This window comes from Ruegeria sp. AB7, from assembly GCF_056542625.1.
Genome location: NZ_JBQGAC010000001.1, coordinates 620,315 through 677,174, shown reverse-complemented (window position 1 = coordinate 677,174; position 56,860 = coordinate 620,315). Strand labels below are relative to the sequence as shown.

The 56,860-nt window shown below is 58.0% G+C and carries 49 protein-coding genes and 1 tRNA gene (2 of these 50 cut by a window edge); 25 read left to right on the top strand and 25 right to left on the bottom strand.

The annotated features are described in order from the left end of the window. On the bottom strand, positions 1 to 891 hold the 5' portion of the coding sequence (locus tag ACR0EN_RS03385) for a bifunctional 2-C-methyl-D-erythritol 4-phosphate cytidylyltransferase/2-C-methyl-D-erythritol 2,4-cyclodiphosphate synthase (protein WP_170636183.1). 240 nt of this gene lie to the left of the window's left edge; the window shows 891 of its 1,131 coding nt (coding positions 1-891); its start codon is at positions 889 to 891; its stop codon lies off the left edge, out of view. A 233-nt stretch (positions 892 to 1,124) separates the two neighbouring features. Between ACR0EN_RS03385 and dusB the strand changes: the two genes are divergently transcribed. The 7 genes from dusB to ACR0EN_RS03350 all read left to right on the top strand — a co-directional run bounded on the left by dusB (position 1,125) and on the right by ACR0EN_RS03350 (position 10,115). After that, entirely contained in the window at positions 1,125 to 2,054 is a 930-nt protein-coding gene (dusB, locus tag ACR0EN_RS03380; protein ID WP_480585679.1) for a tRNA dihydrouridine synthase DusB, read from the top strand. Next, positions 2,051 to 3,130, top strand: a complete 1,080-nt coding sequence (locus ACR0EN_RS03375; RefSeq protein ID WP_170396849.1) for a two-component system sensor histidine kinase NtrB — start codon at positions 2,051 to 2,053, stop codon at positions 3,128 to 3,130. The genes dusB and ACR0EN_RS03375 overlap by 4 nt, the downstream gene beginning before the upstream one ends. Then, entirely contained in the window at positions 3,130 to 4,497 is a 1,368-nt protein-coding gene (locus ACR0EN_RS03370) for a sigma-54-dependent transcriptional regulator (protein WP_170396851.1), read from the top strand. Before ACR0EN_RS03375 ends, ACR0EN_RS03370 begins: the two co-directional genes overlap by 1 nt. Positions 4,498 to 4,659: 162 nt before the next feature. After that, positions 4,660 to 6,885, top strand: a complete 2,226-nt coding sequence (locus ACR0EN_RS03365) for a sensor histidine kinase NtrY-like (RefSeq protein WP_480585677.1) — start codon at positions 4,660 to 4,662, stop codon at positions 6,883 to 6,885. Beyond that, entirely contained in the window at positions 6,882 to 8,291 is a 1,410-nt protein-coding gene (gene ntrX / locus ACR0EN_RS03360) for a nitrogen assimilation response regulator NtrX (RefSeq protein ID WP_170396856.1), read from the top strand. Before ACR0EN_RS03365 ends, ntrX begins: the two co-directional genes overlap by 4 nt. Further along, a complete protein-coding gene (locus ACR0EN_RS03355; protein WP_170595453.1) occupies positions 8,288 to 8,878 on the top strand; it encodes a helix-turn-helix domain-containing protein in 591 nt (196 codons plus the stop codon). Before ntrX ends, ACR0EN_RS03355 begins: the two co-directional genes overlap by 4 nt. Positions 8,879 to 8,921: 43 nt before the next feature. After that, positions 8,922 to 10,115 carry an MFS transporter gene (locus tag ACR0EN_RS03350; protein ID WP_480585205.1) on the top strand — a complete coding sequence of 398 codons (1,194 nt, stop codon included), beginning with the start codon at positions 8,922 to 8,924 and terminating at the stop codon, positions 10,113 to 10,115. Here the strand turns inward: ACR0EN_RS03350 and ACR0EN_RS03345 are convergent. Next, positions 10,080 to 10,559: a hypothetical protein gene (locus ACR0EN_RS03345; protein WP_170406102.1), complete on the bottom strand. Its 480-nt coding sequence runs from the start codon at positions 10,557 to 10,559 to the stop codon at positions 10,080 to 10,082. The genes ACR0EN_RS03350 and ACR0EN_RS03345 overlap by 36 nt on opposite strands. A gap of 96 nt (positions 10,560 to 10,655) precedes the next feature. On the opposite strand from ACR0EN_RS03345, the gene trkA reads away from it, so the two are divergent. From trkA to hflX, 4 genes are all read left to right on the top strand, one after another. Next, positions 10,656 to 12,032 (top strand): Trk system potassium transporter TrkA, encoded by a 1,377-nt coding sequence (gene trkA, locus ACR0EN_RS03340; protein WP_480585202.1) that lies wholly within the window; start codon positions 10,656 to 10,658, stop codon positions 12,030 to 12,032. After that, positions 12,032 to 13,573 carry a TrkH family potassium uptake protein gene (locus ACR0EN_RS03335; protein WP_170396867.1) on the top strand — a complete coding sequence of 514 codons (1,542 nt, stop codon included), beginning with the start codon at positions 12,032 to 12,034 and terminating at the stop codon, positions 13,571 to 13,573. The genes trkA and ACR0EN_RS03335 overlap by 1 nt, the downstream gene beginning before the upstream one ends. Positions 13,574 to 13,704: 131 nt before the next feature. Further along, the gene (hfq, locus tag ACR0EN_RS03330; protein ID WP_005982826.1) at positions 13,705 to 13,944 is read left to right on the top strand and encodes an RNA chaperone Hfq; all 240 of its coding nucleotides are present in this window, start codon (positions 13,705 to 13,707) and stop codon (positions 13,942 to 13,944) included. Then, positions 13,944 to 15,215 (top strand): GTPase HflX, encoded by a 1,272-nt coding sequence (gene hflX, locus ACR0EN_RS03325; protein ID WP_170396869.1) that lies wholly within the window; start codon positions 13,944 to 13,946, stop codon positions 15,213 to 15,215. Before hfq ends, hflX begins: the two co-directional genes overlap by 1 nt. Here hflX and ACR0EN_RS03320 read toward each other — a convergent pair. The 4 genes from ACR0EN_RS03320 to hemB form a co-directional block, all read right to left on the bottom strand. Beyond that, entirely contained in the window at positions 15,212 to 15,607 is a 396-nt protein-coding gene (locus ACR0EN_RS03320; RefSeq protein ID WP_170567134.1) for a nuclear transport factor 2 family protein, read from the bottom strand. The genes hflX and ACR0EN_RS03320 overlap by 4 nt on opposite strands. A gap of 103 nt (positions 15,608 to 15,710) precedes the next feature. Continuing rightward, complete coding sequence (locus tag ACR0EN_RS03315) at positions 15,711 to 18,173, bottom strand: penicillin acylase family protein (RefSeq protein ID WP_480585199.1); 2,463 nt, start codon at positions 18,171 to 18,173, stop codon at positions 15,711 to 15,713. Positions 18,174 to 18,338: 165 nt separating this feature from the next. After that, positions 18,339 to 18,911: a lipid-binding SYLF domain-containing protein gene (locus ACR0EN_RS03310; protein WP_170396874.1), complete on the bottom strand. Its 573-nt coding sequence runs from the start codon at positions 18,909 to 18,911 to the stop codon at positions 18,339 to 18,341. Positions 18,912 to 19,054: 143 nt separating this feature from the next. After that, complete coding sequence (gene hemB, locus ACR0EN_RS03305) at positions 19,055 to 20,053, bottom strand: porphobilinogen synthase (RefSeq protein WP_480585197.1); 999 nt, start codon at positions 20,051 to 20,053, stop codon at positions 19,055 to 19,057. 120 nt (positions 20,054 to 20,173) lie between these two features. Between hemB and ACR0EN_RS03300 the strand changes: the two genes are divergently transcribed. Next, entirely contained in the window at positions 20,174 to 20,698 is a 525-nt protein-coding gene (locus ACR0EN_RS03300; protein WP_170396878.1) for a component of SufBCD complex, read from the top strand. Positions 20,699 to 20,719: 21 nt separating this feature from the next. After that, positions 20,720 to 24,175, top strand: a complete 3,456-nt coding sequence (mfd, locus tag ACR0EN_RS03295; RefSeq protein ID WP_480585193.1) for a transcription-repair coupling factor — start codon at positions 20,720 to 20,722, stop codon at positions 24,173 to 24,175. On the opposite strand, the gene ACR0EN_RS03290 is transcribed toward mfd, so the two are convergent. The 5 genes from ACR0EN_RS03290 to ACR0EN_RS03270 all read right to left on the bottom strand — a co-directional run bounded on the left by ACR0EN_RS03290 (position 24,172) and on the right by ACR0EN_RS03270 (position 30,021). Continuing rightward, positions 24,172 to 24,849: an SH3 domain-containing protein gene (locus ACR0EN_RS03290; protein WP_170567142.1), complete on the bottom strand. Its 678-nt coding sequence runs from the start codon at positions 24,847 to 24,849 to the stop codon at positions 24,172 to 24,174. The genes mfd and ACR0EN_RS03290 overlap by 4 nt on opposite strands. After that, on the bottom strand, positions 24,846 to 26,510 hold the full coding sequence (locus ACR0EN_RS03285) for a hypothetical protein (RefSeq protein WP_480585190.1): 1,665 nt from the start codon (positions 26,508 to 26,510) through the stop codon (positions 24,846 to 24,848). Before ACR0EN_RS03285 ends, ACR0EN_RS03290 begins: the two co-directional genes overlap by 4 nt. 55 nt (positions 26,511 to 26,565) lie before the next feature. Then, positions 26,566 to 27,774 (bottom strand): multidrug effflux MFS transporter, encoded by a 1,209-nt coding sequence (locus ACR0EN_RS03280; RefSeq protein WP_170406074.1) that lies wholly within the window; start codon positions 27,772 to 27,774, stop codon positions 26,566 to 26,568. A 73-nt stretch (positions 27,775 to 27,847) separates the two neighbouring features. Beyond that, entirely contained in the window at positions 27,848 to 28,507 is a 660-nt protein-coding gene (locus ACR0EN_RS03275) for a DsbA family oxidoreductase (protein ID WP_480585187.1), read from the bottom strand. Further along, positions 28,504 to 30,021 carry a class I adenylate-forming enzyme family protein gene (locus ACR0EN_RS03270; RefSeq protein ID WP_480585184.1) on the bottom strand — a complete coding sequence of 506 codons (1,518 nt, stop codon included), beginning with the start codon at positions 30,019 to 30,021 and terminating at the stop codon, positions 28,504 to 28,506. The genes ACR0EN_RS03275 and ACR0EN_RS03270 overlap by 4 nt, the downstream gene beginning before the upstream one ends. 65 nt (positions 30,022 to 30,086) lie before the next feature. Here ACR0EN_RS03270 and ACR0EN_RS03265 point away from each other — a divergent pair, with 65 nt between their 5' ends. Next, a complete protein-coding gene (locus ACR0EN_RS03265; protein ID WP_170396891.1) occupies positions 30,087 to 30,710 on the top strand; it encodes an XRE family transcriptional regulator in 624 nt (207 codons plus the stop codon). On the opposite strand, the gene ACR0EN_RS03260 is transcribed toward ACR0EN_RS03265, so the two are convergent. The 5 genes from ACR0EN_RS03260 to ACR0EN_RS03240 all read right to left on the bottom strand — a co-directional run bounded on the left by ACR0EN_RS03260 (position 30,699) and on the right by ACR0EN_RS03240 (position 34,965). After that, positions 30,699 to 30,935: a hypothetical protein gene (locus tag ACR0EN_RS03260; RefSeq protein ID WP_170396893.1), complete on the bottom strand. Its 237-nt coding sequence runs from the start codon at positions 30,933 to 30,935 to the stop codon at positions 30,699 to 30,701. The genes ACR0EN_RS03265 and ACR0EN_RS03260 overlap by 12 nt on opposite strands. A 187-nt stretch (positions 30,936 to 31,122) precedes the next feature. Then, positions 31,123 to 31,782, bottom strand: coding sequence for an aquaporin (locus tag ACR0EN_RS03255; protein ID WP_170465314.1), 660 nt, complete (start codon positions 31,780 to 31,782; stop codon positions 31,123 to 31,125). Next, positions 31,779 to 32,255: an arsenate reductase ArsC gene (locus tag ACR0EN_RS03250; RefSeq protein WP_170465316.1), complete on the bottom strand. Its 477-nt coding sequence runs from the start codon at positions 32,253 to 32,255 to the stop codon at positions 31,779 to 31,781. The genes ACR0EN_RS03255 and ACR0EN_RS03250 overlap by 4 nt, the downstream gene beginning before the upstream one ends. 26 nt (positions 32,256 to 32,281) lie before the next feature. Then, positions 32,282 to 33,106 (bottom strand): arsenate reductase/protein-tyrosine-phosphatase family protein, encoded by an 825-nt coding sequence (locus ACR0EN_RS03245; RefSeq protein WP_170817827.1) that lies wholly within the window; start codon positions 33,104 to 33,106, stop codon positions 32,282 to 32,284. A gap of 32 nt (positions 33,107 to 33,138) precedes the next feature. Further along, entirely contained in the window at positions 33,139 to 34,965 is a 1,827-nt protein-coding gene (locus ACR0EN_RS03240) for an extracellular solute-binding protein (protein ID WP_170626898.1), read from the bottom strand. Between the two features lie 293 nt (positions 34,966 to 35,258). Between ACR0EN_RS03240 and ACR0EN_RS03235 the strand changes: the two genes are divergently transcribed. Both ACR0EN_RS03235 and ACR0EN_RS03230 read left to right on the top strand, forming a co-directional pair. Beyond that, a complete protein-coding gene (locus tag ACR0EN_RS03235; RefSeq protein WP_170396905.1) occupies positions 35,259 to 36,032 on the top strand; it encodes a 3-hydroxybutyrate dehydrogenase in 774 nt (257 codons plus the stop codon). A 64-nt stretch (positions 36,033 to 36,096) separates the two neighbouring features. Further along, a complete protein-coding gene (locus ACR0EN_RS03230; RefSeq protein WP_480585181.1) occupies positions 36,097 to 37,122 on the top strand; it encodes a patatin-like phospholipase family protein in 1,026 nt (341 codons plus the stop codon). On the opposite strand, the gene ACR0EN_RS03225 is transcribed toward ACR0EN_RS03230, so the two are convergent. From ACR0EN_RS03225 to ACR0EN_RS03210, 4 genes are all read right to left on the bottom strand, one after another. After that, positions 37,123 to 37,800, bottom strand: coding sequence for a DUF502 domain-containing protein (locus ACR0EN_RS03225; protein WP_170396909.1), 678 nt, complete (start codon positions 37,798 to 37,800; stop codon positions 37,123 to 37,125). A 63-nt stretch (positions 37,801 to 37,863) separates the two neighbouring features. Continuing rightward, a complete protein-coding gene (locus ACR0EN_RS03220) occupies positions 37,864 to 38,778 on the bottom strand; it encodes a pseudouridine-5'-phosphate glycosidase (protein WP_480585179.1) in 915 nt (304 codons plus the stop codon). Continuing rightward, on the bottom strand, positions 38,775 to 39,668 hold the full coding sequence (locus ACR0EN_RS03215; protein WP_480585176.1) for a PfkB family carbohydrate kinase: 894 nt from the start codon (positions 39,666 to 39,668) through the stop codon (positions 38,775 to 38,777). The genes ACR0EN_RS03220 and ACR0EN_RS03215 overlap by 4 nt, the downstream gene beginning before the upstream one ends. A 55-nt stretch (positions 39,669 to 39,723) precedes the next feature. Beyond that, the gene (locus ACR0EN_RS03210; protein ID WP_170396915.1) at positions 39,724 to 40,344 is read right to left on the bottom strand and encodes a thiamine phosphate synthase; all 621 of its coding nucleotides are present in this window, start codon (positions 40,342 to 40,344) and stop codon (positions 39,724 to 39,726) included. A gap of 164 nt (positions 40,345 to 40,508) precedes the next feature. Here ACR0EN_RS03210 and ACR0EN_RS03205 point away from each other — a divergent pair, with 164 nt between their 5' ends. Genes ACR0EN_RS03205 through ACR0EN_RS03195 form a run of 3 tightly spaced genes read left to right on the top strand, consistent with a single transcriptional unit; the run spans position 40,509 to position 43,931 of the window. Next, positions 40,509 to 41,252 (top strand): RNA methyltransferase, encoded by a 744-nt coding sequence (locus ACR0EN_RS03205; protein ID WP_170396917.1) that lies wholly within the window; start codon positions 40,509 to 40,511, stop codon positions 41,250 to 41,252. Between the two features lie 59 nt (positions 41,253 to 41,311). Then, a complete protein-coding gene (ctaA, locus tag ACR0EN_RS03200; protein WP_170817822.1) occupies positions 41,312 to 42,457 on the top strand; it encodes a heme A synthase in 1,146 nt (381 codons plus the stop codon). A gap of 4 nt (positions 42,458 to 42,461) precedes the next feature. Continuing rightward, positions 42,462 to 43,931 carry a carboxypeptidase M32 gene (locus tag ACR0EN_RS03195; RefSeq protein WP_480585173.1) on the top strand — a complete coding sequence of 490 codons (1,470 nt, stop codon included), beginning with the start codon at positions 42,462 to 42,464 and terminating at the stop codon, positions 43,929 to 43,931. Positions 43,932 to 43,954: 23 nt separating this feature from the next. Here ACR0EN_RS03195 and trhA read toward each other — a convergent pair whose 3' ends face one another. Both trhA and gyrA read right to left on the bottom strand, forming a co-directional pair. Beyond that, positions 43,955 to 44,623 (bottom strand): PAQR family membrane homeostasis protein TrhA, encoded by a 669-nt coding sequence (gene trhA / locus ACR0EN_RS03190; RefSeq protein WP_170817820.1) that lies wholly within the window; start codon positions 44,621 to 44,623, stop codon positions 43,955 to 43,957. Between the two features lie 126 nt (positions 44,624 to 44,749). Next, complete coding sequence (gyrA, locus tag ACR0EN_RS03185; RefSeq protein WP_170396932.1) at positions 44,750 to 47,473, bottom strand: DNA gyrase subunit A; 2,724 nt, start codon at positions 47,471 to 47,473, stop codon at positions 44,750 to 44,752. 194 nt (positions 47,474 to 47,667) lie between these two features. Here gyrA and ACR0EN_RS03180 point away from each other — a divergent pair, with 194 nt between their 5' ends. Continuing rightward, positions 47,668 to 47,937 carry an usg protein gene (locus ACR0EN_RS03180; RefSeq protein ID WP_039535770.1) on the top strand — a complete coding sequence of 90 codons (270 nt, stop codon included), beginning with the start codon at positions 47,668 to 47,670 and terminating at the stop codon, positions 47,935 to 47,937. Between the two features lie 3 nt (positions 47,938 to 47,940). Here ACR0EN_RS03180 and ACR0EN_RS03175 read toward each other — a convergent pair whose 3' ends face one another. Then, positions 47,941 to 48,894 carry a radical SAM family protein gene (locus ACR0EN_RS03175; RefSeq protein WP_170817819.1) on the bottom strand — a complete coding sequence of 318 codons (954 nt, stop codon included), beginning with the start codon at positions 48,892 to 48,894 and terminating at the stop codon, positions 47,941 to 47,943. A gap of 163 nt (positions 48,895 to 49,057) precedes the next feature. Here ACR0EN_RS03175 and zwf point away from each other — a divergent pair, with 163 nt between their 5' ends. The 4 genes from zwf (at position 49,058) to ACR0EN_RS03155 (ending at position 54,522) form a co-directional block, all read left to right on the top strand. Next, complete coding sequence (zwf, locus tag ACR0EN_RS03170; RefSeq protein ID WP_480585168.1) at positions 49,058 to 50,512, top strand: glucose-6-phosphate dehydrogenase; 1,455 nt, start codon at positions 49,058 to 49,060, stop codon at positions 50,510 to 50,512. Beyond that, positions 50,509 to 51,180 (top strand): 6-phosphogluconolactonase, encoded by a 672-nt coding sequence (gene pgl, locus ACR0EN_RS03165; RefSeq protein ID WP_170595492.1) that lies wholly within the window; start codon positions 50,509 to 50,511, stop codon positions 51,178 to 51,180. The genes zwf and pgl overlap by 4 nt, the downstream gene beginning before the upstream one ends. Positions 51,181 to 51,185: 5 nt before the next feature. After that, positions 51,186 to 52,796, top strand: coding sequence for a glucose-6-phosphate isomerase (gene pgi, locus ACR0EN_RS03160; RefSeq protein ID WP_480569873.1), 1,611 nt, complete (start codon positions 51,186 to 51,188; stop codon positions 52,794 to 52,796). Between the two features lie 106 nt (positions 52,797 to 52,902). Next, positions 52,903 to 54,522 (top strand): long-chain-fatty-acid--CoA ligase, encoded by a 1,620-nt coding sequence (locus ACR0EN_RS03155; protein WP_480585165.1) that lies wholly within the window; start codon positions 52,903 to 52,905, stop codon positions 54,520 to 54,522. Positions 54,523 to 54,540: 18 nt separating this feature from the next. Here ACR0EN_RS03155 and ACR0EN_RS03150 read toward each other — a convergent pair. Both ACR0EN_RS03150 and ACR0EN_RS03145 read right to left on the bottom strand, forming a co-directional pair. Continuing rightward, a tRNA-Asn gene (locus ACR0EN_RS03150) sits at positions 54,541 to 54,615 on the bottom strand. Between the two features lie 349 nt (positions 54,616 to 54,964). Further along, a complete protein-coding gene (locus ACR0EN_RS03145) occupies positions 54,965 to 56,164 on the bottom strand; it encodes an ROK family transcriptional regulator (RefSeq protein WP_170402926.1) in 1,200 nt (399 codons plus the stop codon). A 186-nt stretch (positions 56,165 to 56,350) separates the two neighbouring features. On the opposite strand from ACR0EN_RS03145, the gene ACR0EN_RS03140 reads away from it, so the two are divergent. Beyond that, positions 56,351 to 56,860, top strand: the 5' portion of a protein-coding gene (locus ACR0EN_RS03140) for a sugar ABC transporter substrate-binding protein (RefSeq protein ID WP_170817816.1). It continues 510 nt past the right edge of the window; only the first 510 of its 1,020 coding nucleotides appear in the window; its start codon is at positions 56,351 to 56,353; the stop codon falls past the right edge of the window.

Below are 56,860 nucleotides of genomic sequence, written 5' to 3'. Positions count from 1 at the left end.
GCGCAGGAAAATTTCACTCGCTGCACCTTTCCACTGCGGATCGGAGGGCGGAAAATGCTGTCCGATATCACCCCGCGCCAGAGCGCCATAGATCGCGTCGGTGACCGCGTGCATCCCCACATCTGCATCGGAGTGACCTTGGAGCCCACGATTGTGCGGCACCTTCACACCGCAGAGGATCACGTGATCTCCGTCACCAAAGCGGTGCACGTCGTAGCCGTTGCCCAGCCTTACATCCATATTCATACCCATTGTACGTTCGGCCCGTGCGAAATCCTCGGGCTGTGTGATTTTCAGGTTATCCGCATCGCCCGGAATAATCGCGACTTCGACTCCTGCAGCGCGCGCGACTTCTACATCATCCGCCGCACCTCCGGGATGGGCTGAATGGGCGGCGGTGATTGTGCCAAAATGAAATCCCTGCGGTGTCTGCGCAGCGTAAAGGCCGGATCGATCCTGCGTTCCTGTCACCGTCGAACCGTCGCCTGTCCAGAGCGCGTCCGTGACGGCCAAGCCTGGAGCAGCTGCCGCATGCGTGTCGAGTGCTTTCAGAACATCGCCGATTATCCGAGCGCTGACGCAGGGACGGGCAACATCGTGAATCAAAACCTTTTCAACGCTGTACGCTTCCAAAGCCTGCAACCCGTTGCGCACTGATCCGGCGCGGTCTGCACCGCCGGGTGCAAGGATCAGGTTTGTCGCGCTGAATTCTTCCCAAACGGCTGTGTCGTCTTCGGCCAGCACCAAAACGAGGTGATCAACCAACCCTTCGAAGCGATCAATCGTCCAATCGGCCACGCGCCGCCCAGCCAAGGCACGCCACTGTTTGGGCACTCCGCCTCCGGCGCGCTGGCCGCGCCCGGCGGCGACGATGATGGCGGCTGTGGTCATCTGAAAGGTCTCCTGATTGGGGCATTGTTTAGGGGTCGGTGAATGCAGAGGCAATCACCCGCGTCAACTTGCTTAAAAAATAAGCATATGATGATTTTGCGGGCTTGAATGCTCCCGTTTTATTGTTCATATGCCGCAATTTCGATATCAAATGCGCAACTGCTCAAGGATTAAGCACATTGGCCCTGCGTCTTGCTGAAAAGGATCTGACCCCTCCGGTGCTGTTGGCGCCAATGGCCGGAATCACCGACCGGCCTTTCAGGGACCTTGTGATGCGCTTCGGCGCGGGCATGGTTGTCAGCGAAATGGTCGCCAGCCAAGAGATGGTGCAGGCCAAACCAGGCGTACGTGAACGGGCCGAGCTGTCGGCGGATGTGGAAAACACCGCAGTGCAATTGGCCGGACGCGAGGCGCATTGGATGGCCGAGGCCGCCCGGCAAGTCGCTGACCGGGGCGCGCGCGTGATCGATATCAATATGGGTTGCCCAGCAAAGAAGGTAACCAACGGCTATTCCGGTTCGGCTTTGTTGAAAACTCCGGACCATGCACTGACGCTGATCGAGGCCGTTGTGGGTGCAGTTGATTTGCCTGTTACGCTGAAAACGCGGCTAGGCTGGGATGACAATCTGCTGAACGCGCCGGATGTGGCGCGGCGTGCGCAGGACGCAGGCATCCGGATGGTGACCATCCATGGGCGTACGCGCTGTCAATTCTATAAAGGCCGGGCAGATTGGCGGGCGATCCGGGCGGTGAAAGAAGCCGTCTCGATCCCTGTCATCGCAAACGGTGACATCGTCGATACCGAGGCCGCGCAAATCGCGCTGAATCAGTCCGGGGCCGATGGCGTCATGATAGGTCGGGGGGCGCAGGGCAAGCCCTGGCTGCTGGCGCAGATTTGCCATGATCTCTATGGCGCTGCTTCTCCAACCATTCCCACGGGCACTGAACTGATCGAGATGGTGCGTGGCCATTATCTGGCGATGCTGGAGTTCTACGGTACCGATCTGGGCCTGCGCGTCGCACGCAAACATCTCGGTTGGTACATGGATGAGGCCGGAACACCCGCTACTTTGCGGCGGGCTGTCCTGACATCCCGCGACACCAATGAGGTGTTACGGCTTTTGGCAGATGCGCTGCGTGGCACGGCGGAGGCAGCAGCATGACCTCTGACCAGAGCATCTGGACCTCGCTTCCGGTTCCGGCGTTCATTATCGATGCCGAAGATCGGATATCGGACGTCAACTCCTCGGGTGAGGGGTTTCTGAACGCCTCCCGCAAGGCAGTGATTGGACACCCGGTCTGGGATCAACTCGCGGTTGACGCGCCGTTGGAAGAGGCGTTTCTGCGCGCGCGTCAACAAGGTACACCGCTGTTCGTGAACGATGTGGACGTTGGGTCGGGAAATCGCGCGCCGCTACAATGTGCGCTGCAAATCGCACCGCTGATGGGGCATCCCGGTTCAATGATCATGATCATCTCGCCGCGCGAACTGGCCGGTCGGATGACCCGTGGCAACACTGTGAAATCGGCAGCGCAGTCTGCGATTGGTATGGCCGAGATGCTGGCGCATGAGATCAAGAACCCTTTGGCAGGGATCACCGGTGCGGCGCAATTGCTCAGCATGAATATTTCGCAGCAAGATCTTGAGCTCACTGACCTTATCGTTGAGGAAAGCCGCCGCATTGTGAAGTTGTTGGAGCAAGTAGAACAGTTCGGCAACCTGTCTCAACCCGATTTCAAACCGGTCAATATCCACGATGTACTGGATCGCGCGCGCCGGTCAGCGCTGTTGGGTTTTGGCGCGCATATGACGATTATCGAGGATTACGACCCCTCGCTGCCCTTGGCCTACGGGGACCCGGATCAGTTCCTGCAGGTGGTTCTGAACTTGCTCAAAAACGCTTCGGAAGCTGCTGATGGCAACGGTACAATCCGGCTGCGTACCTATTTTGAGCATTCATTCCGACTGCGGCGCAGTGACGGTTCGGGTCATTCGCTGCCTCTGCAGATCGAGATTATTGATGATGGGCCGGGCCTGCCGGAAAATATTCGCAGTGATATTTTCGACCCCTTCGTGTCGGGCAAGGAGAACGGCACCGGGCTTGGGCTGGCGCTGGTCAGCAAGATCGTTTCCGACCACGACGGCTGGATTTCGGCTGAATCTGTGCCCGGACGCACTAGTTTTCGACTGTCCCTGCGGCGTGCACCGAACGACGCGTATGAAAAGGAGAGCATCTGATGGATGGCACAGTTCTGGTTGCCGATGACGACCGCACGATCCGCACGGTTCTGACACAGGCCCTGACGCGGGCGGGGTGCAAGGTTCACGCGACATCTTCGCTGACCACGCTGATGCGCTGGGTAGCCGAAGGCAAGGGCGACGTTGTGATCTCGGATGTGGTAATGCCGGATGGAAACGGGTTGGAGATGCTGCCAAAGATCGCGCAGGACCGTCCCGGTTTGCCGGTCATCGTGATCTCGGCCCAGAACACCATCATGACAGCCATTCAGGCGGCTGAGGCGGAAGCTTACGATTATCTGCCAAAGCCTTTCGATTTGCCCGATCTGATGAAGCGCACCGCGAGGGCGCTGGATCAAAAGCAGCGGGTACAGGCTGAGCCGGTGATGGCCAGCGAAGACCGACCTGATGAACTGCCGCTTGTCGGGCGCACCCCGGTGATGCAGGCGCTTTATCGTCTGGTCGCCCGGGTGATGAACACGGATCTGTCTGTGATGATTTCTGGTGAAAGTGGGACGGGTAAATCTCTGATAGCACGCGCTATTCACGATTTCTCTGACCGAAGGACACTGCCCTTTGTCACCGTGACAGCTGCCGATCTGAGCGATTTGGAAGGCCCGGCACGGGTTATGGCGCGCGTACGTGGTGGTACGCTGCTGATCGATGAAATTGCCGATATTGATGATGAGATCCAGGCCCGTATCGTGCGCATGATGGACACGCCGGGCGATCACGTGCCGCGTTTCATGGCCACAAGTCAATCAGATCTGACCGACGCGATGGAAAGTGGTCGCGTACGACAAGATCTCTATTACCGTCTCTGCGGTGCGACGATCCACGTGCCTGCGTTGCGCGAGCGGGTTGATGATATCACCTTGCTGACCGATCACTTTCTGGCGCGGGAGGAGCGGGAAAGCGGCGCGCAGCGTCGCCTCAGCCCCGAAGCGGTCGAGTTGGTGCGCCGGTATTCCTGGCCCGGCAATGTCCGACAGCTTGAAAATGCGATCCGGCGTCTTGGTCTAACCAGCCGTTCTGATGAAATCTCGCGCACCGAAGTAGAGATGGTGCTGGGTAGCCAGCCCGAGGCCGAACCAGTTCTGGGTGATGGCGAGCGTGAGAAGCTGTCATCTTCGGTTGGTCGTCACCTGCGCCGGTATTTTGATCTGCACGGAAACATCCTGCCGCCTCCCGGCCTCTATCAACGTATTCTACGCGAGGTCGAGGCACCGTTGATCGAAATCGCGCTGGATGCGACTGGTGGAAATCAGGCAAAATGTGCTGATCTCCTGGGGATTAATCGGAATACGCTGCGGAAAAAGATTACTGACCTCGATATTCAGGTGACACGCCGTCGCAAACTGATGTAATATCGCCACACAAACAGTGGCATTCGGGTTCGACCCCGGGAACGACCACGATATATGGCGGTAAGCCGCGCAAGCGGCACATCAGAATGAGGGCAGACGGTGGCAACCCGGGCACAGAACGGGCCGATCCTATCGATCAACCGGTGGCGCAAGTCCCGGAGGATGCGCAATTTCAGTACCTTGGGACTGGTTATGCTGGGCCCGGTTCTGGCGCTTGCAACCTATCTCGTCATTGGCCCTTTTGATCTTGGCGCTGCGGCACCGACACTGCGGCTGATTTTGTTGGCTGATCTGGTCTACGTGCTGGTCGTAGCTGCGCTGGTGTTGGGCCAATTGTTCAGTCTGATCGCCGCACGTCGCGCGAAATCTGCGGGCTCCCGTCTTCACCTGCGCCTGATCGGCGCTTTCACGCTGTTGGCTCTGGTACCGACGGTCACGGTGGCGATTTTCGCCGGGCTGACGGTGAATATCGGCCTTGAAGGTTGGTTCTCGGACCGTGTGCGGCAGGTGGTTGGGTCGTCACTAACTGCAGCCGAAGCTTACGAACAGGAACACCGCGAGGGCCTGACGCAGGATGCGGTTGTTCTGGCGCGTTTCCTCGATAACGCGCGATCGTTGGATTATTTTGTCTCAGACGCCGAATTGCGAGAGGTTCTGGCCCAGGGGCAGGCCCAGATACAACGCGGTTTGCGCGAGGCCTATGTGATCGATGGCAGCGCCGAAATCCGATCGCGCGGTGATCGGTCCTACCTGTTCGACTACGAGGCACCAACCCCCGAAGAGATGATCGAGGCCAATGATCAGGGCGTGGCCATCATTGCCGATTGGGAGAACAGCGAATTCCGCGCGCTTGTTCCTTTGCATGCCTATCTTGACCGGTATCTTTATGTCAGTCGCGAGGTTGATGGGCAGCTTCTGACCTTGCTTGATGAAACCAAAGAGACAGCACAGTTCTACAGCCAACTGGAAAGCGAGCGGGGCAGGGTCCTGTTCGAATTCGGCCTTCTGTATCTCGGCTTTGCTGTGATCCTGATTCTGGCCGCGATGTCGCTGGGCATGTGGTTCGCCGAACGCCTTTCTCGCCCTGTCGGACGGCTGACAACGGCGGCGCAGCGCGTTGGTGCTGGTGATCTGAGTGTTCAGGTCATCGAAGAGGCCAGCGATGACGAAATCGCGATGCTGGGCCGCTACTTCAACCAGATGACTCGTCAGTTGAAGGGGCAGCGCGACACGCTGTTGGAAAACACTCGCCATATCGAACGTCGAAGGCGGCTATTTGATTCAGTGCTAAGCTCGGTGACATCCGGTGTCGTTGGCGTTGATTCAGAGGGCTGTGTGACCTTCGTGAACCGATCCGCCGAACGTCTTCTGGGCTGGTCTGGTGGAGAGCAGAACCTGGCAATCGGCATCGCTGTTCCCGAATTTTTGCCTTTGTTCGAAGCCCTTAAGGACAGCGGGCAAGAGGCGGTCCAGGGGGAGATCAAGGTAACCCGCAAAGGCCGGTTGGAGAACTTACTGGTACGCATGGCGACGCGGCGTGGCGAAGATGGAAGGCTGGAAGGCTACGTTGTGGCCTTTGATGACGTGACTGATCTGGTAAGCGCGCAGCGCATGGCGGCGTGGGGTGATGTGGCCCGTCGCATTGCGCATGAGATCAAGAATCCGCTGACACCGATCCAACTGAGCGCCGAGCGAATCAAACGCAAATTCTCGCGCAAGCTGGACGAGGACGATTGCGATAGCCTGGAATCGATGACCGACGTGATCGTGCGGCAGACCAATGATCTGCGGCGGATTGTTGACGAGTTCTCGAAATTCGCACGCATGCCCGAACCGGAACGGCGCGAAGAGAATATCGTGACGCTAGTGCGTGAGGCGGTTCTGTTGCAGCAGGCGGGTCAGCCTGATGTTCAGATCGATGCGGATTTACCTGAACAGCCCATTTTGGCGGATGTGGATTCGACCATGTTGAGCCAAGCGTTGACGAACCTGATCAAGAACGCGGGCGAGGCTATTGAAACGCTGAAAGAAAAAGGCGCACCGGACAATCTGAAACCTCAGATCAAAGTCGTTGTCTCCACTGACGATGCAGGAACGCAGATCACCATTGCGGACAATGGCATCGGCCTGCCCGAGGACAGGGCACGGCTGTTCGAACCTTATGTGACCACGCGTGACGAAGGCACAGGCCTTGGCCTGCCCATCGTAAAGAAGATCATCGAAGAACATGGCGGAGCGCTGACATTGGAAGACGCGCCCACATTCGACGGACAGGACCATTTCGGCGCAATGGCTGTCATTCGTCTACCCGGGGCCTCAGGCGGCCCGACAAATGCGTCGGAAAAACAGGCGATTAAAACAAACAAACTGAAAGCAGGCCAAAGATGAGCGACATTCTGATCGTAGATGACGAACGCGATATTCGCGAATTGGTGTCCGACATTCTGGAGGACGAAGGCTATTCCACCCGGTTGGCGGCAAACTCGGACGAGTGCATGTCGTCGATCAATGCTGAACCTCCCGGACTGTTGATCTTGGATATCTGGCTGAAAGACAGCCGAATGGACGGGATCGACATCCTGAAAGCTGTAAAACGGGACAACCCGGATGTTCCGGTGGTGATCATTTCCGGACATGGCAATATCGAGATTGCGGTGGCGGCTATCAAGCAGGGGGCTTACGACTTTATCGAAAAGCCCTTTAACATTGACCAGTTGATGGTGGTGATCCGCCGTGCGATGGAAACCTCGCGCCTGCGTCGCGAGAATGCCTCGCTGAAGCGGCAGGAAGTCAGCTGTTCAGACATGATTGGCAATTCTGCGTCGTTCCGAGCGATGCAGGGGCAGTTGGACAAGGTAACAAAGTCGAATGGCCGGGTTATGCTCAGCGGGCCGGCTGGGTCGGGCAAGGAAATTGCCGCGCGCTATATCCATGCCCATTCCAACCGGGCGAATGCCCCATTTGTGACGGTCAATTGTGCGGGGATTGAACCTGAGAGGGTTGAAGAGGTTCTGTTCGGACGAGAATCGTCTGAGCGCGGAATCGAGTCAGGCCTGCTGGAAGAGGCGCATGGCGGCGTTGTCTACTTCGACGAAGTCGCTGACATGCCGCTGGGGACGCAGTCCAAGATTCTTCGCGTGTTGGTTGATCAGCAATTCCAGCGTGTCGGTGGCTCTGACAAGGTGCGGGTTGATCTGCGGGTCATCTCCTCGACCAACCGCGATCTGGAAGAAGAGATCGCCGCCGAACGGTTCCGCGAAGAACTGTATCACCGGCTGAATGTGGTGCCGATTGCGGTTCCCTCGCTGGAGGAACGGCGAGAGGACATCCCGGTTCTGGCGCAACATTTCATCGAGATGTGCAACGATACACAGGGTCTGCCGATGCGCGAGCTGTCGGATGAGGCTATTGCTTTGCTACAAACGATGACATGGCCGGGCAATGTGCGTCAGCTGAAGAACCTGATCGAGCGGGTGCTGATCCTTGGTGACAGCACTGGCCCGATCGAGGCCCGCGAGTTGCCCAACGAAGAAGAGAAATCCGACGAGTCCGGGCGCGTGGTACTGTCTGGCGCACTGGCGACGCTGCCGCTGCGTGAGGCGCGCGAAGCGTTCGAGCGTGAATATTTGCTGACCCAGATCAATCGGTTTGGTGGCAACATAAGCCGCACGGCCAGTTTTGTCGGCATGGAGCGCAGCGCCTTGCACCGCAAGCTCAAGTCGCTGGGCGTCGTGACCTCGAACAAATCCGGTGCGCGGGTGGCTCAGATTGACGAGCCCGAACCAGCCGAGTGAGTGCCGCGCCGAATACAAAGACCGCAGCCGTTTCCATCGGTTTTCCCGCCTTTGGTAAACGGTTGAAGCGGTTGCGGCGGTCGGTTGGACTTAAGCAATCCGCCCTCGCAGATCTGATTGAAGTCGACCAAACCACGATTTCCCGGTGGGAAAACGGGGGTCAAACGCCATCGCCGCATATTCAACAGTCCGTTTTTGCAGCGTTGGGGCCGGTTCGGGTGCAGGATTCTGCGCTGAAACGTCTGGTCGTTCATTCGGCAGAGTGCTTGCACCTTGTCGAAGAGGCCAGCCATACCTGCCTTGCTTATTCGGGCAGCCGGGCGCGGGATTGGAAGACCTCACAGCGCGCCTTGCTGGGCGTTTCGCTTTGGCAATTTGCAACGGATGAGATCAGGCAAGCCGAAGCAGAACTGCAGAAAGATGGCTGGTGGGATTTGCATTCGCCTTCACCCAAAGCGTTTCTGACTTCCGAGGCTGTGCATGATCAAATCAGGATCAGCGCCGGGCAAATCGTGTGGGAGCGGTTGTATCTGGGTGATGGTACTCCGGTCCGTCTGGTCAGCGGGCGGCGCGAAGTCACCGCATAATTTATGCGTTCCGCTGGCAGGTTAGGCGCGATAGACCGGCTGCATGAGTGACTCTTTTCGCACATTCTTGCAGGTCATGCTGATCTGGTTTGCTGGCCTCGGTGCGGCAACCCAATTTGCAAAGATTGCCGTACCATTTTCTGATGTGGGGCTGTTGTACCCGGACAATGCTGCCGTGATCGGCTGGTTGCTGTCCATTATCAGTCTAATGGGGGCTGCCTTGGGCGCGATATCCGGAGCGATCACAGCGCGTATTGGGCCAAATCGTCTATTGCTATCAGGGCTGGTGCTCGGCGGCGCATTATCTTTGCTGCAAGCAAGCTTGCCGGTTTTTCAACTGATGCTGCTCAGCCGGGTGATTGAGGGGCTGTCACATCTAGCGATTGTGGTAGCGGCACCAACGCTGATTGCTCAGATCACATCCGGTCGGGCGCGGTATAATTCCATGGTGCTGTGGAGTACATTCTTTGGCGTTGCATTCGCATTAAACGCTTGGGTTGGGCTTCCCATCGTCGATCGTTTCGGACTGCCCACATACTTTGCCATGCACGGGGGTCTGATGCTGCTGATCGCCGCGCTGATCGCGCTTAGCGATCTGAAAACCGACATGGGCCAGACGGAGGGTGCCGGGTGGGGGCTCTCCACCTTCCTTGATGTGCATATCAGGACCTACCGCTCACCCTTTATTTCGGCCCCGGCAATTGGCTGGTTCTTTTACACGCTGACATTTGTTTCTCTGTTAGCGATCCTGCCGGGGCGTTTACCCGAAGGGCAGGGCGCATCGATTGCAGCACTTATGCCCCTGGCAGGGATTGTACTGTCATGGCTGCTGGTGCCCTTGCTGTTGACCGTCCTGTCCTGCGTCAGCGTCGTCAATCTGGGCTTTGTGCTGGGGATCGCGACGATCATCGCATTGTTTCTGGGGGCGCCCCTTACGTTCGGATGTATCGCCTTGTTTGCCGTGCTCGGGCTTGTACAGGGCGGCAGCTTCGCCGCAGTGCCAGAGTTAAACGATACCACCGAAGCCCAAGCCCTGAGTTATGGTGCGATGGCGCAGATGGGCAATGCCGGAAACCTGCTTGGAACCCCGGTATTGCTGGCGATATTGCTGGGCGTCGATGAGGCTGGCATGTTTGTAGCCGTCGCCGCGTTCTATAGCATCGCGATCATAGCGCATCTGCTGCTGGCGCGGCGTCGCAAATCAACCGGCTTGTCCCGGAGTGATGATCTGAAATGACCCGTCGTCGAATTTCACGAAACAGGACGCGCTGTTCAGCGGCGGGAGCGTCGTGGTGCGCGTGGGCGTGACCCGCGATTTGACACCTTGTTTGCAAGGCGGAAGGCTGACCGGGCGATAGCCCTTTTGGGCCATGCACTGCGCCTCGACCTTGTTTCTCAGCCCCTGATTCACGTCGACGGTATAGACCCGCCCAGGCTCCCACCATCCGGGGTTGCGATAGCAGCGTCCTCGGCCATCGCAATAGGTGCGCCCGGGCCAATAGACTGGCGGGCTCTGCCGGACCTGATTGGCGACAGGGGCGTCCTTGAGCGCCTGCACCTGGCAGTTCGTGGTCTCGGTCTGCATCCGCGAGACGCTCTCACCTTCGCGATAATACAAAGAAAGCGGACCACAGGCGGACAGCGTCAGCAGGCAAATCAGAGCAGGCAGAATGGTTTTCATATGCTTACTTTGGCGCAGCTTAGGAGGCATGACAATTCAATTGACCGCTTTGGGGGCATCTGTCATTCAAAGATTTCAGGCAGAAAGGCCAAGAGCATGAAGGTCATCATATGCGGTGCCGGTCAAGTCGGCTGGCAGATTGCGCGTCACCTTTCGGGCGAACTGAACGATGTGACGGTGGTCGACAACAATCCCGATCTGGTACGTCGCGCGACCGAGACGCTGGACGTGCAGGGGATCGCGGGGTTCGCCAGTTATCCGGATGTGCTGGATCGTGCAGGGGCCCGCGACGCCGACATGATCATCGCCGCGACCCATTCGGATGAGGTGAATATGGTCACCTGCCAGATGGCGCATTCGGTTTTTTCGATCCAGCGCAAGATCGCGCGTTTGCGGTCGAAATCCTATCTTGAAGCAATCCATTCCGATCTCTACCGCCGCGATCATCTGCCCATTGATGTAGTGATCAGCCCGGAACGCGAAGTTGCCGCCGCAGCGATGCGCCGTCTTTCGGCGCCTTCTGCTTTCGATACTGAGATATTCATGGATGGAAAGGCTCAGCTGCTGGGCATTCGGGTCGAGGAAGACTGCCCAATCGTCAACACACCGCTGCGACAATTGACCGACCTGTTTTCCACGCTCAGCTCGATTGTGGTTGGTGTGCGCCGCGAAGGGACGCTGTTTGCACCGGAATCCGAGGACCAGCTGTTTGTAGGCGACGAATGCTACGTCTTTACCAGCGTCAAGGACGTTGAACGTACGATGGAGGTGTTCGGCAAGGCCCAGAGTAAGCAAGATCGTGTGGTGATCGTCGGCGGCGGTAATGTCGGGTTGGAAGTGGCCCGCACACTGGAAGAGCGCGAAAGCCGGGTGCGTGCCAAGATCATCGAGCGTGACCGCAAATGCGCCGAAATCGCTGCCGAGGCATTGGAGCGGACGATTGTTCTGAACGGCGACGGCCTAGATTCATCTTTGCTGAGCGAAGCAGGGATTGAGCGCGCCGACGCGATGTTGGCGGTCACGGATGACGATCGCACCAACATGCTGGCCGCGGTACGCGCCAAGGGAGAGGGTTGTCCACTGGCCATCGCCCTGATCAACGATCCCAGCATGGTCGCTTTGATGGGACCGCTGGGGATTGACGCATATATCAACCCGCGCGCCACCACTGTCAGTTCGATCCTGCGTCACATTCGGCACGGGCGCGTGCGTCAGGTGTATTCCATTGGTGATGCCGAGGCCGAGGTAATCGAGGCCGAAGTGCTATCAACCTCGCCCATGGCCGGACAAAAGCTGCGCGACATCGATTTCCCAGAAGGCGTTCTGGTCGGCGCAGTACGCAAAGGTGACGAGGTTCTGCGCCCGACCGGCAGCCTGCGCATCGACGAGAAAGACGTGGTGGCGATCTTTGCAATGGCCAAAGACGTGCCCGAGGTTGAGCGTCTGATGCAGGTTTCAATCGATTTCTTCTGATGTTGCAGGCACGCGGACAGCAACGGATCGGAGTATTGCGGCGATTGCCGCTGCTGCTGATGATCTGGGGTATCGTGTCGCTGGCAATGTGGATACCCGCAGTTTATGCGCTGGCGCTCGATGATCACGCCACCTCACGGTCATTCTTCTATTCCGGATTGCTGGGTGTTTTTGCGGTGTCGATCATAGCTCTGGCCATGTCGAACCGACGACCACGGCGGGGAACGCTTGGCCAATTGGCGGTTCTGCTGGCCGCCTTTACCGTACTGCCGATATTTCTTGCTATTCCGTTTCATGATGCGCTGGGGACAACCAGCTTCCTGAACGCCTATTTCGATATGGTCAGCGCGCTGACCACAACCGGCGCTGATCTGTTCCCCGATCCCGCACGCCTTTCGGCGCCGTTGCACTTATGGCGCGCGTTGGTCGGTTGGATGGGCGGATTGCTGATGTGGATCTCGGCGGCCGCGATTCTGGCACCCTTGTCGTTGGGCGGTTTCGAAGTCACAGCCCGGGGGCAACCAGGGCGTCCCGTCTCGGGCGTGGCACAGAGCGAGAAGTCCGATCCACGCGGCCATCTGATCCGCGTGTCGCGCACATTGGCACCCGTCTATGCGGGTTTGACAGCTGTGATCTGGATCCTGCTGTTGATCGCAGGTGAGCAAGGGCTTACTGCCGTGAGCCACGCGATGTCAGTGATTGCGACTTCCGGCATATCACCCGTCGGTGGATTGGAAGGATCGACCGCAGGAATCACTGGCGAGGCGATCCTGTTCCTGTTCCTGTTCTTTGCCCTGTCGCGGCTGACCTTTTCGACCGATACAGCGACCTCAGGGTATTCGCGGCTGGACAAAGACCCAGAATTTAGGATTGGCATCTTCATCGTGCTGGCGGTCGCTGTGCTGCTGTTCATCCGGTTTTTGGCTGGAACGGCCGAACTGAACATTGCCGTCGAAGTGCGGCAAGCACTTGGCGTTTTTTGGGGGTTCATGTTTACGGCGATGTCGTTTCTGACCACGGCCGGATTTGAAAGCGCCAACTGGAACGACGCGCAGCAATTGTCGGGCTTGAGCACACCGGGCCTGATTCTGATGGGGCTAGCCCTGGTCGGAGGAGGCGTGGCGACGACTGCGGGTGGGGTAAAGCTGTTGCGGGTTTTTGCGCTCTATCTGAATGGCAAGCGCGAGATTGACCGATTGATCTATCCTTCTTCGGTCAGTGGAGAGGGTGGCGGCAACCGCCGCATTCAAAGCGACGGTGCCTTCATCGCCTGGATATTCCTGATGATGTTCGCCCTGACGTTGGCCTTGTTCGATTTGTTGCTGGCCGTCATGGGCGTAGGTTTTGAACAGGCCATGCTGCTCAGCGTTGCCGCACTCAGCACCACGGGGCCGTTGATAGAATTGGCAACGGATGTGCCCATACGTCTGATTGATCTTTCCAGCGGGGCCAAGTTGACGGTCTGCGCGGCGATGGTGATCGGGCGGTTGGAAACTCTTGCTATCGTGGCGCTGATTACGCCAACGCTGTGGCGCGATTGACCCTGCGTCAGGCACCTGGTGTTACTGCCTGATTTTTCATCTGGAATATCTGTGCGCGGCACTCCATACTCTGCCGGAGGGAGCGCGTTGGTCCGCAGCGCGTAGCAAGAACAATGGCGAGATAACAAAATATGGCTTCGGACAGACAGAATCTGCAGGACGCGTTCCTGAACAATGTACGGAAAGCAAAGGTCCCGGTCACAATATTCCTGATCAACGGTGTGAAATTGCAGGGTGTAATCACCTGGTTCGACAACTTCTGCGTGCTGCTGCGCCGCGACGGACAGTCGCAGTTGGTGTACAAGCATGCGATTTCGACCATCATGCCGTCACAGCCGATCAACCTTTATGAGGGCGAAGACGCCTCTTGATGGAACATGAGAGGGCGCGCACCCGGGCTTGGGTGCTGCATCCCGAAATCAAATCAGATGAACAGCGCCGTGTCCCCGAACCAGCGCTGGAAGAGGCGGTGGCATTGGCTGCCGCTTTGCCCGATCTGGATGTGGTCGGTTCCGAAATAGTGCGCCTACCGCGCGCGCAGGCTGGTTTTCTGTTCGGCAGCGGCAAGATCGAGGAACTGGCCGAACGCCTCCACGACAATGAGATCGAGCTGGTTCTGATCGACGGGCCAGTGACTCCGGTTCAGCAGCGCAATCTGGAAAAAGCGTGGAAGGTCAAAATCCTCGACCGGACCGGTTTGATTCTGGAAATATTCAGCGACCGTGCGCGTACCCGTGAAGGTGTGCTGCAAGTTGAGATGGCCGCGCTTAGCTATCAGCGTACGCGACTGGTTCGGGCCTGGACCCACCTGGAACGTCAGCGCGGTGGACTTGGGTTTGTGGGTGGTCCCGGTGAAACTCAGATCGAGGCCGACCGGCGTGCTATTGATGAACAACTGGTCCGCCTGCGCCGACAATTGCAAAAAGTGGTGAAGACCCGCACCTTACACCGCGCAGCGCGCGCGAAGGTTCCATACCCGATTGTTGCACTTGTTGGCTATACAAACGCCGGGAAATCCACGCTGTTCAACAGCCTAACCGGGGCCGAGGTGATGGCAAAAGACATGCTGTTCGCCACGTTGGACCCAACTATGCGACGGGTTGAGCTGCCGGATGGCCCCGAGGTGATCCTGTCCGATACCGTGGGTTTCATCTCGAACCTGCCCACAGAACTGGTTGCGGCCTTCCGCGCCACGCTGGAAGAGGTTCTGGGGGCTGATCTGGTCGTGCATGTCCGCGATATCAGCCACGAAGAAACCGAGGCACAGGCACGGGATGTTGAGGCGATCCTGAACTCTTTGGGTGTTGAGGACAGTCGCCCCCGGTTGGAGGTTTGGAACAAGATCGATCTGCTGAGCCCGGAAGACCGCGAAGCCGCGCTTGCCCGGGCCGAGCGTGATCCGGCGATCTTTGCCATATCGGCCGTAACGGGCGAAGGTGTTGATCCGCTGCTGTCTGAAATCGCCACGATCCTGCAGGGCGCGCGGCATGAGACTATCCTGAAACTGGGCTTTGCCGATGGTGACAAACGCGCGTGGCTCTATCGTCAGGATGTGGTCAGGTCTGAAGATCAGACCGAAGAGGGGTTCGAGATCACGGTGCTCTGGACTGACAAGCAGGCGTCCCGCTTCGCGGCGTTCTAGGTACCGTCTATCTGGCGCTGGTAATCCTCTGCATCGAACCACCCAAGCGACGATAGCACCTTGTTGTCCTTTGAAAGCTCCCACTCTTCCCAGCCGCGTGTAACGACACGGTTGCCGGTCTCGGCGTGATGGCCTTCGAGGGTCCAGACAAAAATGGCATGCCCTCCGGCCCAACGCATCATATCGCAACGCACCTCAAGATCGGGGAATTCTGCATAGAACCCGCGAGCCATTTCGGCGATTGCGGCATGGCCGCGCAGGGGCTCACCGCGATTAATGCTGATCTGACCTTCGGGGGCGAAAAAACTGGCGACCAAGTCGGGATCGCCCGAGCTCCAGGCGATGGCATAATCGCGTGCGAGATTGTTTAAGGTGTCTCGAAAGCTGCCCATGCATTTTCCCCCTTCGTGCAATGCGACGGCCAGACGAGTTTAGGCGATAACGAAGGGGTGCGCCACGCGAGGTTCAAAAAGGGGCGGGGATTTGCCGATCAGATCAGCGCGGGTTCAGGACAGTCACACCAACCGCCGCTGCACGGGCAAGCCCGATATCCAGCGACATGGGGATGTATTCCCCGCGCCGCCATAGTTGGGCCTGATCGTCATAATAGCGAGATAGGAAATGGCCTGACTGGCCAGTTGCGGTGATGAAAACCGAACTATCGGGGTCCGCAAAATCGTAGACGCCACGATAACCTGCGCCATGCACATTCTGGAACGGGTCCGGTCCTTCGCCTGACGTGCGCCCGCGCAGCAGTGTGTTATCGCCACCGCTGGTGGATTGGCGAATGTTGACGAAAAACCGCAGCACCGGAACCTGGCCCAGTGCAGGGTGATCCTGGGTGGCCTGATGCGCATCGCCCCAGCGTAAAGATTCGAGTGCGGGGCCATAGCGTTCGGAAATCCAAATGATCGCGTCATCCAGGGCCAGTCGTGCCATGTCGGTGCAATTTTCAACGGGAGCGCTCTGAACCACGTCGCACCAGACCGAGGCACCGTCGATATCGCGATACACCCGTTCGATAAACAGCGGCTCGACATGCTTGTATTCGGCAGCCAGCGGACCAAGTTCGTCCGAGATCAGGCGGATTTGCAGCGCGCGCAACCATGCGGCGTAGATCAGGGGTTCCGGCAGATGCTCGTTCATCTCACCGTTCCAGTTGGCCAGCAGATCCAGCGCGATCTGACGCTGCCGTTCGGGCGTGCCTTCGGGTGCCGACTCACCGGTAAACCAGAGGTCGGCGCCGATCAGAGGAAGCAGTGATCGCGCTGTAAAGCTAACCGTGTCTAACTGCGCTTCGATAAAACTGTCACGCGTATGTACCTCGCGCGATTGCATCAGGCGTTCCCAGCGATTGACCCGCTGGGTGTCGCCCCACTCGTACGACACATGGCGCGGGAAGGGCCGGTCGATAATCTTGTTGTTGGTGTTACCCAGAACTCCGCCGACCGGGGCCACGAATTCAGGATTGTCGGAATAGGGCAGGCGGCCCTGCCAACGGTTCCGTTCCAGCCAGCCGGGGGTGGGAATGCGGCCTCGGCTTTGATTATTCAGATCGCGCCGGGGCATTGCGCCGACCAGTTTCATGCCGATCGTGTCTTTATCGACAAGCGACAAGTTTTGCGAAGGGGCAATATAGTCCTCGGCCGCATCAATGGCGTCCCGAACTGAATCGGCATTCATCAGCGCCAAAGAGGCGCTCATGGATGTATCGCGGGGGCTTAGCGCGCTCCACGACAGAGACGCGACATGGCCCGGTGGTGTGATGGTTTCCAGATCATAATGCGTGCCCGGCAGAACCGGGCCATTCTCGGTCCAGCGCAGGGTCAGGGTAATTGGGGCGGCGTCTTTGATCTCGATAATCGAAGGGCGGGTCTGAAAGCGTTTGTAGCCGTCTGGGGTAAGGTATTCTTCGGGATTGTCGGGGTTCAGTTGTTCGATGTGAACGTCCTGATCGTCCAGATAGGAGGAGGTAAGGCCCCAGCCCAAGCGCTCACTCCGTCCGGCTGAGATTGCCGGTACGCCTGGAATCGTTGCACCGATAACGCCGCCTTTGGCCAGTTCCAGCCGAGCCAGATACCAAATACCCGGAGCGGTGAGGCCCAGATGCGGATCGTTTGCCAGCAACGTGCCACCGCTGGCCGAGCGGGACGGCGCGGCGGTCCACGCGTTTGACGCACCTGCCAGCCCGCGCTGCGGGAAAGGCGACAGCCGCGTGTCGGGCATCGGGGTGCCTTGGGCATAGCGCGGAAGGTCTGGAAACAGATCAGCATACTCGGGCAGCGCGGCAATACCGGGACCGGGGACGTCGGGCAGAATGTCGGCCAGCCGTGCGGGATTATCCAGCATCAGCGATGTGCGTGCGCGCAACACTTCATCAGCAAGGTGGCCGGAAAGCTGCAGGCTCATCAGCTTGATAATCGCTACGCTGTCGCCCGGCTGCCATGGGGGAACGGGGGCGTTGAACAGGAACATCTCGGGGGCGCCACGTCCAAGCGACTGTTCGTTGATCTCGGTAAGCCGAGCATTGATCCCTGCGGAATAAGCGCGAAGCGCGGCCTTGGTATAGTCGTCCTGAAACTCGACTGAGCGATGGGCGAGCCCGTAAAGATCGAAACGACGTAGCAATTTGTCGATGGCTACCGTGCGCTGGCCGAACACTTCGGACAAGCGGCCCTGTGCAGTCCGACGCAGAATGGTCATCTGCCACAGCCTGTCTTGTGCATGGGCATAGCCCAGACCAAAGAACACGTCCGGGTCAGACTGGCCCAGTATATGCGGCACATTTGCAGTGTCGCGAACGATCTCGACAGGGGCAGTTATTCCTTCAACTTCAAGGGTTTGATTGTATTCAGGCAGGGATTGGCTGGCCAGAAAGTAGACCAACCCCACAGCAGCGATTGCCAGCAGGATCAGGCCTGTCGTAAGTCTCACCAGCCAGCGAAAAACCAGGCCCATCTGTCCCCCGAGAATTCTATGCGGTCATTTGCGCTAAGGTTACTGGAACCTCCGCCCGACCGAAAGAGGAATGCCACTGGAATTTGTGGAAAACCGCGAAAACACGGAGCCCCGCCACAAGATGTAGCGGGGCTCGTCAGAGGGGGGAGGGTGGTATCTTGGGTCTTAGGGGATGATGCGCGTATATTTGGTGCCTTCGACCGTCGCGCCGAACTTCAGACCCGCCTGTCCAAAGACTGCGGCCAGCACGGGTTTGCGCAACTGAGTGGTGTCGGTCGACAAGGATTCTCCGGTCGCGTCGACGACGTATCCGATATCTGCACCGGCCGTCCAACCGCTGGAGCGGCGGAAATCGTTCAATGCCTCTTCGGTCATGAAGAACAGAACATGCGCATATTGCTGTGCGCCGATCTGCAGACCCGCAGTACCGGAGATGGCGGAATAATAGTCGACCGTCGCGCCCTGAATACGCAGTGCACCCTGACCATAGGCGCCACCGAAGATAAATCCGGCATCTGTAATCAGTGGCATGACCAACATTCCGTTGGCCTTGTTGGCAATCTCAACGGTGTTGGGATACTTGCTGTACATCTCGTTCAGCGTCGCGTCGACGCGCGCGTCGAGTGTGACTGCGTTGGAGTTGCCAACGCCGTTGCCGCAGGCGGCGGTCAGCGTCAGTCCGGCCATGCCAAAAGCAAAACCGCGACGGCTAAGTCGGGGGGAGTTTGAACTGCTCATGTTTCTCTGTCTCTGTGTATGTGCCTGATATGTCGGGTGTACCCGATCTTGTCTGCAAGAATACGCCGATTGCACCGGCCTGTCACGGGAAAGCTGTGCTGCGCCCGCAGCAAATCGGCGAAAAATTGCGACAATCTGAGGTGTTAGCCCTGCAGGATGCGCGCGGCTTCGGGTGCAAAATAGGTCAGGATGCCGTCACACCCTGCGCGCTTGAAGGCCAGCAGGCTTTCCAGCATCACCTTTTCGCCGTCGATCCAACCGTTTTGTGCAGCGGCTTGGATCATCGCGTATTCGCCAGACACCTGATAGGCATAGGTCGGTGCACCGAAGCTGTCTTTGACCCGTCGGCAGATGTCCAAGTATGGCATCCCCGGTTTGATCATGACCATATCTGCACCCTCGGTCAGATCGCGCTCGATCAGACGCAGGGCCTCGTCCGAGTTGGCAGGATCCATCTGATAGGTCTTCTTGTCACCGGTCAGTGCGCCTGATGCCCCAACGGCGTCGCGGAAAGGGCCGTAGAAAGCGCTGGCATATTTGGCGGCATAACTCAGGATCATGACATTGTGGTGACCCGCCGACTCAAGTGCGCTGCGCATGGCGCCGATACGGCCATCCATCATGTCGGACGGGCCGATGATGTCAGCTCCGGCTTCGGCCTGCGCCAGCGTCATTTTCACCAGCGCCTCAACAGTCTGGTCATTCACAATCTCGCCATCGACCACATAGCCGTCATGGCCGTTGATGTTGTAGGGGTCCAGGGCCACATCCGTCATCACCGCGATTTCGGGCGCAGCAGTCTTAATTGCACGAATGGCGCGGTTGGACAGGTTGTCGGGGTTCCAGGCCTCGGCACAATCTTCGGTTTTCAGGCTCGGATCGGTGTACGGGAAAATACATATTGCAGGAATACCAAGGGCTTGCGCTTCCACCGCGGCTTTGGTGATCAGGTCGACCGAGCGTCGCACGACCCCGGGCATCGACGGGACGGGTTCTTCGATATTTTCACCATCGCGCACAAAAACAGGCCAGATAAAGTCATTCACGGTCAAGGTGTTCTCGCGCACCAGACCCCGGATCGCCTCGGATTGGCGGGTCCGGCGGAAACGGGTCCGGGGATATAGGGCGATGGTCGGTTTCATGGCGCACTCTCCTTGAACAATTGCGCATTGGGTGGCATGAATTCCCGGTGGTCTCAAGGGTAACAATGGACGCATCGCTGCGATGACGGTCCCTGCGGACGTTGAACAAAGGGCAGACGCTTGGACATATACTCTTCGATTTTCGAACTCATCGACATGCGGAGCTTTTCGAATCTGTGGTACTGGATCGGTCTGGCCGTTCTTTGGTCATCTGCCAGCCACTGGACGATGGGGGTGCCCTATGATCTTGTGATGCGCGCCCGTCGTGTAGGTGGTCAATCAGAACAAGACCTTCTGGATGTCGCGCGGATCAACTCGAACAGAGTGTTGTATATCGTCGAAACCTCGGGTCTGGTATTGATGGCAATTTGCTGTTTTGTTTTGACAGGCCTTGCAACGTTGGGTTTCTTCTACGACGTGGAATTCGCACAGGCCGTATTCCTTCTTCTGCTCCCGATGTGTTTTGTCATGATGATCAGTATTGCGGCAGCGCGTCGATTGCAGACTCAAGAAGCGACCGTAGAAAACGTTTCCAAAACGCTGACGCGCAGTCGGACCTTTACTCAGATCATCGGTATGTTCTCGATCTTGATCACTGCGTTCTGGGGAATGTATCAGAACATTTCGATTGGTGTCCTGGGTTAGTAGTCCCTGAAAGGCAAGGTAATGACGGCTCCGAACCACGTAACAGTCGGCGGCGGCCCCGAGGGGTTTGATGCACAGCTTGTGCTGAATGAGATCGCGCGCTCGGGCGGTCCAGTCTGCCATATCGCCCGCGATGACAAACGGATGGAGGCGATGCGGGCAGCGTTGGCATTCTTTGCGCCGGACATGCCCGTATTTGTATTCCCCGGATGGGACTGCTTGCCCTATGATCGGGTGTCGCCCAATGCCGACATTTCTGCTGCCCGCGTGGCAACACTGGCTGCTTTGGTGCATCAGATGCCGCAGCGGTTCGTGCTGCTTACCACGCTCAATGCCGCGACCCAACGGGTACCCGCGCGTGCAGTGTTGCGAGAGGCCGCATTCACCGCTCGCGTAGATCAGCGCATAGACGAAGATGCCCTACGCAACTTTCTGGTGCGGATGGGCTTTACCCAAAGCCCCACGGTGATGGAGCCCGGAGACTACGCTATCCGAGGCGGTATCATCGACATCTTCCCACCCGGTGAGAGCGGTCCCGTGCGGCTGGACTTGTTCGGGGATGTTCTGGATGGTGCACGCCGGTTTGATCCTGTCTCGCAGCGAACGACTGAAAAACTTGATGTGGTCGAGCTTGCCCCGGTGTCCGAGGTCATACTGGACGAAGCCGCCATCACACGATTCCGTCAGAACTATCGCATCGAATTCGGCGCGGCGGGTACGGATGATCCCTTATACGAAGCTGTCAGCGCAGGTCGCAAGCATCAGGGGATCGAGCATTGGTTGCCGTTTTTCCATGAAGAACTGGAAACCCTGTTCGACTATCTTCCGGGGGCCTCAATCTCGCTTGACGATCAGGTCACGCCTGCTCGGCTGGCGCGCTGGGATACGATTGCGGATCAGTTTGAGACGCGAAAGCTCGCTTTGGAAAACCGCTCGCGCATGGATACGGTTTATAAACCGACGCCTCCCGGTCTGCTCTATATGGACGATGCTGCATGGGAAGATGCAGTGGGCGATCGTCGCGTTTTGCAGTTCAGCCCGCTGCCGCAGGCGAGTGGTCCGGGCGTGATCGATGCGGGCGGACGGATCGGGCGCAACTTTGCACCCGAACGTCAGCAGGAAAGCATCAGCCTGTTTGGCGCTCTGGCGGCGCATATCACCGAAAAGATGGACAAGGGGCCGGTCCTCATTGCCTCTTACTCCGAAGGCGCTCGTGAACGACTGACCGGCTTGATCGAAGATGAAGGCCTGGCCGAGGCGATCCCGGTGACCGACGGAACCCGGGTTGGAAAGCGCGGCCTGCATCTTGCGGTTTGGGCATTGGAACACGGGTTTGAAGCGCCCAATCTGACCGTGATCTCGGAACAGGACGTTCTGGGCGACCGTCTGATCCGCCAACCCAAGAAACGCCGCAAGGCCGAGAACTTCCTGACTGAAACGCAGTCGCTATCGCCCGGTGATCTGGTGGTGCATGTTGACCACGGGATCGGGCGGTATCAGGGGATGGAGGTCGTTACGGCTGTTGGGGCCGCCCATGAGTGCCTGCTGCTGGAATATGCTGAACAGTCCAAACTCTACCTGCCGGTCGAAAACATCGAACTGCTTTCGAAATATGGCCATGACGAAGGGCTGCTTGATCGCTTGGGCGGTGGCGCTTGGCAGGCCAAGAAGGCCAAGCTGAAAGAGCGCATCCGCGAAATGGCCGACAAGCTGATCCGCATCGCCGCCGAACGAGCCCTGCGGAAAGCTCCTGTCATGGACCCACCGCCGCATGCATGGGAAGAGTTCAGCGCGCGTTTCCCATATCAGGAGACCGACGATCAGTTGCGCGCGATTTCCGAGGTGATGGAAGACATGCATTCCGGCGCGCCGATGGATCGTCTGATCTGCGGGGATGTAGGCTTTGGCAAGACCGAGGTCGCCATGCGCGCAGCCTTTGTCGCCGCGATGTCGGGCGTACAGGTTGCCATTGTGGCACCGACCACGTTGCTCGCGCGGCAACACGCGGCGTCCTTCAAGGATCGCTTCCGGGGTTTCCCACTTGAAGTCCGGCAACTGTCGCGCTTTGTCTCGGCCAAAGAGGCGCAGCAAACCCGAGACGGGCTGGCGCGGGGCACGGTGGATATCGTGATCGGCACCCATGCGTTGCTGGCGAAAGGGATACGGTTCAATAATCTAGGCCTGCTGATCATCGACGAGGAACAGCATTTCGGCGTGGGCCACAAGGAACGGCTGAAACAGCTGCGCTCGGACGTGCACGTCCTGACCCTGACAGCGACACCGATCCCACGAACTCTGCAGCTGTCCCTGACAGGCGTGCGTGATCTGTCGATCATAGGCACGCCCCCCATCGACCGGCTTGCGATCCGCACCTATGTTAGCGAATTCGACGCGGTAACGATCCGTGAGGCGCTGCTGCGCGAGCATTATCGTGGCGGGCAGAGCTTCTATGTGGTGCCGCGCATCTCTGACCTGCCTGAGATCGAGGAATTCCTGAAAGAGCAGTTGCCTGAACTATCCTACGTGGTCGCACACGGGCAGATGGCTGCGGGTGAGCTTGATGACCGGATGAACGCGTTCTACGACGGTAAATACGACGTTCTGCTGGCCACGACGATTGTGGAAAGCGGGCTGGATATCCCGACTGCCAACACGATGGTCGTGCATCGGGCGGATATGTTTGGCCTAGCGCAGCTCTATCAGATCCGGGGGCGGGTGGGGCGCTCAAAAACCCGCGCCTATGCCTATCTGACCACCAAACCGCGCCAGCGCCTGACGGCGACGGCTGAGAAACGGTTGCGGGTTCTGGGCTCGCTGGATACGCTCGGGGCCGGGTTCACACTGGCATCGCAAGATCTCGACATTCGTGGTGCGGGCAACCTGCTGGGTGAGGAACAGTCCGGCCAGATGCGTGATGTGGGCTACGAACTCTACCAATCGATGCTGGAAGAGGCGATTGCCAAGATCAAAGCCGGCGAGATGGAGGGGCTGTCGGATGCCGATGACCAATGGGCGCCGCAGATCAATCTGGGTGTCCCGGTTCTGATCCCCGAGGATTATGTGCCCGATCTGGACGTGCGTCTGGGCCTCTACCGCCGCCTGTCGTCACTGTCGACGAAAGTGGAACTGGAAGGATTCGCTGCCGAGTTGATCGATCGCTTCGGCAGCCTGCCGAAAGAGGTGAATACCCTGATGCTTGTCGTGCGCATCAAGGCGATGTGCAAACGCGCCGGGATCGCCAAGCTGGACGGCGGGCCAAAGGGCGCAACGATACAGTTCCACAATGATAAGTTCGCCTCACCCGAGGGGTTGGTCGAGTTCATTCAGAACCAACGCGGGCTGGCCAAGGTCAAGGACAACAAGATCGTTGTGCGGCGCGACTGGAAGAAGGACAGCGACAAGATCAAAGGTGCGTTTGCCATCGCCCGTGATCTGGCCGAAAAGGTCGTGGCTGTGAAGAAAAAGGCGAAAGCCTAGTCCCCTGTCACAAAAGTGCAGAGCTGCCAGTCACCCGCTTCGGATTTTACAAACGCAGCGCGGTAACCGACCATTGATGCCAGAAAATCGCTGAGTAAGTAGCCCGATGTCCCATCGGTCAGTCTGATTTTCTGGTATTCCTCATCAGGTTGATAGTCAGGGACGATCACGATTTCATGACTGATCAGCGCGAGGATGGGCGCGCCACGAGACGGTGCCTGACGCAGTGTGATGCTTTCGCCCGAAACGTAGAAGGCGGTGAAAGGGTCCACTGTAGCGGGAAGAATGATCCGCCAATAGTGCGGCATCCAGAATTCACCCTGATCGTCAAAATATCCCGGTTGGGAAACCGTTTGCTGCAATTGCGACCAGTAAAAATCACGTAGCTCCGCAGCCTCGTCCTTAAATTCTTCACCAAGCGTTTCCGGAGGCACAGTCAAGTTGGTGCGAAACTCTTCCGGTCCACCTGCTGTACCGTGGCTGAGATAGATGTCGGGACAAGCGGCGGCGACAACTGCATCGGTATCGCGTGCCTCGATTTTCGCCAGCAAGTCAGCTCGGAATGCGACCAGTGATGGATTTTGACCTGCCTCGTCGATAGGTGGAAAGGTCTGGCGCTGTGCCAGCGCTGGAGTGGCAAGCAGCAGGCCTGCCACCAAAAGGAATAGCTTCATTCCGCAGCCCTCATGGCGGCTTGGGCACAGAAGCATGACGCGCCGACGGTGCGGTCCGCGCGCGCCAAGGCAAGATCAAGGCGTTGCTTGATTTGGCGGATTTCTACTGTCTCGCCGCGTGTTTTCAGGCAATCATGCAAACCCTTCAAACTCCAGACATTGTCAGGGTGGATCGAGGCGCGGCTGAGCGTGCCACCCAAGCCTAGATCTTCACGATAGACTGCCTCGGCCTCGTTCACATGCCCTTGTTCGAACAACAACGCACCAAGCGCATGGCGTGTTGGTTGCATCCAACCCCATGGCTCGTCATAGGGCAGCGTGTCATCCAACTCGACCGAGCGGCGTAGATGTGCATAGGCAATCTCGTAGTTGCCTTTGCGATACTCGATTTCTCCGCGCAGCATTTCTGCTGCGATCTCCAGGAGATCGATGACCCGATTGTTGTGCAGGCGGCGGGTCTCGGGCACGCAGGTTTTTGCGGCAAGGAACAACTGCTCTTCGGCCTCGGCCTGCGCCACCTCATCAGTGGCTGCATGGGCGATGGCGCGAGCATAATGTGTTGTTGCTGTCAAAGTGCGATAGAGGTCAGGGTCGTCTGGTAAATTCAGTGCCTTGGCCTCTTCCCAGCGGCCAAAGCGGATCAGGATATGCGGGCCCATGGACATGTAGCTTTCAAAATAATCCGCCATCGGCGGGCTTTCGATCCGAAGCATATCTTCGGGGGTGGTATTCCACAGGCCCTGATTGGCACGCAGGGCTGGTTCCATCTGACCGAGAAACAGAGCGCCATAGATAGTGAAGTGATAGTTGTGCTGACGATAGCCTGTGTAGATGTTGAACGCGCCTTCACGCTCATAATACTTCAGATCGGCCTCGGTAGCCTTTTCGTTCCAGTGGGCAACGTTGTGATAGTGGCCGCACAGCACGTCGATATGGGTCGGCATATGCACCAGGTGACCGGCATCGGGTACGAGTGTACGCAGGATGTCTCCGGCCTGCAGCGCCTTTTCTGGCGTCGGCGACATCTCCATCAGGTGCACATATAGGTGAAGTAGACCGGGATGAGACATCGACGCCGGGTCATTGACCATAGCGGTCTCCAAAGCGTCTTGCGCTTCAAGGGTCGCGGCACCCTCGGCCGGTTGACCCGTTTTCAGGTCCCACATCTGCCACGGGGTGAGGTTCATCAGCGCCTCAACATGGATCGTGCGCAGGTCCAGATCATCAGGCTGTTCGGCAAATGCGGCGCGCATGGCGTCCGCATAGTCATAGTCCCACTGGTGCATGTTTTCGGTGGGGTCGCGCTGAGGGTATCGGGCGGGTAGGGCGCGGATCAACGCTTGCTCAACCGCTGTGCACCCGTTGAGCAGCGACAGCGCCTTCTGTGTTGCATCATAGGCGATGGCCAGTGATTTGGCCCGGCCCTGATCGTCCCGCAATTCCCAAGGCAGGTTATAGTTTGGGCCTGCTGCATAGGCGACGCCCCAATGGGCCATGGCGCAATCCGGGTCAATCTCGGCAGCTTTCTGAAAGCAGGTGACCGCTTCGTCGTGGTTGTAGCCATACGTCCAGACCAATCCGCGATCGAACCAAAGCTGTGCTTCGGGTGATGCTGTGGTGACGGCACAGGAATACGTGCCCAGATCATAATAGTCGCTCATGGCGCCCCCCCACGATTTGCGGGAAGGTTAGCGTGTTTCAGCGGCTCTGCACAGATCAGGCGGGCAGTCTGTTTTCGATCCGGCCCATATGTAGCATCAGGCCGAAGCCAAGGATGCACATCGTCAGCACGCCGGTCGTCAGCGGTGTGATCGACCCGTCAAATAACAGCCCAATAGGGGCCGCGATGGCAGCCGCCAGAATTGTGGCGATCGAGCCAATGACCGAGGCAGCCATTCCCGCGATATGACCCATAGGTTCCATGGCAATGGCGTTCAGGTTGCCCATGGTTACACCGGCCATAAAGAAGATCGAGGTCTGCCACGCCACAAAAACAGCAAATGACGCGCCCGGTGAAAGTGGTGTCATGTTCAGGATGATGACGGCGCTTGTTATCAGAATCTGCGCGCCCAAGGCCCAGGTCACCATACGGCGCATCCCGACGCGTACGACCACGGCAGCGTTCAAAAGGCTGGCCGAACCCGAGATCAGCGCCACGAAGGCGAACCAGAAGGGAAAGCTGTCTGCCCGATCATGGATGACGTCAAAAACCGGCTGAACCATCGTTAGCATGGTGAACAGCAACCCCATGCACAGCGTCTGCACCAGGATCGAGAGGCGCACGGTGGGGTGTGCGAACATCTCATGCACTGCCGCAATCATCAGGGGCAGGCGGAAGGGGCGCCGGTTTTCGGGCGCCAAAGATTCAGGCAGGCGCGTGGCCATCCAGATCACGATGATCGTGGCGAATATGATGAAGGACACAAAGATGCCGCGCCAGCCGACCAGTGCAATAACGCCTGCGCCTAGCAGCGGTGCCACGGCGGGGACCAGAGTAAAGATCATCATCGCAATCGAGATGATGCGCGCCATCTCGCGCCCTGAAAACAAGTCGCGAATGATCGCCATAGCCACAACGCGCGGCCCGGCCGCCCCGAGGCCCTGCGCGATGCGCGCAGCCAGCACCAGTTCAAGCGATGAGCTCGACCACGCAACAGCGCAGGCAAGTATATAGAGAGCGGCACCACCATAAATCACCGGCTTGCGCCCGACCGCATCGGAAATTGGCCCAGTAAAGAATGTGCCGATCCCCATGCCCAGCACAAAAGAGGTCAGGATCAACTGTGCTTTGTTCAGATCGTAGGGGCTGAGCTCTGCGCCGATCTCGGGCAGGGCTGGCAGCATTGAATCGATCGAAAAGGCTATCGTGGCGAACATCATCGCGATCAACGCAATGAATTCGCCCCGGGACATGCGGTCGGCCATGGGGAACTCCTTCCCGAATGCGCTATCACGGCGTTTCGGGTTGGACTAGATCAGAAATGCACAGAGGTATGTGCTATTCTGCAGGGGAAGCCTCAATCTGAGACATGATCTCAGAGATCACTTTTGCCCACAATTCAGGAGGTTGCGCGCCCGGAACGGCGTGCTGGTTTGCAACGATGTATGTGGGAACCGAATTTACGCCCATTTCGCGTGAATGGCTGTCGCGGTTACGGATATCCTCGCGGTCGGCGTCTGACTGCAGCAGTTTCAGTACAACCGCTGCGTCCATGCCGACGCTGTCGGCGACATCAGCCAACACCTCATGATCACCAATATCACGCGCCTCGACGAAGTAAGCATTAAAGAGTGCATCGACCACGGCATCCTGCTTGCCCTCAATCCCCGCCCAGTGGATCAGGCGGTGGGCATCCAGCGTGTTGGGCGTGCGTTTCATGCCTTCGAAATCGATATTCAAACCTGCGTTTTCGGCATGTTCGACAACGGGAGCGTATGCGCGAACTGCTCCGTCCTTGCCGCCGAACTTCCGTTCAAGGTATTCGCGCCGATCCATGCCCTCGTCGGGCATATCGGGGTTCAGCTGAAAGGGGTGCCACTCGATCACAAAGGGGTGGTCTGGCACTTCGGCCAGCGCCTTGTCCAGATGGGTCTTGCCGATATAGCACCAGGGGCAAATCGGATCGGACATGATGTCGAGCTTTACAGTGTGTGTCATTCGGACGTCGCCTTGAAATAGGCCGGCAGGGCGCGGCGCAGAAGTTTGCCGTTGCCTCCGGTGGGCAAGGCGGGCAGATGGACAAAGGCACGCGGCTGTTTGTAGCGCGCCAACTTGTCAGACACATAGGCGTGCAGGTCCGCCGCGTCCAGTTCTTCGGGGCCAGTGTAGAAGGCAACGATGATCGAACTGTCCTGTTTTACCTCAACCGTAGCCGCCCCGACCTGGGTGATCTCGGGATGGGTGGATAAGGCCGCCTCGACTTCGACCGGGGAAACGCGATATCCGCCCGCATTCATCATGTCGTCATCTCGACCCAGATAGGTGATTTGCCCATCAACGGCCATCGCGCCTTGATCACCGGTCAGGAACCAATCTCCCTGCATCCGAGCAGCGGCCTCGTCGGGGGCATTCAGATAGGTTAGCATCAGGCCCGGATCTTCGCGATGTACGGCTATTGTACCTTCCTGACCTTGTGGCACAGGGCCATCCGGCCCGAGGATGGCAATCCGACGCCCGGGCTGCGGCTGCCCCAACGCTGTGCCGCGTGCTGGGTGGCTTGGGCTGGATGAGATGAAGGTCGAGCATTCGGACATGCCGTAAGCCTCATAAAGCTCGGTGCCGGTGGACTGCACCCATTGTTCATGCAGGTGTCGCGACAGCTTTTCCCCGGCGCAAAGGCCGTGGCGCAGATCGGGAAGGCCGGGCTGCGCGTCACTTTGCATCATCTTCCGAAAGACCCCCGGTGCGGCTGCAAAGATGGTGGCACGATGTTGTTTCAACAGGGCAGGCAGATCGCGTATGTCTGTCCCGGGTTCAGGGATCAGAGCCGTTGCACCAATGGCCCAAGGGTCCATCAAGCCGGTGCCCAGCGTGTAGGTCCAATTGAATGCCCCCGCATGGCACAGCCGGTCCGAGGATTTCAGGCCATACCAGCCGTCGACCATCATCTGCCGAGCCCAGATGGCGCGGTGTGCATGCGCAACCGCACGGGGTTTGCCCGAAGTGCCCGAAGTGTAGACCACGTAGGCCAGCCGCTCGGGATCTCCCATGGCAAAACTTGCAGGCGGCAGTGATCGCATCCGGGCCAGTTCAGGCAGCATGATCTGATCCGGGTGCGGCGCGCAGGCGACCTGGGGATCTCGCAAAATGGCGGCGGGTTTCAGATCGTCGATGATCTTTGCGGTCTCTTGCTCGGTGAGTTGTGATGAGGTGGGCACGGGGACCAGTCCCACGGCGATTGCGCCCAGATAGGCGATCGGAAAATCGACGGTATTGCCCAATCGCATGAGAACAATGTCTTGGGCGCGAAGGCCGCTCTGCAGCAATCCTGAACCGGTGCCCATTATCGCCGAATGCAGATCGCCATAGGTCCAGTCTGTTGCACCATCCGATCTCAGCACCGAAAGCGCGGTCTTCTCAGCTGAACTTTTCGCATGGCGCAGCACATGCGCGGCAAGATTGAATGGGCGCGGGTAGGGCGTAGGCGGCCCCTGATCAAAGATCGACAACATGAGAACTGGCTATCCCCGTGCGAGGCGCGTTGCAAGCAGGGCATGCTCGCCCTATAGAAAGACCCATGGCCACCAATGATCATAAATCTATCGTCAGAATTGCCCGCGACAATGGTGTCAACACCGAGTTGGAGCCGGTCGATCTGGGCGCGCGCGTGCGCGAACTGCGTAAAGCCCGCAACTGGACGCTGGAACAGGCGGCGAGTCAGGCGGGTCTGGCCCGGTCGACACTCAGCAAGATCGAAAATGGTCAGATGTCTCCGACCTATGATGCTTTGAAAAAGCTGGCGACCGGATTGGAGATTTCGGTGCCTCAGCTTTTTACGCCGCCACAACGCGATCAGGTGATCGGTCGAATGGCAGTGACCAAGATGGGCGGGGGGGCGGCCCATGCGACCACCACCTACGAACATGAGTTGCTGGCAGAAACGCTGACCAAAAAGCAGATGCTGCCCTATCGCGCCCGTGTACGTGCACGCTCGATGGAAGAATTTGACGGCTGGGTGCGTCACGATGGTGAGGAATTTTTGTATGTCCTGACCGGAGTGGTGCGGTTGTTTACCGAGTTCTATGAGCCGGTCGAAATGCGCCGCGGCGACAGCGCTTATTACGACGGCAGCATGGGGCATAACGTCATTTCGGTCAGTGATGAGGATGCGACGATCCTGTGGGTGACGTCACTTGCTTAGGGCTTGGGCCGCTTCGCGGTTCAATGCTTCGGTGAACAGGAAATCCTCAAGCTCTTCGCGCGCCTCGTTTACGGTCAGGTGGTGACGCTCGGCCAGGTAAGCTTCGAACTGTTTGCGATCTTCGCCAACGCGCGCCATATCCCTATCGCGCAGGTTCGGAAACCTACGTTTTGCACGCGCATATGACGCGTCCCAGTCTTGCGTCAGATCAGCCCAGTTTAGCATCTGCGAGCCTTCCTTAGTTGGTGTTTCAGGATTGCTCTCCCCCAAGACAGCCTACGGAGCGCCGTGCGTTGCTGCAGACATGACAAAATGTCGCAGCCGGAGTCAGGAGATAAGATGCAAAAAACCCGCTGCGGAGATACCGCAACGGGCCCACGGACCTGCAGTAAAGTGAGTGGCGGCCGGTCCGTTATTCTGCTGGTTCGAATAACCAGTTCAGTATTTTGTGTCCGATAAATACAGCAATTAACTGCATAATTATGAACATCGGAATGTGCGCAGGGTATATCCCCGCAAAGGTATCCGTAAAGCCCCTTGCGATTGTAACGGCCGGATTAGCAAAACTTGTGGAAGACGTATACCAGTAGGCGCCGGTAATATAGAGGCCCACAAGGGCTGGTACCGTGTCCGGCTTGTGCCGAATTCCGCCGAAAATCACAAAGAGCAAACCCAAAGTGGCGACAATTTCCGAAAACCACTGATGAGCCCCGGTACGATGCATCGTTTCCGAAGTTTGCAGAATCGGCAGGTCAAACATGTAATGGCTGGCCCAGACCCCCGCGATACCGCCGGCAATCTGAACAAGCATGTAAGGGGTGACCGCACGCCAGGGATGTTCACCGCGCAGCGCAAAGGCCAATGTCACTGCAGGGTTGAAGTGAGCGCCCGAGACAGGGCCGAGCGTAGTGATGATAGCGTAAAGGATGCAGCCGGTCGCAATTGCATTGGCCAGCAACGCCAGCGCGATGTTCCCGTCGGACAAGGTTTGCGCCATGATGCCTGATCCGACGACGCCGATCAGCAGGAAGGCGGTTCCGAGGAATTCGGCAAAGTACTGGCGGGCGCTCACAGCAGGGCTCCAATACGTTTGAGATGTGCCGAGAGTTCAACGCTGTCCATGGTTTCAATGGGCAGCTCCAGAAGTGCTTCGGCGCGGCGCCCAAGAATGTCATATGCCGTCCTAAAGGCGGTTTCCCAGTCTGAATGAGACGCGGCAGCCGGGTCCTCGACACCCCAATGCGCGCGTACGGGGGCGCCGGGCCAGACGGGGCATGTCTCTTCGGCGGCTGAGCCGCAAACCGTGATCACTATGTCCATTTCCGGAGCATCTTCTGCTGCAAACTCATCCCAGCTTTTAGAGCGGGCATCGCGGACGTCATGGCCTTCGGCACCAAGCAGCGTCAAGGATTGCGGATGCACCTTCCCGGTCGGGTTGGAGCCTGCTGAATAGGCGCGTACACGCCCTTCGCCGGTGTGATTGAAGAGCGACTCCAGCAGAATCGACCGAGCCGAGTTGCCGGTGCATAGAACCAGTATGTTCATGGGGGTATCCTTGGATTGATCGAGGACTATTCGGCCATTCGACCGATACCATCCACCTTGTGCTGTAGTGAGATGCGGTCGAGCGTTTCGAACGGGAGGCTTGCAAAGGCGGTGATACGGTTGCGCAGCAATCCGTAGGCCTGCTGGAATGCCAGCTGCTTTTGCGCGTCGGTTCCTTCAACTTTGACCGGATCGGGCAGACCCCAATGCGCGCTTATCGGTTGTCCCGGCCAAGCGGGGCAGGCCTCGTTGGCCGCGTGGTCGCAGACGGTAAAGACAAAATCCATCTTTGGGGCATCAGCAGCGGCAAATTCTTCCAGTGATTTTGAGCGGAGCGAGGTCGTGTCGTAGTCTTTTTGCTTCAAGAGTTCCATAACGATTGAATTTGGTCCGTCCGATGGTGCCGTTCCTGCCGAATAAGCGCGAAACAAGCCGTTACCTTCATTGTTCAGGATGGCTTCCGCCATGATCGAACGGGCCGAGTTTCCGGTGCAGAGGAAAAGCGCATTCATTACGCGGTCAGGGGACGCCATAACGGGGTCATCCGAGGGTTGCATGCACAAATCAGGACGATTTTGACAGCAACCGCCCAGCAACTCATCAAACAGCCCGCGCACCGCTGGTAAGTTGGCGGCATATTGCAATGATGTCCCGCTGCGCGACTGCTGGATCAGCCCGGCGGATTTCAATGCATTCAGGTAGGTTGACGCAGTATTGGGTTTCAGCGCTAAAGCCTCGGCAATCTGACCCGCAGCAACGGAATCTGGATAGCGACGCATCAACAGCCGGAACAGATCCAGCCGCTTGGGATGTGCGAGTGCGTTCAGCCTGTCATGAATCTCTATTTCCATAATTCATGAAATATGGAAATAGAAAGGACTCGTCAATCCTGAAACCACCAGACCTGTGGCATATATTCTGGCCCATCGCCATAAATTGGCAGAGTGTCGGGTTGTTTCAGCTCTTTGACATGGGCGATACGGCCGACATCAAAGCTCCAGATAGGAATAACATAGCGACCCGCTGTCAGAACACGATCCAGCGCGCGCGTTGCCGCAACAAAATCCTCGTGGCTTTCCGAGGCCAGCATCGCGTCGATCAGCCCGTCCACGGCGGGCGAGGTCAGACCCATGACATTCCGCGTCCCGGGAGCGTTGGCGTTTTCGCTGCCCCAATACAGGCGTTGTTCGTTGCCTGGCGAGAGCGACAGCGCACGACGGAACGGGGTCATGTCAAAATCTTGCGCATCGATGCGTGAAGTATATTGCGCGTCATCTACTTTCTCGACTGTCAACTGGATACCCAGGCGTTCGAGGGCGCGGGCATAGATTTCCGCGATCACGCCGACATCCTGGACCACGTTCAGGCTGCCCTGGCTGATGACCAGATCAATCACAAACGGCTCACCGCTGGCGTTGCGAAGCTGGCCGTCCTGAATGGTCCATCCGGCCTCTTCCAGCAGTTTAAGCGCTTTGCGGATATTTCGGCGGTTGCGTTCGGTTCCATCGCTTTGAGGCAATTCATATCCATCCAGCGTGCCCGGTGCCAATTCGGCGGCGTAAGGTTGAAGCAATTCCTCGACACGACCAGTGGCCGGTCCGGGTTGCATCCCCAATTCCGAACCCGAGAAATAGGAGGTGATCCTGGGCTGCGCCCCGCCTGTAATGGTGTCGTTGATGAACTCGAAGTTGAAGGCCAGCGTCAGCGCCTCGCGTACGCGCCAGTCATCGAATGGCGCCTTGCGTGTGTTCATGACAAAGCCGGTCATGCCCGATGGTTTTTGATGGGGAATTTCCGTCTTCACAACATCACCGCGCTGAACCGCTGGGAAGTTGTACTGCGTGTTCCATTTATCCGCGTTGAATTCACGAACGGCCGAAAGCTCGCCAGCTTTGAACGCTTCAAACGCGACTGTGCCGTCGCCGTAGAACTCAATCCGCATGTCATCCAGATTCATCGTGCCCTTGCGGTAGGGGATATCGGCACCCCAATAGTCAGGATTGCGACGCAGGTTCACATAGCGGCCAGCCTCATAGTCATCGATTACGTATGGTCCGGAACCGATGGGTATATCGTGTAGTTGAGCGTCAGCGAACGACTTTCCCTCCCACTGCGCTTTTTGCAGGATCGGGCGCATTCCGGCGATCAGGGCCAGTTCGCGATCCGGTTCGTTAAAGGTGATCCGAACGCTGCGCGGTCCAGTCTGTTCAATGCTATCAATCTTGCCCCACAGCCCGCGATATCGCAGGTGGCCTTCGGTGCCCAGTGTCTCATACGACCAGATCACGTCATCGACAGTGACCGGCGATCCATCCGAGAATTCAGCATTTTCGCGCAGCGTGAATTCGACCCAGGTTCGGTCCGAATCCGTCTCAACTGATTCGGCTAACAACCCGTAAAGAGTGAAAGGTTCGTCCCAGGAGCGGCCCATCAGGCTTTCATGCGTCCAAAATCGCAACTGCCACGGCGCGGTGCCTTTTTGCACAAACGGGTTCAGACTGTTATAGCCGCCGGTATTGCCAAATACGACCTTGCCGCCCTTGGGCGCGTCAGGATTTGCGTAGGGTAGCGACACAAAATCCGGTGGTAGGGCCGGGTCACCATACATAGCTATGCCATGGGCCGATTCTGCTGACGCCATTGAGGCGGCGAAAATACAGGTGATTCCCACAATCGCGGGACGAAGGGGGCGGAGATAATCGGGGCTCATTTTGGAAACAATCCTGCTCTGGCCTTATTTTGTTTGGGATTCACCGTAGCCATGATTTTTCTTATTATCAAACTTTTAGCTTGGACGAGGGCGTGGAATTGCTTATAAAGGTTCTACTGCTCGATAGGTTTCTTGCCTGTATGAAACCTGCCTCAATAACTTAACGCCCGCTTCGTGCGGGCGTTTTTTTTGGCAAAACTCGTGCGGGCGCGCGGATCAGATCATTCCCCGTTTTCTTTGCAGGTGCAGCATGGCACTGTGTTTGAGAAACAAAAACTCATAAGGAGAGTGCCATGAGTCTGTCGGGCAAAACAGCCGTCGTCACGGGGTCGAATTCGGGGATTGGGCTGGGCATCGCGCGTGAGCTGGCGAAGGCCGGGGCGGATGTGGTGCTGAATTCGTTCACCGACCGGGATGAAGATCATGCGCTGGCCACCGAGATTGGCAAAGAGACGGGAACCAACGCGCGCTACATCAAGGCAGATATGTCCAAGGGCGATGAATGCCGTGCACTGATCGAACAGGCAGGTGCTTGTGACATTCTGGTGAACAACGCCGGCATTCAGCATGTGGCTCCGATCGATCAGTTTCCGTCGGACAAATGGGATGCGATCATCGCGATCAACATGAATTCGGTCTTTCATACGATGGCGGCAGCGCTTCCGAAGATGCGCGCGGCGGGTTGGGGGCGGATCGTGAATATTGCCTCGGCTCACGGTCTGACGGCCTCGCCCTACAAGGCGGCTTACATCGCGGCAAAGCATGGTGTCGTCGGGATGAGCAAGACCGTGGCGCTGGAGACTGCGCAGGAGCCGATCACCTGCAATGCTATTTGTCCGGGATACGTACTGACTCCATTGGTTGAGGCGCAAATTCCCAACACGATGAAAGAGTACAATATGAGCCGCGAGGATGTGGTGAAGAACATCCTGCTGGAGCGGCAGCCATCGAAGGAGTTTGCCACGGTCGAGCAGCTGGGCGGAACTACGATCTTCTTGTGCTCGGATGCAGCGGCACAGATCACAGGAACGACGATATCCGTGGATGGGGGATGGACGGCATTGTGAGGGACCATGGGGGCTCTGCCCCCATACCCCCGAGGTATTTCTGGCCAGATGAAGAGGCGGAACCATGAAACGGATCAATCTGGCATTGCAGGGCGGTGGGGCGCATGGCGCATTTACCTGGGGTGTACTGGATCGATTGCTGGATGAAGAGGATATCGAGGTTGCCGCGATCACTGGGACTTCGGCCGGCGCTTTGAACGGGGCAGCGTTCAAATCAGGGATGGTGCATGCAGGGCGCGACGGGGCGCGGGCGTGTCTGGATGGGCTTTGGAAACGCATGGGTGCCGTCGGCGATATGCGAATTGCCCATTGGATGCGGGGCATTGAGCCTGCTCATGTTGCACAAGCGTTGGAGTACTCCGTTCCGTTCTCGATGGCCGAAGCATGGTCGCGGCTGGTATCGCCTTACGCCTATGGGCCGTTTTATCGCAATCCGCTCACCCCGGTTGTGGATCGGTTCAACTTTGATGAGATTTGTGCAGACGAAGGGCCCGCGCTGTTTGTCTGCGCCACCTGTGTGCGCAGCGGCAAGATTCGCGTTTTCACAGGCGAGGAGATTTCGACCGATGCGATTCTGGCCTCGGCCTGCTTGCCGAACCTGTTTCAGGCGGTTGAGATCTATGACCCGAAATCCGAGCGGACCGAAGCGTATTGGGATGGCGGCTATACCGGAAACCCGGCGCTTTATCCGTTGTTCGGTGGGGATTTGCCAGATGATGTGGTGATTGTGAACATCAACCCGCTGGAACGCGATGAGGTGCCTAAAACGCCGCAGCAGATTCAGAACCGGATCAATGAGATCAGTTTTAACTCATCGTTGTTTCGCGAGCTGCGTGCGATCAATTTCGTTCAACGGCTTCTGGCCGAAGGCAAGCTGAAGGCTGGTGAGATGAGCCGGGTGCTGGTGCATATGATCGCTGATGACGCCTTGATGAACGACCTTTCGGCGGCCACCAAGATCGTGCCAAACCCGGTTGTGCTGAACCGGTTGAAACAGTCCGGCCGCGATGCGGCGGAGCAGTTTCTGAGCGTGCATAAGGACGATCTGGGTCAGCGGAGCACGGTCGATTTGCCGGCAATGTTTGGTTGATTATTCAGGCGGTTGGGTTGGGTCTTTGTCATTCGGGTAAACCAGACCTGCTGAGATCACCAGCTTGGCTGCATCCTCGATGGACATATCCAGCAGGATCACATCCTCTGCGGGGAAAAACAACAGGAACCCGGATGTGGGGTTTGGAGTTGTCGGGACAAACACGCTTAGCAACTCGCCCCCGGTTTCGGCACGATCGCTCACTTCACCGCGCGCTGTTGTCGAGACGAAGCCGATTGCCCAGATGCCCCGGCGCGGATACTGGATCAGGCAGGCTTTTTCGAAAGACCGCTCGGTCTGGGCGAACACAGTTTCCGAGATTTGTTTAATCCCAGAATAAACTGAACGGACCACGGGCATGCGGTCGACGACGCTTTCGGCGAAATGAATCAATGAACGACCCAGGATACCTTTGGCGATCCAGCCAACGATGATCGTGAACAGCAAGAATATGACTACGCCGACGCCGCGCAGGTTGATGCCGACATATTCGGACGGCTGGAACCGCTGCGGGATCAGCGGCAAGACTGCGCTGTCAATCCAACCCACTACAGACCAGATCAACCAGATGGTCAGCCACACCGGAGCAATGACGACGATACCAGTCAGAAAGGACGCGCGTAGCCGGGAGAACAGGCCGGGGCGTCGGTGGGGTTCTTCGTCAAACGGAGTGTTCATTGCGGTCCTGAGTGGTTTGCGGAATTAGGTAAGCAGTCCGGGCGCTTGGTGCAATAGCTGGGGTCAGTGGGCTGATTCCGTCAGCGCACGCGCGATGACCGCTGCCAGTCGGGCGTTGTTGCGTACCAATGCGATGTTGGCGGTAAGCGAACGGCCTTCGGTCTGTTCATAGATACGCTGTAGCAGATAAGGTGTGACGCCTTTGCCAGTGATCCGGTGAGTTTCTGCATCGGCCTGTGCGGACGCGATGATCGGGGCCAGTTCCTCGGACGGGATCTGGTCGGCTTGCGGGATCGGGTTAGCGACCAACTGACCACCCGGCAGCCCCAACGCACGCCGTGTTGCGTGGGCTTTTGCTATGTCAGCGGCATCATCCATGCGCAGCGGGGCTGCCAAGGGTGATTTTGCGGACCAGAAGGCCGGGAACTCGTCCTGTCTGTGGGCGATGACGGGGACGCCGAGCGTTTCCAAAACTTCAAGCGTTTTGGCGAGGTCGAGGATGGCTTTGGCCCCGGCCGCGACCACAGTCACCGGGGTCTGCGCGAGCTCGTGCAGGTCAGCGGAGATGTCGAAGGAGGTTTCGGCCCCCTGATGCACCCCACCGATGCCTCCGGTGGCGAAGACCTCGATGCCTGCATAATGTGCGGCGATCATTGTTGCGGCGACGGTGGTGGCCCCGGTGCCGCCTGTGGCGAGGCAGGCGGCCATGTCAGCGCGTGACAGTTTGGCGACGCCTTGCGCTTGACCCAGTGCGCTCAGCTGGTCGGCTTCGAGGCCGACGTGCAAAACTCCGTCAATAACGGCAATCGTTGCTGGAACGGCGCCCGCATCGCGGATGTCTTGTTCAACCTGTGCCGCGACCTCGATGTTCTGGGGGTAGGGCATGCCATGGGTGATGATGGTGCTTTCCAATGCCACGATTGGTTGGCCCGCATCCTTGGCGGCGCGGACCTCTGCGGAATAGTGAATGGTGATCACAGTGGGGTTTCTCCGGAAACATAGGTTGCAGCGGCGCGCAGCGCGCGGCTGAGTGCCGCGTCGCTGTCGGCACCATTCGCCTCGGCGGCGATATGGGCGGCCATGAAAGTGTCGCCCGCGCCGGTCACGCGGGTGACCAGAACGGACGGGGGTGTTTGGGTCAAGACAGCATCAGCATCCCCGACGGTGGCCGAGTTGCCGCCATCGGTCACAAGAACCCGCAACGCGCCACGGTCCAGCAGGCCTTTGGCGGCGCTCTCGGAATCGGTGAACTCGCGTTGGCAAAGCAGTCCGGCCTCTTCGAGATTCACATAGAGCGTTGCACGGGCGTGTTTGAGGAAGGGCAGCAGCCGTTCTGCCTTGCCGGGCGAGGCCGGGGCGACGTGCAGGTCGGCTTTGGCGAAGGCGGGGCTTTGGGCGATCTCTTCAAGCAAGGTAAGCGTCAGGTTACCGTCCAGCGCGATGGGCCCTTCGAATGGCGTATTTTCATAGCCCAGCGGACCATGCATCAAGGGACGCAGGATTTTGGCTCCGGCAGCTTCAAGCGAATGGGCGTCGGCAATGGCGGCGATCAGCCCGTTGGCTCCTTCAACCGCCATATATCTGTCGGTTGGCAGGTCTTGCGAGCGATAGATGTGATCGGTGACCATCCCCAAACGCGCGCAGGACCGGACCAATTCGTCGCCTTCAGCGTCGCGGCCAATTGCGGTCAGCAAAGTCGGGGTCATTCCGAACCGCACCAGCGTCATGGCGATGTTCATGGCGACGCCACCGGGCAGGCGAGTAATGCGGCCGGGTACATCCGAGCCCTGTCGCATGGCGCTGGCCGAGCGTCCGATCACGTCCCAAAGGACCGAGCCGATGCACAAAATTTCGCTGTTCTTGTTCATGCCTTGTGTCATGCCGCAGCCCCGACGCGGGTGCAAGGGTTAACGCTCGCATCCCTCAGCGCATTGCGGCAATCAGAGAGTTCAGCGCCTCCAACGGGTTATCTTGCGACCAGATTTCCTCTCCGATGCCGAAGAAATCGGTGCAGGGGGTGAGGTCTCGGATCAGATCGGACGTCAGGCCGCCCTCGGCCACGACGGGAACCTCGATCATTTCGGACCACCATTGGAACAGGTCCTTTTCGGCCTGAGTACCATCGCCCAGCGTGGCGGAACCAACCGGGCCAAAGGCCACGTAATCCGCGCCACTTTCACCAGCAGTCATCCCGTCATGGCTGGAAGACCCGCAAAAACTGCCGACAATCGCATCCGCGCCCAGCTCCTTACGGGCTGCCCTGACAGACCGCGCGCCGTCATCCAGATGCACCCCGTCCAGACCCAACCGCTGCGCCAGCAATACATGGTTGGAAATCACGATGGCTACATCGCGCGCATGCGCAACTTCGCGGCAAGCATCGGCGGCGCGCGCGATGGTATCTTCGTCGCTTCCAGCCAAGGCGAGGCGGATACATGCAATTTCAGCCCCGTCCAATACGTGACCCAATTGGTCAGGGAATGTACTCAGCGCGATGGTCGGAGGCGTGATCAGGTAAATCTGCGGCTGCTCGGGGGTGTCCATGGCGCGTCCTTCGGGTTTGTCATCTTTCGCGCGGTTTAGCGGATTGCGCGCGGGAAGCAAACTTTTATGCCGGCTACGTACCCTTTTGCGAACAGAAGACGCCGGGCCGACTTGCCCTCGACCCATGCGGCCATTAGAGCAAGCGGAGTTTTTCGGAGTTAGCCATGCCCAGCGATACATCACAGCCGTCTTTTGTTCTGGTGCGCCCTCAGATGGGTGAGAACATCGGTGCTGCCGCGCGGGCGATGTGGAACTTTGGGCTGGATCGGATGCGGATCGTGGCACCGCGCGACGGCTGGCCCAACCCCAAGGCGGTGGCGATGTCCAGCGGGGCCGGGCGGCTTTTGGATGAGGCGCAGTTATTTGATGATCTGGCGGGCGCGCTGGAGGACACCACCTTTGTCTTCGCCACCACAGCGCGGCAACGTGGGTTGACCAAGCCTGTCTATAGCCCGGAGCGCGCAATGCAGCTTGCATCGCAGAAAGTGGCGGCGGGCGAAAAGGTCGCTGTTCTGTTTGGCCCGGAACGGGCAGGGCTTGAGAATGAGGATATCGCCAAGGCCAATGCGATTATCTCGGTGCCGGTGAATCCTGAATATGCGTCGTTGAACCTCGGGCAGTGCGTTCTGCTGACCGCCTACGAATGGATGCGCCAGACCGGGGATGTCGTGCATGAGGCAACTGATCTGGGCAAGGGCGATTGGGCGACGGGGATCGAGGTTGAAAAGTTGGTCGAGCATTATGAGGACCGTCTGGAACAGGCCGGGTTCTTCTATCCGCCGGAAAAAGCTGAAGGAATGAAGGTGAACCTGCGCAATCTGTGGTCGCGGATGCGGATGACACGGGCCGATGTACAGATGCTTCACGGGATCATGCGGCAGATGGTCCGCTGGAAAGACAAAAGCTGAGGCTGGACCTATCTTCCGCCAAACCATAGCTTGCGACGAAATCAGGACATGAGGACAGCATGAGCGGTAAGCGCAGCATCTTCGAAGAGGTCTCGGACAGCGAAAAACAACAGGCCGTCCAACCCGGTATGATCGACCGGGGGCGTGGCGGTGCGCGGGCCGCGATCCGGGTTTGGCTGATGATCCTGTTCGCGCTGGTCGTGATCATGATTGCCGTGGGCGGGCTCACGCGGCTGACCGACAGTGGTCTATCGATCACCGAATGGCGACCTATTACGGGTGCGATCCCACCGATGAACGCCGCCGACTGGCAAGCCGAATTCGACAAATACAAGCAGATTGACCAGTGGCGAATTCAGAACCAATGGATGGAGCTGGATGATTTCAAAACCATCTATTGGTGGGAATGGGGCCATCGCCAGTTGGGCCGCGTGATAGGATTGGTTTGGGCCGTTGGATTTATCGGTTTCCTTGTGACCCGCAAGATTCCGACAGGATGGGCTGGTAAGCTGCTGATCCCCGGCCTGCTTGGCGGTGTTCAGGGTGCTGTAGGCTGGTGGATGGTCGCCTCGGGCGTCACACAGGGTGAAGGCATGACCGCCGTTGCCAGCTATCGTCTGGCAACGCATCTTGGCTTGGCCTTCGTGATCCTCGGCTTTCTTGCCTGGTACATCTTTGAACTTGGCCGTGACGAACGTGACCTGATGCAGGCCCGCCGCGCGAAAGAGGCTAAGCTTTTCTCGATATCGACCGGACTGCTGCACTTCACCTTCCTGCAAATCCTCATCGGTGCGCTGGTGGCCGGGATCGACGCGGGGAGGTCCTACACTGACTGGCCCCTGATTGGCGGTCAGTTGCTGCCGCCCGATGCGGCCATGCTGGAACCGATGTGGCGTAACTTCTTTGAAAGTCCCGGTCTGGTGCAGTTTATCCACCGTTGCGTCGGCTATCTGCTGTTTATTTTCGCCATCATAGTCTGGCGGCGCGGTGGCAGCAGCGCGCACCCACAGACCCGCTTTGCCTTCAACGCCATGTTCGCGGCTTTGTCACTGCAAGTGGTCGTGGGCATCATCACAGTCGTCTATGCGGCACCTTGGCAGATTGCCATTTTCCACCAGTTCATGGCCGTGGTCGTCTGGACACTGATCCTGCGCGCCCGCTTCCTGACAGCTTACCCTATCGCAACATCTGTGCGCGGAGCATGATCCCATGACAGCATACAATGACCTGATGGCCTTTCAGCGCGAAACCTCGGCCCTGGGCCAGATTGCCGGTAGGCTCGGCTGGGACCAGGAAACGGTGATGCCGCGCGGTGCCGCGCCGCAACGGGCCGAGGAAATGGCAGCGATCGAGGCTGTATTGCATGCTCGCCGCTCTGACCCTCGCGTTGCCGAATGGTTGGAGCAGGCCGCACCGCAAGATGAGGTCGGCAAGGCACAACTGCGTGAGATACGCCGCGCCTTTGACCGCGCGGTGAAGGTGCCCGCCGATCTGGCGACGGCGATTGCCCGCGTGACATCCGCCGCGCAGGGCACATGGGCCCAGGCGCGAGCGGACGAAGATGTCTCAGCCTTCCTGCCGGTGCTGGAAGAAGTTGTCTCGCTGAAACGGCAAGAAGGTGAAGCGCTGGCACAGGGTGGCGACGTTTATGACGCGATGGTCGAGGATTACGAGCCCTACACAACCGGCGCTCAGATCGCTGCGATCTTTGACGAAATGCGCCCACGTCTGGTGGCTCTTCGCGCCGCCGTTCTGGATCGCCCGGAACCTGTCGCGCTGACCGGCAGCTTTGACGAACTGACCCAGATGCGCCTGACGCAGAAACTGGCCACGACATTCGGCTATGACCTCAACAATGGCCGCGTCGACAAAGCGGTGCATCCGTTCAGCTCGGGCAGTGGGCTGGACGTTCGGATCACCACCCGCACCAGCGAGACCGATCCGTTCAACTGCTTTTACTCGACCATTCACGAGGTTGGACACGCCGCCTATGAGCAGGGCATCGACCGCGATTACCTGCTGACCCCGCTGGGACGTGGTGTGTCGATGGGTGTGCATGAAAGCCAAAGCCGGATTTACGAAAACCAGCTGGGCCGCTCGCGCGCCTTTACCGGATGGCTGTTTGACCAGATGAAAGAGGCGTTCGGTGATTTTGGCATCGCCGATGCAGATGCGTTCTATGCCACCGTCAACCGCGTCCACAACGGCTATATCCGGACCGAGGCGGATGAGGTGCAGTACAATCTGCACATCATGCTGCGGTTTGATTTGGAACGCGCACTGATGGCCGGTGACTTGCAGGTCGGCGACCTTGAAGCCGCCTGGAACAACCGCTTCAAAGCAGATTTTGGTTATGCGGTCGACAAGCCCTCGAATGGATGCTTGCAGGACGTACACTGGTCGGTTGGCCTGTTTGGCTATTTCCCGACCTATTCACTGGGCAATGTATATGCCGGATGCCTGTATCAAGCACTGCGCGCGGCAATTCCCGGACTTGAGGGGCAGTTGACAGCTGGCGATACTTCCGGGGCGACCGGTTGGCTTCGAGAGCATGTGCAGCAGCATGGAGGACTGTACGCGCCCCGCGAAATCATTCAGCGCGCCAGTGGGGTGGAACCAGGGCCGGAGCCGCTGTTGGCTTATCTGGAGCAGAAGTTCGGGGCGTTGTACGGGCTTTGAGGCGTGTTCGTGGCGCTCCGGCGTTACACTGGCCCTGACGGTACCATTTCGATACGCAAGGCAACAGCGGCGAAGAAAAGGCCGCTTCCTGCCAATACAAACACGTGCCAGATGGTGTTGTGGTAGGGCAGCCAGTCCAGAAGGTAAAATACCACGCCTGCGGTATAGATGAGGCCTCCGGCGATCATTAAAGTAAGGGTAAGGGGTGAAAGTTCGGCCAACATGGATTGTCCGGCCCAAACCGCGGCCCATCCCATCAGAAGATACAGCGCCAGCCCGAACCAGCGGAAGCGGTTCGGGTCGATCATCTTCAGAACAGAGCCCAGCGTCGCAGAAGACCACAGCCCCAGCAAAAGTCCCGGAGGTTGCGAAGCCGAGAGCAGCAGGAACGGCGTATAAGTTCCTGCGATCTTCACGTAGATACCCGAGTGATCAAGGCGGCGCAGAAACTCTGCCCACTCATCATGCTCGATCATGTTGTAGAGCGCCGAGAGCGTCAGCATCAAAACCAGAGTTATTCCATAGATCGAGGCGCCCAAAACCGCCGCCGGGTCTGACCGATAGAAGACTGTCATGATGATCAGCATAGGCGCTGCGATCACCGCCGAAGAAACACCCAGCACATGAACAACACCGTCACTTATTCGCTCAGCACGGCTGTAGGCAGGTCGGATATGGGCGAATGACCACATATCGAAATGCTAGGCGTGCCGGGCCTGCTGGGGCAAGCCCACCCTCGTGCCGTTGGCAGGAACGTGACCCTGAGTAACAAAAACGCCCGCAATACGGGCGTTTTGTTACACTTCTGTAGTGCTTTGTTATTCCTCGGCTTCTTCGTCACCCTGGTCGGCGATCCAGGCCACACTAACGACTTCTTCGCCTTTGCCGGTGTTGAATACCCGCACACCACCCGCGCTGCGGGAGCGGAACGAGATGCCCTCGACCGGCACCCGGATCGATTGGCCCTTCGAGGTAGCCAGCATGATCTGATCGTCGATTTCTACGGGGAAGGAGGCAACCAGTTCGCCGCCGCGCATGGCTTTGTCCATCGCCGCAACGCCCATGCCACCGCGACCGCGGACCGGGTAGTCGTGACTGGAGCTCAGCTTGCCCGCGCCGCCCGACGTGATGGTCAAGATCAGGTTCTCGGCTGCCGACATCTCGGCATAGCGTTCCTGCGTGATACTGCCAGGCGCGGCTTCGTCCTCGTCCGTTTCGCCGTCATCCGCAATGCCCGCGACTGCGCGGCGCATCTTGAGGTAGGCGGCGCGCTCGTCCGGGTCGGCCTCGAAATGGCGAATTACGGACATCGAGACGACACGGTCGCCATTGCTCAGCCTGATGCCGCGTACACCGGTAGATTCGCGTGAGTTGAAGACACGTACATCAGTGGTGCGGAATCGGATCGCACGGCCCGAATTGGTGACCAGCATCACGTCTTCATCTTCTGAACAGATGCGAGCGTTTACCAGTTCCACATCCTCGGGCAGTTTCATCGCGATCTTGCCATTGCGGCGGACGTTCGTGAAATCTGACAGACGATTGCGGCGGACGTCACCTGCACTGGTGGCGAAGACGATTTGCAGGTTCTCCCACTCTTCATCCGGCACATCCACGGGCATGATCGCCGCGATCGAGACACCGGTCGGGATCGGCAGGATGTTGACGATCGCCTTGCCCTTACCGGTCCGGCTGGATTGCGGCAGACGCCAGGTCTTGAGCTTGTACACCATGCCTTCGGTGGTGAAGAACAGCAGTTGCGTATGCGTGTTCGCCACGAAGAGATTGGTGACAACATCCTCTTCCTTGGTCTGCATACCCGACAGGCCTTTGCCGCCACGCTTTTGCGCCCGGAAATCGGCCAGCGGGGTGCGTTTGATGTAGCCGCCTGAGGTGACAGTCACGACCATATCTTCGCGTTCGATCAGGTCTTCGTCTTCCATATCACCGGACCAGTCAACGATCTCGGTGCGGCGGTCGACGGCGAACTGCTCGCGCACGCTGCGTAGCTCATCGGCGATGATGCCCATGATGCGCTCACGCGAAGACAGAATATCCAAGTATTCCTTGATCTTGTCGGCCAGTTCTTCCAGTTCGTCCGTGACTTCCTTGACACCCAGTTGGGTCAGACGCTGCAGCCGCAGCTCGAGAATGGCGCGGGCCTGTACCTCGGTCAGGTTATAGGTGCCGTCGTCATTCATCTTGGACAGCGGATCGTCGATCAGGCGTAGATAGCCTTCGATCTCGGATGCAGGCCAGCGGCGGGTCATTAGTTTCTCGCGCGCTTCAGCAGCGTCTGCCGACGAGCGGATCGTGGCAACCACTTCGTCAACATTCGAAACGGCCACGGCCAGACCACACAGGATGTGACTGCGCTCACGCGCCTTGCGCAAGTCATAGGCTGTGCGGCGGGCAACAACATCTTCGCGGAAGTCGATGAACGAGGTTAGGAAGCGGCGCAGGGTCAGCTGTTCAGGCCGACCGCCGTTCAACGCCAGCATGTTGCAACCAAATGAGGTCTGCATCGGCGAGAAGCGGTAGAGCTGGTTCAGCACCACTTCGGGCGTTGCATCGCGTTTCAGTTCGACCACGACACGCACACCATTGCGGTCGGATTCGTCCTGTACGTGGCTGACGCCTTCGATGCGTTTTTCACGCACGGCTTCGGCGATCTTTTCGATCATCGAGGCTTTGTTCACCTGATAGGGGATCTCGTCCACAACGATGGCGTACCGATCCTTGCGCAGCTCTTCTACGCGGGTCTTGGCGCGGATGATAACGCTGCCACGGCCTTCAAGGTACGCTTTGCGCGCACCTGAGCGGCCCAGCATCACACCGCCAGTCGGGAAGTCGGGGCCGGGCACATATTCGATCAGTTGTTCGGATGTCAGATCGGGATCGTCGATCAGCGCCAGAGTGGCATCGACCACTTCGCCCAAGTTATGCGGTGGGATGTTGGTTGCCATACCCACGGCAATACCACCGGCACCATTGACCAGCATGTTCGGGAAACGGGCGGGTAGGACGGTCGGCTCTTTGTCTTTGCCGTCATAGTTGTCCTGAAAATCGACAGTCTCTTTTTCGATATCGGCCAGCAGGGACGCGGCGGGTTTGTCCATCCGTACTTCGGTGTAACGCATCGCCGCCGGGTTATCGCCGTCCATTGAGCCAAAGTTGCCCTGACCATCAAGCAGCGGCAGCGACATCGAGAAATCCTGCGCCATCCGCACCAGCGCGTCATAGATCGCACTATCACCATGCGGGTGGTACTTACCCATCACGTCGCCAACCGGACGGGCCGACTTGCGATAGGACTTGTCATGAGTGTTCCCGGTCTCATGCATCGCGTAGAGAATACGCCGATGCACCGGTTTCAGCCCGTCGCGCAGATCGGGGATCGCACGGCTGACAATGACCGACATCGCATAGTCCAGATAGGACGTGCGCATTTCGGATTCGATGGATACCGTCGGGCCGTCATAAACGGGGCGCTCGGGCGGGGTTTCGTCCATGTTTTCAGGGATTTCTGGCGTATCGCTCACGTAGGCTGCCCGTGTCTTGTTCTTGATCTATATCTTGTGGATACACTTTATCAGACCCGGCATATAAGGTGCAAGCAAGCAACCGTTCCCCGGCCAAATTAGGTCGGTAACACCTGAGTAACATATTGTTATCTAAGTATTAGGACAGTTCCGTGTTACTCTGACTAGACCTTGTAACAAATTTGGAGGTCTGCATGGCGCAAAGTGAAACTGAACTCATGCTTAAGGGGTACGGGCTGACCACGGCGGAATTTTTCTACCACATGCCCGACTATATTCACGTACTGAACACGTTTATTTGGCAGGATTACGACCTTGCTCCGGACCATCCGAAGCTGTTCGAATTCGTAGAATTCTGGCAGAAAGAGATTGAAGGTCCGCTGCACTCGGTCAGGTTCACGCACCGTAAAATGATCGCGCCGGGAGAATGGCGCAACATGGTGGGTGAGTTTCGGGTAAATTAGCCCTCAGGCCGAACAGCTCGCGCCGCCCAATACACAGAATTTGGCGCAATGCGGGTGGTTCAGATGCACGTCGGCCTCGGCCTCTTCAAGGGTTTCGCCCAATTCAAACTCCGGCGAATAAGGCAGCAGCGTACAGGCCAGCACCGCCGGACGCTCGGCGCCTTTGCGTTTGACGACCATACGCGAGCTGGCGCACATCACCGCATCAGGGGCTTTGTCCAGGATGCCCCAGCAAGCGGTTGTGATTTCAGGAACTTCAACTGTTTCGTCCATCTCGGGAAACAAAACTGTTTGGCCCGGATTTTGCGCATCGATGTCAAAGCCGTGCTTGGCAAAGAATGCTGCATACCCCGCGCGGCTTTCAGCGTCGCTATCCCCCCAGACTGAGCGCCCGGCAATTGCCATCCTAAAGCCGTTATCCCGCAACCACTCCATCCCCGTCAGAGTTTTGGCAAAACTGCCTTTGCCGCGTTCTTCGTCATGCAGATCGGGGCGGTAGTGGTCGACGGAGACACGCAGCGTCAGTTTTTCTGCGTAGTCGCGCTGTAATTCCAGTAAACCCTCGCGCATTTTGCGGCGCATCATCGGCCGCATTGCATTGGTCAGGATCAAAACTTCGTATCCGCGCTCTAGCGCGACGCGCGTCATCTCGATCATCTCGGGGTTCATGAAGGGCTCACCACCAGTAAAGCCTATCTCGCGGATCGGCCATTGGCGCTGTTCGATCTGATCCAGATAGTCGCGGACTTCGTCGGCGGTGATGTAAACCAGAGCATCGTTGGTTGGGCTGCTGGCGATATAGCAGTTTACGCACTCGATGTTGCACAGCGTTCCGGTGTTGAACCAAAGGGTTTCGGGATGAGTCAGCGCAACGGACGCGCGCGTTTGCCCGTCTGCTGTCACTAAACTGTTCTGAAACTTCCCGATATTCGCAGCCTGTAGGGCGTTGTCTTTCATTCCGGCATCCGGTTCTGTGCTTGTGCCAAACCGACTTAACCGTTTGTGCCGGTTTAGTTAAGAGCATCTACCCCTCGCTGACAGAGTTTTGATGTGGGAAGAAAGTTGCTGATTGGTTGCGCTAACATTGGACATGCCCCAAGCGGCAAGGTAAGGAAAAGCCATGGTTTCTCGTGTCATACCTGTTGACCCATTTGATCTGGTCATATTCGGCGGAACCGGCGATCTGGCACAGCGCAAGATCGTTCCGGCCCTGTTTCGGCGTTACTGCGCCGGGCAGTGGCCCGAGGCCACCCGGATCATCGGCGCAGCGCGGGGCGCTCTGACCGTTGATGGCTTTCGCGAGATGGTGGCCGAATCGTTGCGCCAGCACGCTCCGAAGCGGGCAAAAGATCAGGAGGCTGTGAACGGTTTTCTTCAGCGCGTGGAGTATGTCCCGCTTGACGCTTTGTCCGAAGATGGTTGGGCCCAGTTGGCCGAAATGCTGAATGCGGATCGTATCAGGGCCTTCTATTTCTCGGTAGGCCCCCGTTTGTTTGGCCCGCTGGCAGAACAAATCAGGACGCACAATCTCGCCACCCCGCAAACCCGTATCGTCGTCGAAAAGCCTTTTGGGCACGATCTGGAAAGTGCACGCGCGTTGAATGCGACACTGGCGGCGCATTTTGACGAAGGGCAAATCTATCGGATCGATCATTATCTGGGTAAGGAAACCGTTCAGAATCTGATGGCCGTTCGGTTCGGCAACATGCTGTTCGAACCGCTTTGGAACAGCCAGTATGTCGATCACATTCAGATCACTGTGGCCGAGACCGTCGGCATTGACGGTCGTGAAGAGTATTACGAGCGCGCTGGCGCCATGCGCGACATGATGCAGAACCATCTGATGCAGCTTTTGTGTCTGATCGCGATGGAACCACCCGCAAAATTTGATCCGGACGCGGTGCGCGATGAGAAACTCAAGGTCATACGCGCGTTGGATTCGGTTGAGCCGCACCATATCGTACGAGGTCAGTTTGCAGGCGGCGCCGATGGCCGGGGGTATCGTGAAGTTGTCGGCAATCAAAGGTCGACGACGGAAAGCTACATCGCTTTGCGCGCGCATATCAGCAATTGGCGTTGGGCGGGCACACCGTTCTATCTGCGCACGGGCAAAGAGCTGGTGGCGCGGTCCTCGGTCATCAATGTGATGTTCAAGGATGCTCCGCATTCGATTTTTGGCGAAGAGGCCGGGCGTCATGCGAATGTCCTGTCGATCCGGTTGCAGCCCAATGAAGGCATCACTTTGAAAGTGACAATTAAAGAGCCGGGGCAGGGAGGCATGCGTCTGGTTGACGTTCCGCTGGACATGAGCTTTGCCGAAGCGCTTGGGCCTGAAAACCAGGACCCACCCGACGCTTATGAGCGGCTGGTGATGGATGTCATTCGCGGCAACCAAACCCTGTTCATGCGCGGCGATGAGGTAGAAGCCGCATGGGCCTGGACCGATCCGATTATCGCGGGCTGGGAGGCGCGCGGTGATGTTCCCAAACCCTATGAAAACGGCAGCACCGGCCCGGGCGACGCTGAGTTGCTGATGAAACGAGACCACCGCCGCTGGCAAGGAATAAATCCATGAATATCAAAGAATATGCCGATCGCGACATGCTGGCGATTGATGTCGCGAATGCATTGGCCGGAGACCTTGAGGCCGCATTGCTACATCATGATACTGTCTCGTTGGCCGTTCCGGGCGGAACCACACCGGGGCCGATCTTTGATGGATTGTGCGCTGCGGATCTGGAATGGGATCGTGTGCACATACTGCCGACCGATGAAAGATGCGTGCCGGGTGATCACGAGCGTTCGAACGAGAGGTTGATCCGGGAACGGTTGCTGACCAGTCGCGCATCCATTGCACAATACATGCCGCTCTATGTTGCGGAACATGAGCCTGAGGCGGTTTTGCCCGAGATCGAAAGCCTGATTAACCCGCATCTGCCGCTATCGGTTCTGGTGCTGGGTATGGGTGAGGACATGCATACCGCCTCGCTCTTTCCGGGGATGCAGGGCTTGTCTGCTGCTCTGAACAACAACGCCCCGACACTGGCGGTAGCGCGGACCGATGTGCAGCCCGAAGCGCGTATCACGCTGACGGGTCAGGTTCTGGACGGCGCTCTGTCCAAGCATCTCGTCATATTCGGAGAAACTAAACGGAATGCCCTGGATCGTGCCATGTCACTGCCACCCGAGGAAGCTCCGATCGCGGCCGTGCTCAGCGGCATGACCGTACATTGGGCGGAGTAATCACGATGCAGCTGGATCAATTGAACTCACTCGCAGCCACACAGACGGGCCGTCGGATACTCGATCTGTTTGACGCCGATCCAAACCGGGCGCAGGGTTTCTCTGCTTCGACCGGAGATCTGCTGTTTGACTATTCGAAGACACAAATCGACGAAGATATCCGCGCGGCACTGATCCAGCTTTGCGATCAAGTCGAATTGGCAGAGCGTCGGGCCGCGATGTTCTCCGGTGAAAAGATCAACGAAACCGAAGGCCGGGCTGTATTGCATACCGCGCTACGCAATCTCGACGGAGGCCCGGTCGAGGTCGATGGTCAGGATGTAATGCCGGACGTACTGGGCACTTTGCAGCGAATGCGCGTCTTTGCCGAAGAAGTGCGTGGCGGAGCGATCAAAGGGGCAGGGGGCGGCTTTACGGATGTTGTCAATATTGGCATCGGCGGCTCGGACCTTGGGCCGGTGATGGCGACGCATGCCTTGGCACCTTATCACGACGGGCCAAGGCTGCATTATGTCTCAAACGTGGATGGTGCGCATATTGCGGATACGCTGCGCCCGCTTGATCCGACACGGACTCTGGTGATTGTCGCGTCGAAGACCTTTACGACCATCGAGACGATGACCAATGCGCGCACGGCGCGGGCTTGGATGGTCGATGGTGGTGGTGATCCGGCGCGGCAATTCGCAGCGGTCTCCAGCGCTGTTGACAAGACACAGGCCTTCGGGATTCCCGAGTCGCGGGTGTTTGGCTTCGCGGATTGGGTCGGCGGGCGGTACTCGGTCTGGGGGCCGGTCGGACTGCCGGTAATGATTGCCGTTGGCTCGAACGCGTTTGACGCGTTTCTGCGGGGCGGTCAGGCGATGGATCTGCACTTTCAATCCGCCGAATGGGCAGAAAATCTGCCAGTTATGCTGGCGCTTGTGGGGGTCTGGCATCGTCAGGTGCTTGGGCATGCCAGCCGCGCAGTTCTGCCATATGATCAGCGTCTGCTGCGCCTGCCTGCCTATTTCCAACAGCTTGAGATGGAATCGAACGGTAAATCCGTCGCGATGGATGGCAGTGCGCTGACCATGCCTTCAGGACCGGTCGTCTGGGGCGAACCCGGCACAAATGGGCAGCATGCATTTTATCAGTTGATCCATCAGGGCACCGATGTGATTCCCTGCGAATTCATAGTGGCAGCAAACGGGCATGAGCCAGAACTGGCCCATCATCATCGCCTTCTATTGGCTAATTGCTTGGCCCAGTCCGAAGCGCTAATGCGGGGTCGGTCGCTGGATGTTGCACGCGCACGCATGGCCGAAAAGGGCCTGACAGGCGACGAGTTGGAGCGTCAGGCACGCCATCGTGTGTTTTCGGGCGACCGCCCGTCAACCACGCTGATCTATCCGCAGCTTACCCCGTTTGTGCTGGGTCAAATCATTGCGCTTTATGAACACCGTGTGTTTGTCGAAGGCGTGCTGCTTGGAATCAACTCGTTCGATCAGTGGGGTGTTGAGCTGGGCAAGGAACTGGCAACGTCACTTGGGCCGATCGTGGACGGTGAGGTCAGCGCCGATGGCAAAGATGGCTCGACCTCGGCGCTGGTTGGATACGCATTGCGACATCGCGGTTGACGCGGCACCCTGCCGCACTCTCTTATTGTCAGACAATTGAATTCTTGGCAGGGTTGTTGCCAAGACATAACGGCGCGGCCAAGCGCTGACGATGGGAGGAATGTCCATGCTGGGACAGATGATGACGCAGCCTTTGCTGATTTCGTCGCTTATTGAACATGCTGAACGTTATCACGGGAAGACCGAGATCATCTCGGTCGAGACGGACGGAACCTTGACCGAGACCAATTGGTCCGGGATCGCGCAGAACGCCCGACGGATGGCGTCGGCGTTGGAAAAGCTGGGGCTGCAACCGCAGGATCGCGTGGGCACGCTGGCCTGGAATAACCGCCGCCACCTTGAGATCTACTATGCGGTGTCCGGCGCGGGCTTTGTCTGCCACACGATCAACCCGCGTCTGTTTCCCGAACAACTAACCTATATCATCAACCACGCGCAGGACCGGGTCCTGTTTTTCGATGCGACCTTCCTGCCTTTGGTCGCCGCGCTGCAAGAGCATCTGACTGAGGTGCAGTACTATGTGCTGATGGGTGCGCGGGACGAGGTTGCGCTGTCTCAGGTGCCGGGGTTGGTTTTTTATGACGAGATGATTGAAACCGGTGATACAGACTACGCGTGGCCCAGCTTTGATGAAAACACTGCCTCCAGCCTCTGTTATACTTCGGGTACCACTGGGAACCCCAAAGGCGTTCTCTATTCCCACCGCTCTACAGTTCTGCATAGCTTCGCGTCGAACACGCGCGACGTAATCGGCTATTCCGCCATGGATGTGGTGATGCCGGTGGTGCCAATGTTCCACGTCAACGCTTGGGGCTCGCCCTATGCCAGCGCTATGTCTGGTTCGCGAATGGTGATGCCGGGGCCGGGATTGCATGGCGAGGCATTGGTCAATCTGATCGACACATATGGCGTCACGCTGGCGATGGGCGTACCGACCATTTGGCAAGGTCTGCTGGCCCATGCCGCGACATGCGGGACTAAGTTGAAAAGCCTCAATCGTACTGTAATCGGTGGTGCGGCATGCCCGCCCTCAATGATTGAAACGTTCCGCGAAACTTATGGCGTCGATACCGTCCACGCCTGGGGCATGAGCGAAATGAGCCCGCTGGGCACGACGAACTATCCGATGGCCAAACATCTGGACATGCCCATGGAGGCACAGCACAAGCTGCGCGAAAACCAAGGCCGCCCGCCCTTTGGGGTTGAACTAAAAATCGTCGATGATGATGGCAGAGATCTTCCCCATGACGGTGAAACGCAGGGCGATCTGATGGTGCGCGGCCATTGGGTGCTGGACAGCTACTTCCACATGCAGGATGAGGCCTTGTTGCAGGATGGCTGGTTCGCGACTGGCGACGTTGCCACACTGGACCCGGATGGGTACATGACCATCCGCGACCGATCGAAGGACATCATCAAATCGGGGGGTGAATGGATCAGCTCTGTCGAGTTGGAGAATATCGCGGTCGCACACCCTCAACTAGCGACGGCTGCCGTTGTGGGTGTGCCGCATCCGAAATGGGACGAACGCCCGCTCTTGGTAGCAGTGAAGGCCGAGGGCGAAGAACCGACCGAGCAGGATTTGTTGGCATTCTTCGACGGCAAAATCGCAAAATGGCAGGTACCCGACAAGGTCGTGTTCGTTGATGCCTTGCCCCTTAACGCGACCGGAAAGGTCCTGAAACGCACGTTGCGCTCGGATTTCAGTGATGCGCTGATGGGATAAGTGCCAGTCTGGGAAGAATGGCTCCGGCGGTAGGGATCGAACCTACGACCAATTGATTAACAGTCAACTGCTCTACCGCTGAGCTACGCCGGAACTGAGGGGCGTGTATCAACAGGTAAAGTGGAGGTCCAGATGCAAAAACGTTTTTTTGTGGGTGAAGTGCACGGCCTCTCATCTAATTCGGAGGCGACTCAGTGTGGACCTTCCCTAATAGCGTAGCCAACGGCCTATTTGAGCCCGCTTCGACCAATGCTGCGCGATGCTCCAATGACATCAATGCGCAGAAAGCCGACGTCGGCCGCTTTCGAGGCGGCCTAAAGCAGTGCACTGTTACCCAATTGGATGGCTACCTGCAGTTGAGTCAGAGCGGCCGTTCTAAGGCCCCCAAATTGAGTAGGAGCGGTTCTTACTTGATTAAGACTGCCCCCCCTATGAATTTCGACTACATCCCAGAAAGCCCAGCATTAGTGTTCAATAGAAACTGGCGGAAAATCGGGCTGCTTGCCGCCCCAATCCCGCGGGCGTTTTCTCCGACAGCCGCAGCTTCTACAACCGGAGGAATCAAACCGCGTTTATCTTGGTTGACTAGGTAACGACGAACTCGTGAGACCAACTCCTCCCGTATTTCAGATGGGAATGCGCCGTCGATAAAAATTGCCTCAAAGTCGATGACCGCGCAAATAGACAGCGCAGCTTTGGCCAGTTCCTGCGCGGTGGTACCGATCCATGGTTCGACATAGCGAGAAATGCTGCTCCAGTCCTGCGGCTTTTTCCACAAAATTCCCGGATCAACACCCGCTTCTATCAACCTGTCCTCGAGCAGGAACAGCGATGCAGTGTCAATCAGTTGCTGGCTTTCACCCAAAGGACCCGTCGTTCGCATGGCACCCAATGCACCGGCATTGCCTTGATTGCCCTCAAATACGGTGCCATTCAATGCAACGCCTCCGCCAATCATTGAGCCTATGAAGAAATAAAAATAGTCTCGATACTCAGCCCCGCGGCCATAGAGGTGCTCCGCGTGACACGCGGCAGTAGCATCATTGACCACAAAGACCGGCAGTTCGCTGAACTTGGCCACCTCGGAAAAGAAGTTCACGTTTCTCCAGGACCTGAATTTCTGAGCCGCAAGCCCAGAAAGGTCGTGCCACTTCCACAGCTCGAACGGTGTTCCGATTCCAATCCCGCATACACGGTCCCGAAGTTTCTGGGGTTCATTGGCCAGAAGCTCTTCCAATCCTACCTCCAGAAACCCGAACACTGCTTCGGGTAGCGGGTAGTCATAAGTCGTCGAGAGCTGTTGGCGTGGCTTACCGGTGAAGTCGATCAAAAGAAGATCGGCGCTGCGGCGACCGATCTTCATTCCCACCGACAGAATGCCTTCGGGATTGAGCTCCATGGGGATCGAAGGTTTCCCAACTTTACCCTTCAACGGCGTCCCACGTTTGAGAATCTCGTCCTTTTCGAGCTTACGCAGAATGATCGACACGGTCTGGGGTGACAGGCCCGTCAGCCGCGCGACGTCCGCCCCGGCAGCAGGTCCATGCCGTTGTAAAACCGTCAGAATGAGGCGTTCGTTATGATCACGAACACCGCTTTGGCTTACCCCGCCGGTTAGTATTTTCAACGCCTCTCTTTCCATAACCTTAAACATAAACACCTTGTTTTCTTATGAAAAGATACGTGGGCAAATTAATAAATAAACTTTATTTATTTATTGACACAGAGGCTAGAATCACGGTTTCTTGAACGGGACCTTCATTGGAGGATGGAGGCCCGCCTTGTCGCTATTCCGCGCGGGGCCACAACAATTTTCTGGGAGGACAACATGAGAAATCTACTCAAGCTCGCCGCATCCGCGACTGCGCTGACTTTGGCCGCTGCATCCGCGCAAGCGGCTGGTGAAACCGTCTGCCTGATTACCAAGACCGACACCAACCCCTTTTTCGTTAAGATGAAGGAAGGCGCAACCGCCAAGGCAGAAGAGCTGGGCATGACGCTCAAGGCGTTTGCCGGCAAGGTTGATGGCGACCATGAAACTCAGGTTCAGGCCATTGAAACCTGCATTCTCGATGGCGCAAAAGGCATTCTGCTGACAGCATCCGACACCAGCTCAATCGTTCCTGCGGTCAAACAGGCGCGGGATGCGGGGGTTTTGGTCATTGCGCTGGATACTCCGCTTAGCCCGATTGACTCAGCGGACGCGACATTCGCGACGGACAACTACAAGGCCGGCTTTCTGATCGGTCAATGGGCCAAGGCCAAAATGGGCGACGCCGCAGCCGATGCCAAGATCGCGACGCTGGATCTGAACGTCAGTCAGCCGACAGTAGACGTT

What these genes read in the sequence shown, in the direction of transcription:
- ACR0EN_RS03280 (WP_170406074.1), bottom strand. Translation starts at nt 27,774, where the DNA reads ATGGCCGACCGCATGTCCCGGGGCGAATTCATTGCGTTGATCGCGATG.
- ACR0EN_RS03225 (WP_170396909.1), bottom strand. Translation starts at nt 37,800, where the DNA reads ATGAACACTCCGTTTGACGAAGAACCCCACCGACGCCCCGGCCTGTTC.
- ACR0EN_RS03230 (WP_480585181.1), top strand. Translation starts at nt 36,097, where the DNA reads ATGAAACGGATCAATCTGGCATTGCAGGGCGGTGGGGCGCATGGCGCA.
- hflX (WP_170396869.1), top strand. Translation starts at nt 13,944, where the DNA reads ATGGAACATGAGAGGGCGCGCACCCGGGCTTGGGTGCTGCATCCCGAA.
- ACR0EN_RS03155 (WP_480585165.1), top strand. Translation starts at nt 52,903, where the DNA reads ATGCTGGGACAGATGATGACGCAGCCTTTGCTGATTTCGTCGCTTATT.
- ACR0EN_RS03375 (WP_170396849.1), top strand. Translation starts at nt 2,051, where the DNA reads ATGACCTCTGACCAGAGCATCTGGACCTCGCTTCCGGTTCCGGCGTTC.
- ACR0EN_RS03320 (WP_170567134.1), bottom strand. Translation starts at nt 15,607, where the DNA reads ATGGGCAGCTTTCGAGACACCTTAAACAATCTCGCACGCGATTATGCC.
- ACR0EN_RS03240 (WP_170626898.1), bottom strand. Translation starts at nt 34,965, where the DNA reads ATGAGCCCCGATTATCTCCGCCCCCTTCGTCCCGCGATTGTGGGAATC.
- ACR0EN_RS03365 (WP_480585677.1), top strand. Translation starts at nt 4,660, where the DNA reads ATGCGCAATTTCAGTACCTTGGGACTGGTTATGCTGGGCCCGGTTCTG.
- dusB (WP_480585679.1), top strand. Translation starts at nt 1,125, where the DNA reads ATGGCCGGAATCACCGACCGGCCTTTCAGGGACCTTGTGATGCGCTTC.
- trhA (WP_170817820.1), bottom strand. Translation starts at nt 44,623, where the DNA reads ATGTGGTCATTCGCCCATATCCGACCTGCCTACAGCCGTGCTGAGCGA.
- ACR0EN_RS03205 (WP_170396917.1), top strand. Translation starts at nt 40,509, where the DNA reads ATGCCCAGCGATACATCACAGCCGTCTTTTGTTCTGGTGCGCCCTCAG.
- ntrX (WP_170396856.1), top strand. Translation starts at nt 6,882, where the DNA reads ATGAGCGACATTCTGATCGTAGATGACGAACGCGATATTCGCGAATTG.
- ACR0EN_RS03180 (WP_039535770.1), top strand. Translation starts at nt 47,668, where the DNA reads ATGGCGCAAAGTGAAACTGAACTCATGCTTAAGGGGTACGGGCTGACC.
- ACR0EN_RS03250 (WP_170465316.1), bottom strand. Translation starts at nt 32,255, where the DNA reads ATGAACATACTGGTTCTATGCACCGGCAACTCGGCTCGGTCGATTCTG.
- pgl (WP_170595492.1), top strand. Translation starts at nt 50,509, where the DNA reads ATGAATATCAAAGAATATGCCGATCGCGACATGCTGGCGATTGATGTC.
- ACR0EN_RS03195 (WP_480585173.1), top strand. Translation starts at nt 42,462, where the DNA reads ATGACAGCATACAATGACCTGATGGCCTTTCAGCGCGAAACCTCGGCC.
- ACR0EN_RS03290 (WP_170567142.1), bottom strand. Translation starts at nt 24,849, where the DNA reads ATGAAGCTATTCCTTTTGGTGGCAGGCCTGCTGCTTGCCACTCCAGCG.
- ACR0EN_RS03335 (WP_170396867.1), top strand. Translation starts at nt 12,032, where the DNA reads ATGTTGCAGGCACGCGGACAGCAACGGATCGGAGTATTGCGGCGATTG.
- ACR0EN_RS03145 (WP_170402926.1), bottom strand. Translation starts at nt 56,164, where the DNA reads ATGGAAAGAGAGGCGTTGAAAATACTAACCGGCGGGGTAAGCCAAAGC.
- zwf (WP_480585168.1), top strand. Translation starts at nt 49,058, where the DNA reads ATGGTTTCTCGTGTCATACCTGTTGACCCATTTGATCTGGTCATATTC.
- ACR0EN_RS03345 (WP_170406102.1), bottom strand. Translation starts at nt 10,559, where the DNA reads ATGAAAACCATTCTGCCTGCTCTGATTTGCCTGCTGACGCTGTCCGCC.
- ACR0EN_RS03210 (WP_170396915.1), bottom strand. Translation starts at nt 40,344, where the DNA reads ATGGACACCCCCGAGCAGCCGCAGATTTACCTGATCACGCCTCCGACC.
- trkA (WP_480585202.1), top strand. Translation starts at nt 10,656, where the DNA reads ATGAAGGTCATCATATGCGGTGCCGGTCAAGTCGGCTGGCAGATTGCG.
- ctaA (WP_170817822.1), top strand. Translation starts at nt 41,312, where the DNA reads ATGAGCGGTAAGCGCAGCATCTTCGAAGAGGTCTCGGACAGCGAAAAA.
- ACR0EN_RS03270 (WP_480585184.1), bottom strand. Translation starts at nt 30,021, where the DNA reads ATGTTGTCGATCTTTGATCAGGGGCCGCCTACGCCCTACCCGCGCCCA.
- ACR0EN_RS03350 (WP_480585205.1), top strand. Translation starts at nt 8,922, where the DNA reads ATGAGTGACTCTTTTCGCACATTCTTGCAGGTCATGCTGATCTGGTTT.
- ACR0EN_RS03235 (WP_170396905.1), top strand. Translation starts at nt 35,259, where the DNA reads ATGAGTCTGTCGGGCAAAACAGCCGTCGTCACGGGGTCGAATTCGGGG.
- hfq (WP_005982826.1), top strand. Translation starts at nt 13,705, where the DNA reads ATGGCTTCGGACAGACAGAATCTGCAGGACGCGTTCCTGAACAATGTA.
- ACR0EN_RS03370 (WP_170396851.1), top strand. Translation starts at nt 3,130, where the DNA reads ATGGATGGCACAGTTCTGGTTGCCGATGACGACCGCACGATCCGCACG.
- ACR0EN_RS03315 (WP_480585199.1), bottom strand. Translation starts at nt 18,173, where the DNA reads ATGGGCCTGGTTTTTCGCTGGCTGGTGAGACTTACGACAGGCCTGATC.
- hemB (WP_480585197.1), bottom strand. Translation starts at nt 20,053, where the DNA reads ATGAAACCGACCATCGCCCTATATCCCCGGACCCGTTTCCGCCGGACC.
- ACR0EN_RS03175 (WP_170817819.1), bottom strand. Translation starts at nt 48,894, where the DNA reads ATGAAAGACAACGCCCTACAGGCTGCGAATATCGGGAAGTTTCAGAAC.
- ACR0EN_RS03285 (WP_480585190.1), bottom strand. Translation starts at nt 26,510, where the DNA reads ATGAGCGACTATTATGATCTGGGCACGTATTCCTGTGCCGTCACCACA.
- ACR0EN_RS03245 (WP_170817827.1), bottom strand. Translation starts at nt 33,106, where the DNA reads ATGGAAATAGAGATTCATGACAGGCTGAACGCACTCGCACATCCCAAG.
- mfd (WP_480585193.1), top strand. Translation starts at nt 20,720, where the DNA reads ATGACGGCTCCGAACCACGTAACAGTCGGCGGCGGCCCCGAGGGGTTT.
- ACR0EN_RS03260 (WP_170396893.1), bottom strand. Translation starts at nt 30,935, where the DNA reads ATGCTAAACTGGGCTGATCTGACGCAAGACTGGGACGCGTCATATGCG.
- ACR0EN_RS03215 (WP_480585176.1), bottom strand. Translation starts at nt 39,668, where the DNA reads ATGAACAAGAACAGCGAAATTTTGTGCATCGGCTCGGTCCTTTGGGAC.
- ACR0EN_RS03310 (WP_170396874.1), bottom strand. Translation starts at nt 18,911, where the DNA reads ATGAGCAGTTCAAACTCCCCCCGACTTAGCCGTCGCGGTTTTGCTTTT.
- pgi (WP_480569873.1), top strand. Translation starts at nt 51,186, where the DNA reads ATGCAGCTGGATCAATTGAACTCACTCGCAGCCACACAGACGGGCCGT.
- ACR0EN_RS03275 (WP_480585187.1), bottom strand. Translation starts at nt 28,507, where the DNA reads ATGACACACACTGTAAAGCTCGACATCATGTCCGATCCGATTTGCCCC.
- ACR0EN_RS03265 (WP_170396891.1), top strand. Translation starts at nt 30,087, where the DNA reads ATGGCCACCAATGATCATAAATCTATCGTCAGAATTGCCCGCGACAAT.